The sequence below is a fragment of the Klebsiella sp. RCJ4 genome, from assembly GCF_009025755.1.
GTDB classification, from domain to species: domain Bacteria; phylum Pseudomonadota; class Gammaproteobacteria; order Enterobacterales; family Enterobacteriaceae; genus Klebsiella; species Klebsiella michiganensis.
The window spans coordinates 137,470-195,140 of record NZ_WCIN01000038.1; the positions used below are offsets into that span (position 1 = coordinate 137,470).

Annotated in this window: 39 protein-coding genes and 2 pseudogenes (2 of these 41 only partly in view); 16 read left to right on the plus strand and 25 right to left on the minus strand. The window is 57.5% G+C overall.

Annotated elements, in window-relative coordinates; all coding sequences use genetic code 11:
* The 9 genes from F8562_RS15785 to F8562_RS15825 all read right to left on the minus strand — a co-directional run.
* Window positions 1–454, minus strand: the 5' portion of a protein-coding gene (locus tag F8562_RS15785) for a histidine phosphatase family protein (protein ID WP_014838479.1). It extends 104 nt beyond the left edge of the window; 454 of the gene's 558 nt are visible here — the first part of the coding sequence; its start codon is at window positions 452–454; its stop codon lies off the left edge, out of view.
* Between the two features lie 4 nt (window positions 455–458).
* The gene (locus F8562_RS15790; protein ID WP_014229357.1) at window positions 459–1,214 is read right to left on the minus strand and encodes a CbtA family protein; all 756 of its coding nucleotides are present in this window, start codon (window positions 1,212–1,214) and stop codon (window positions 459–461) included.
* Between the two features lie 10 nt (window positions 1,215–1,224).
* Window positions 1,225–1,434 carry a CbtB domain-containing protein gene (locus F8562_RS15795; RefSeq protein ID WP_014838480.1) on the minus strand — a complete coding sequence of 70 codons (210 nt, stop codon included), beginning with the start codon at window positions 1,432–1,434 and terminating at the stop codon, window positions 1,225–1,227.
* Window positions 1,431–1,898 carry a nitrile hydratase accessory protein gene (locus F8562_RS15800; RefSeq protein WP_014838481.1) on the minus strand — a complete coding sequence of 156 codons (468 nt, stop codon included), beginning with the start codon at window positions 1,896–1,898 and terminating at the stop codon, window positions 1,431–1,433. Before F8562_RS15800 ends, F8562_RS15795 begins: the two co-directional genes overlap by 4 nt.
* Window positions 1,895–2,548 (minus strand): nitrile hydratase subunit beta, encoded by a 654-nt coding sequence (gene nthB / locus F8562_RS15805; RefSeq protein WP_032719090.1) that lies wholly within the window; start codon window positions 2,546–2,548, stop codon window positions 1,895–1,897. Before nthB ends, F8562_RS15800 begins: the two co-directional genes overlap by 4 nt.
* A 15-nt stretch (window positions 2,549–2,563) precedes the next feature.
* The gene (gene nthA / locus F8562_RS15810; RefSeq protein ID WP_009652266.1) at window positions 2,564–3,172 is read right to left on the minus strand and encodes a nitrile hydratase subunit alpha; all 609 of its coding nucleotides are present in this window, start codon (window positions 3,170–3,172) and stop codon (window positions 2,564–2,566) included.
* A gap of 23 nt (window positions 3,173–3,195) precedes the next feature.
* Window positions 3,196–4,710, minus strand: coding sequence for an amidase (locus F8562_RS15815; RefSeq protein ID WP_151891925.1), 1,515 nt, complete (start codon window positions 4,708–4,710; stop codon window positions 3,196–3,198).
* A gap of 135 nt (window positions 4,711–4,845) precedes the next feature.
* On the minus strand, window positions 4,846–5,382 hold the full coding sequence (locus F8562_RS15820; protein ID WP_224316714.1) for a group I truncated hemoglobin: 537 nt from the start codon (window positions 5,380–5,382) through the stop codon (window positions 4,846–4,848).
* Entirely contained in the window at window positions 5,383–6,276 is an 894-nt protein-coding gene (locus tag F8562_RS15825) for a transporter (protein ID WP_014838484.1), read from the minus strand.
* Window positions 6,277–6,676: 400 nt separating this feature from the next.
* Between F8562_RS15825 and F8562_RS15830 the strand changes: the two genes are divergently transcribed.
* Together F8562_RS15830 and F8562_RS29785 are read left to right on the plus strand one after the other, a co-directional pair.
* The gene (locus tag F8562_RS15830; RefSeq protein WP_014838485.1) at window positions 6,677–7,675 is read left to right on the plus strand and encodes a helix-turn-helix transcriptional regulator; all 999 of its coding nucleotides are present in this window, start codon (window positions 6,677–6,679) and stop codon (window positions 7,673–7,675) included.
* Between the two features lie 327 nt (window positions 7,676–8,002).
* Window positions 8,003–8,924 (plus strand): annotated as a pseudogene (locus F8562_RS29785) (ISNCY family transposase); the annotation flags it as partial.
* 327 nt (window positions 8,925–9,251) lie between these two features.
* Here F8562_RS29785 and F8562_RS15845 read toward each other — a convergent pair.
* Window positions 9,252–9,605, minus strand: coding sequence for a nuclear transport factor 2 family protein (locus F8562_RS15845; protein WP_038424961.1), 354 nt, complete (start codon window positions 9,603–9,605; stop codon window positions 9,252–9,254).
* A 76-nt stretch (window positions 9,606–9,681) separates the two neighbouring features.
* Here F8562_RS15845 and F8562_RS29700 point away from each other — a divergent pair.
* Window positions 9,682–9,783, plus strand: a pseudogene (locus tag F8562_RS29700) (amino acid ABC transporter substrate-binding protein); the annotation flags it as partial.
* 145 nt (window positions 9,784–9,928) lie between these two features.
* The gene (locus F8562_RS15855) at window positions 9,929–10,744 is read left to right on the plus strand and encodes an APH(3')-I family aminoglycoside O-phosphotransferase (RefSeq protein WP_038424510.1); all 816 of its coding nucleotides are present in this window, start codon (window positions 9,929–9,931) and stop codon (window positions 10,742–10,744) included.
* A 208-nt stretch (window positions 10,745–10,952) separates the two neighbouring features.
* Here the strand turns inward: F8562_RS15855 and F8562_RS15860 are convergent, their stop codons facing one another.
* Window positions 10,953–11,378, minus strand: a complete 426-nt coding sequence (locus tag F8562_RS15860) for a carcinine hydrolase/isopenicillin-N N-acyltransferase family protein (RefSeq protein WP_306010624.1) — start codon at window positions 11,376–11,378, stop codon at window positions 10,953–10,955.
* A 241-nt stretch (window positions 11,379–11,619) separates the two neighbouring features.
* On the opposite strand from F8562_RS15860, the gene F8562_RS15865 reads away from it, so the two are divergent.
* On the plus strand, window positions 11,620–12,060 hold the full coding sequence (locus tag F8562_RS15865) for a helix-turn-helix domain-containing protein (protein WP_014229374.1): 441 nt from the start codon (window positions 11,620–11,622) through the stop codon (window positions 12,058–12,060).
* A 73-nt stretch (window positions 12,061–12,133) separates the two neighbouring features.
* Here the strand turns inward: F8562_RS15865 and F8562_RS15870 are convergent, their stop codons facing one another.
* The 5 genes from F8562_RS15870 to pgtC all read right to left on the minus strand — a co-directional run bounded on the left by F8562_RS15870 (window position 12,134) and on the right by pgtC (window position 19,698).
* Window positions 12,134–13,501: an L-serine ammonia-lyase gene (locus tag F8562_RS15870; protein ID WP_014229375.1), complete on the minus strand. Its 1,368-nt coding sequence runs from the start codon at window positions 13,499–13,501 to the stop codon at window positions 12,134–12,136.
* Between the two features lie 63 nt (window positions 13,502–13,564).
* Window positions 13,565–14,848 (minus strand): HAAAP family serine/threonine permease, encoded by a 1,284-nt coding sequence (locus F8562_RS15875; RefSeq protein ID WP_014229376.1) that lies wholly within the window; start codon window positions 14,846–14,848, stop codon window positions 13,565–13,567.
* 350 nt (window positions 14,849–15,198) lie between these two features.
* Entirely contained in the window at window positions 15,199–16,449 is a 1,251-nt protein-coding gene (gene pgtA / locus F8562_RS15880) for a two-component system response regulator PgtA (protein ID WP_038424511.1), read from the minus strand.
* Complete coding sequence (gene pgtB, locus F8562_RS15885) at window positions 16,439–18,445, minus strand: two-component system sensor histidine kinase PgtB (protein WP_089046450.1); 2,007 nt, start codon at window positions 18,443–18,445, stop codon at window positions 16,439–16,441. The genes pgtA and pgtB overlap by 11 nt, the downstream gene beginning before the upstream one ends.
* Entirely contained in the window at window positions 18,445–19,698 is a 1,254-nt protein-coding gene (gene pgtC / locus F8562_RS15890; RefSeq protein ID WP_014838494.1) for a phosphoglycerate transport regulator PgtC, read from the minus strand. The genes pgtB and pgtC overlap by 1 nt, the downstream gene beginning before the upstream one ends.
* Window positions 19,699–20,071: 373 nt before the next feature.
* On the opposite strand from pgtC, the gene pgtP reads away from it, so the two are divergent.
* Window positions 20,072–21,463, plus strand: coding sequence for a phosphoglycerate transporter PgtP (pgtP, locus tag F8562_RS15895; RefSeq protein ID WP_009652152.1), 1,392 nt, complete (start codon window positions 20,072–20,074; stop codon window positions 21,461–21,463).
* Window positions 21,464–21,532: 69 nt separating this feature from the next.
* On the opposite strand, the gene F8562_RS15900 is transcribed toward pgtP, so the two are convergent.
* The 4 genes from F8562_RS15900 to ybtP are packed head-to-tail and all read right to left on the minus strand — an operon-like array spanning window position 21,533 to window position 27,645.
* The gene (locus F8562_RS15900) at window positions 21,533–22,843 is read right to left on the minus strand and encodes a salicylate synthase (RefSeq protein ID WP_014838496.1); all 1,311 of its coding nucleotides are present in this window, start codon (window positions 22,841–22,843) and stop codon (window positions 21,533–21,535) included.
* Window positions 22,844–22,870: 27 nt separating this feature from the next.
* Entirely contained in the window at window positions 22,871–24,151 is a 1,281-nt protein-coding gene (gene ybtX / locus F8562_RS15905) for a yersiniabactin-associated zinc MFS transporter YbtX (protein ID WP_014229379.1), read from the minus strand.
* A complete protein-coding gene (ybtQ, locus tag F8562_RS15910) occupies window positions 24,144–25,946 on the minus strand; it encodes a yersiniabactin ABC transporter ATP-binding/permease protein YbtQ (RefSeq protein ID WP_032719113.1) in 1,803 nt (600 codons plus the stop codon). Before ybtQ ends, ybtX begins: the two co-directional genes overlap by 8 nt.
* Window positions 25,933–27,645 (minus strand): yersiniabactin ABC transporter ATP-binding/permease protein YbtP, encoded by a 1,713-nt coding sequence (gene ybtP, locus F8562_RS15915; RefSeq protein ID WP_163467440.1) that lies wholly within the window; start codon window positions 27,643–27,645, stop codon window positions 25,933–25,935. Before ybtP ends, ybtQ begins: the two co-directional genes overlap by 14 nt.
* A 256-nt stretch (window positions 27,646–27,901) precedes the next feature.
* Here ybtP and ybtA point away from each other — a divergent pair, with 256 nt between their 5' ends.
* The 7 genes from ybtA (at window position 27,902) to fyuA (ending at window position 50,332) form a co-directional block, all read left to right on the plus strand.
* Entirely contained in the window at window positions 27,902–28,861 is a 960-nt protein-coding gene (ybtA, locus tag F8562_RS15920; RefSeq protein WP_032694987.1) for a yersiniabactin transcriptional regulator YbtA, read from the plus strand.
* 183 nt (window positions 28,862–29,044) lie between these two features.
* On the plus strand, window positions 29,045–35,143 hold the full coding sequence (locus F8562_RS15925) for a non-ribosomal peptide synthetase (RefSeq protein WP_094909322.1): 6,099 nt from the start codon (window positions 29,045–29,047) through the stop codon (window positions 35,141–35,143).
* A gap of 86 nt (window positions 35,144–35,229) precedes the next feature.
* The gene (irp1, locus tag F8562_RS15930) at window positions 35,230–44,706 is read left to right on the plus strand and encodes a yersiniabactin polyketide synthase HMWP1 (protein WP_094909320.1); all 9,477 of its coding nucleotides are present in this window, start codon (window positions 35,230–35,232) and stop codon (window positions 44,704–44,706) included.
* Window positions 44,703–45,800, plus strand: a complete 1,098-nt coding sequence (locus F8562_RS15935; RefSeq protein ID WP_014838503.1) for a thiazolinyl imide reductase — start codon at window positions 44,703–44,705, stop codon at window positions 45,798–45,800. The genes irp1 and F8562_RS15935 overlap by 4 nt, the downstream gene beginning before the upstream one ends.
* The gene (locus F8562_RS15940; RefSeq protein ID WP_094909319.1) at window positions 45,797–46,600 is read left to right on the plus strand and encodes a thioesterase II family protein; all 804 of its coding nucleotides are present in this window, start codon (window positions 45,797–45,799) and stop codon (window positions 46,598–46,600) included. Before F8562_RS15935 ends, F8562_RS15940 begins: the two co-directional genes overlap by 4 nt.
* A 3-nt stretch (window positions 46,601–46,603) precedes the next feature.
* On the plus strand, window positions 46,604–48,181 hold the full coding sequence (gene ybtE / locus F8562_RS15945; protein WP_014229386.1) for a yersiniabactin biosynthesis salycil-AMP ligase YbtE: 1,578 nt from the start codon (window positions 46,604–46,606) through the stop codon (window positions 48,179–48,181).
* 129 nt (window positions 48,182–48,310) lie between these two features.
* Window positions 48,311–50,332 carry a siderophore yersiniabactin receptor FyuA gene (gene fyuA, locus F8562_RS15950; protein ID WP_032694981.1) on the plus strand — a complete coding sequence of 674 codons (2,022 nt, stop codon included), beginning with the start codon at window positions 48,311–48,313 and terminating at the stop codon, window positions 50,330–50,332.
* A gap of 168 nt (window positions 50,333–50,500) precedes the next feature.
* On the opposite strand, the gene lysM is transcribed toward fyuA, so the two are convergent.
* From lysM to F8562_RS15970, 4 genes are all read right to left on the minus strand, one after another.
* On the minus strand, window positions 50,501–50,950 hold the full coding sequence (gene lysM, locus F8562_RS15955) for a peptidoglycan-binding protein LysM (RefSeq protein ID WP_009652149.1): 450 nt from the start codon (window positions 50,948–50,950) through the stop codon (window positions 50,501–50,503).
* A 244-nt stretch (window positions 50,951–51,194) separates the two neighbouring features.
* On the minus strand, window positions 51,195–51,755 hold the full coding sequence (locus tag F8562_RS15960) for a nucleotidyltransferase family protein (protein ID WP_014838506.1): 561 nt from the start codon (window positions 51,753–51,755) through the stop codon (window positions 51,195–51,197).
* 96 nt (window positions 51,756–51,851) lie between these two features.
* On the minus strand, window positions 51,852–52,496 hold the full coding sequence (locus F8562_RS15965) for a TenA family protein (protein ID WP_014838507.1): 645 nt from the start codon (window positions 52,494–52,496) through the stop codon (window positions 51,852–51,854).
* Window positions 52,496–53,341 (minus strand): BtpA/SgcQ family protein, encoded by an 846-nt coding sequence (locus tag F8562_RS15970; protein ID WP_014229394.1) that lies wholly within the window; start codon window positions 53,339–53,341, stop codon window positions 52,496–52,498. Before F8562_RS15970 ends, F8562_RS15965 begins: the two co-directional genes overlap by 1 nt.
* Before the next feature lie 26 nt (window positions 53,342–53,367).
* Between F8562_RS15970 and F8562_RS15975 the strand changes: the two genes are divergently transcribed.
* A complete protein-coding gene (locus F8562_RS15975) occupies window positions 53,368–54,240 on the plus strand; it encodes a PfkB family carbohydrate kinase (RefSeq protein ID WP_014838508.1) in 873 nt (290 codons plus the stop codon).
* Between the two features lies 1 nt (window position 54,241).
* Here F8562_RS15975 and F8562_RS15980 read toward each other — a convergent pair whose 3' ends face one another.
* Window positions 54,242–55,195 (minus strand): substrate-binding domain-containing protein, encoded by a 954-nt coding sequence (locus F8562_RS15980; protein ID WP_014229396.1) that lies wholly within the window; start codon window positions 55,193–55,195, stop codon window positions 54,242–54,244.
* 344 nt (window positions 55,196–55,539) lie between these two features.
* On the opposite strand from F8562_RS15980, the gene F8562_RS15985 reads away from it, so the two are divergent.
* Complete coding sequence (locus F8562_RS15985; protein WP_014838509.1) at window positions 55,540–56,562, plus strand: LacI family DNA-binding transcriptional regulator; 1,023 nt, start codon at window positions 55,540–55,542, stop codon at window positions 56,560–56,562.
* 380 nt (window positions 56,563–56,942) lie between these two features.
* On the plus strand, window positions 56,943–57,671 hold the 5' portion of the coding sequence (locus tag F8562_RS15990) for an ATP-binding cassette domain-containing protein (protein WP_162097199.1). Its footprint extends 18 nt past the window's final position; 729 of the gene's 747 nt are visible here — the first part of the coding sequence; its start codon is at window positions 56,943–56,945; its stop codon lies beyond the right edge, outside the window.

Here is a 57,671-nt window from a genome sequence, read left to right on the forward strand (position 1 = left end):
CGCCGAGAACGTCGACGATCGTGGCGCGGATTGCGGCGGCAGGCGCAATGGCACAGTGGCGACCTCGAATATCGACGTGTTTAGCCAGCCAGCTGCCACAGCGCGCCAGCAGCTGAGCACGTGACTCTCCGCCCGGGGGAGCGGCACCCTCCAGCCAGGCCTGGAACGCTTCGGCGTCTTGCATCATCACCTCACGTACTGGCCGACCGGCCCAGATGCCGTAGTCGGGTTCCGCCAGTTCCGTCACTGGCGTACCCTGTAAAGAGAGCGCGGCGGCGGTTTGCCTGGCGGCGGCGTCCGGGGCGAACCAGACGCGGTGATAACGGGCGACACTGCTTTGTAGCTGGCGCGCCCGTTGCCACTCCCGCGCCTCCAGAGGGTCATCACAAGGAAAGTGTGAACCTCTGGAGGCTGCCGTTTCTCCCTGACAAATCAGCGTTAGCGACGCTCTCATGTTGTTAACCGCGCCGGAAGGCCGGGCGATGTTCGCGTGTCGTCGGCGTGCGTTCGGCTAAAGCACCGAAAGCCACGCCGATGACGCCCCAGAGCACCAGATGCGTGCCGAAGGAACTTATGCGGAAACGCCATAGCAGGTCCGCCGGGAAGTGGTCGGAGACTTCGTTCACTGTCGGCATCAGGGCGCAAACCACGAGCATCAGCGCCACGGCGAACAGCGTTGCCCACATCATCGCATTCCCTCTGCCGAGGCGCGGCGTGAGCTGATGCGATAACCACGCGGCCGCGATGACGATGCCGATAGAAAGCAACATCATGACGAAATAGAGTCCGGTACGATAGCCGATGGTCTCCGGGTTGCCGACTGCGGGCGGATTGGGCGGGTATTTCAGACCTGGCATCAGGCTCATTGCCAGGAAGCCAGCCAGCGCCAGGCACAACGCCAGCACACGCGGGTCCGATGGCCCAAAGCGCTGGTAGCTAAAGGCCCACGCCAGCGCCAGACCGCCGCCCAGCGCGGCGCCAAACAGCGCCATGCCGGTCATCAGGCCGATCCCGGACTGGGTCTGTCGGCTAAACACCTCTTCTTCTTCGCCGTCTGCTGACGCGCCGTGATGGTGAGCGTGAGCTGACATGCTTTTTTCCAGGCCAATCGCGCGATCGACCTGCGGCTCGCCGAAATGGTGCGCAAAGGCAAATGCCACCATCCCGGCCAGAACGCCGGCCATCATCCCTTTAAATAACAGTTTGCCAATCATTTCCGCCTCCTCAGTGGCAGGGAAAGCCCAGCAGATGACGTGCGTCGTGGAAGAATTCATGCACCTGCGTGCCGGAAAACATCGACGTTGCGCCTTGTTCTGCGCCAACGAAATAGATGGCCAGCAGCGCCAGCAGGGCGGTGAACAGCGCCCAGGGCAACAGTTTCGCGACAGGAATGGGAGCAGCCAGGGTGTGGGCATTAAGGGTGATATCACTCATGGTGTAACTCCATTATCGATTTTGCTGTTGATAGAGAGTGCCGGACTCACCGTGACCGGCACGCCCGGCGAAAGGTGATGATGGCTATGTGCCGGCGGGCAACTGGCGTTCGCCAGTACAATCGGCTGGCCGTGGGGCGTGTTGAGATACGCTTTGCGCCACTCCTGCGTCCGTCGGCTGATTTCATCCGGCACCGTCAGGTTGAGTGCCGTCATCATGTTTTCCATCGCCGCCGTCCACTGACGATAGTAGGCATCATTCGCGCTTTCACCCGGTTGCGCCGGCGCCGCGTTGATCTCTTTACTGAATGTCTGTACCCATTCTGCCCACGGGAACAGCCCGGCCCGGTGGAGATGGACTATCAGGGAGAACGCTTTTGCCTGCCAGGGCTTATCGAACACCGGCCCTTCCTCATCGCGCGGTAACCCGAGGGCGGCGTAATCGTGTTGTGTTACCGTATTCATGCTTCCTCCAGATAGTCGTCCCACAGATCGATGAACACTTTGTCAGGGCGCGGCTCTCCCCACAGCGCCTGCGCGGTGAAACTGACGCTGTAAACATGCTGGGGATGTTCGCCCAGCCCGTGCGCCGCAGTATCTGGCGTGATAAACACACCGTGAGCGATCTCTATGCGACCGACTTTATCGCGTGCGTAGCGTGGCAGGCGGGTATGGGTGGTCGGGTTGAAATTTTTCGTTCGTACCCAATCGCCCACCCGGAAGCGGGGCGCAACATCGTGACTGACCCGAGCAGACCCGCCGGTGCTGACAACCATCGACACCATCTCCTGCGTCAGCACAGGTGTACCAGGCTTGCAGGGGGCAGGCTTCGCGCCACCCCACAGTTCTTCAACGGTGATCGCCCCCTTTGCCAGCAGCAGCGTTTCGAATGCATGCAGCCAGTGCTCGTAGTAGCTCGACTGCAAATATTCGGTCGGCGCCATACGTTCGATGGCGTGGCGAAATTCATCGACGTTAAAATGTCCGCCGACGAACAACGAGGCGAACAGAGGAAATACCCGGCGTTCCCACTCATGATGGAAATAGGGCTCGTTTTCCTCGGTAGGGATCGGGCCAAGGCCGTGCATCCCCCCCAGATCATGTATCCCGTTCATGGTTTTCTCCTTTCGTTATGGTGCGCTAACCACACCGGTGCCAATCATCGAATCGCGCGTGATGAGTTCGCTCAACTGCGCTTCGCTCCAGCCTTCCGTGCCTGCCGGACGTTCTGGCAGGACCAGATAGCGCAGCTCGGCGCTGCTGTCCCAGACGCGAATCTCTTTGTTTTCTGGTATGTGTAACCCGAACTCGGCGAGAACGCCGCGCGGGTCGATGACGATACGCGAACGATAGGGCGCTGATTTGTACCACACCGGCGGCAGACCCAGCACCGGCCAGGGGTAGCAGGAACAGAGCGTACAAACGGTGACGTTGTGCACGTCCGGCGTGTTCTCCACGACCAGCATGTCTTCGCCCTGTATTCCGGAGAAACCCAGTTCAGCAATAGCGGCAGTGGCGTTTTCCATCAGTCGACGTTTGTATTCCGGGTCGCTCCACGCTCTGGCGACAACCTGTGCGCCGTTTCGGGGGCCGACTTTGTGCTCGTAGGTGTCAATCAGCTCATCCAGCGCAGCCGGGTCGATCAGGCCTTTTTCCTGCAGCAGGGATTCCAGTGCGCGGACGCGTAGCTCGATATCAACGGGGGGTTGGGTATGGTCGTGGTCGTGTTTATGGCTCATTTTAGGCTTCCCGAGAGTTAAGGTTAAAACGTCCGCCAGTCACCGCAGGCTTCGAAAGCGGCGGCGGCCTGATAGAGCGTGTTTTCAGCGTAATGACGTCCTACCAGCATCATGCCCACCGGGAGTCCGTCGACCATGCCACAGGGGATAGACATGGCCGGGTGACCGGTGATGTCCTGCGCAGCGGTGTTACCGATCATTTCGAAAGCGCGCGAGATGTATTCGGTGATGGAGCAGTCCGGGTCTGGTATCGGCTGAGCGAGGACAGGCACGGTAGGCATCACCAGCAGATCGAAATCGCTCAGGGCCCGGTCGTAGCCGGCGCGGGCCCGACGCGCGATATTCTGCGCTCTGGCGTAGTAGCGACCGTTATAGCGCTCCAGCCCATACTGGCCGACGAACATGCAAACTTTGAGCGACGGGGAGAGGGCATCCGCGCTGTCGCGCCATTGCGCGTGTTTGTCCAGCAGGCTGACGTCGTACTGGCCTTCCCAGTTAAAACCCATGCCGTTGCCGTGCATCATCTGGGCGGTCAGACCTTCGCAGCCGATAGGCGACCAAAGCGCGCCCGCCAGCTTGTGTTCCGGCACGGAAATTTCGCTAACGATGGCGCCCAGCGCTTGCAGGCGGGCGATGGCGTCCCGCACCTTCCTTTCTACCTGCGGGTCCATATTCGGCAACTGGAATCCCTCGGTCAGAATGCCGATTTTCAGGCCGCGCACACCTTTTCCGAGGGCGGCGGTATAGCTCTCAACAACGGGCGCGTACTGACGCGGGTCAAGCCCGTCACTTCCGGCGATGGTTTCCAGCATCAGCGCGTTGTCGCGCACGTTGGCGGTGATGGGACCGGCGTGGTCGATGGTCGCCTCAATCGGCATGATGCCCGTGTAAGGCACCAGACCGTGGGTCGGTTTCATACCGTAGGTACCACAGAAGGCGGAAGGGATACGGATGGAACCGCCCTGATCGCAGCCTATCGCCATGTCCACTTCGCCAGCCGCCACCAGTGCGGCGCTGCCGGAGGACGAACCGCCGGAGGAATAGCCATGACGATGGGGATTGTGCACCGGGGCCGGGTCGGAAGTGTGGCTGCCGCCGGAGAGGCAGAAGTGCTCGCAGGTGGCTTTGCCGAGAATCGTCGCCCCGGCATCCAGCAGGCGGGTGGCCACGGTCGCGTCGCAGGATGGGACGAAACCTTCGAGCGTGGAGGCGCCGTTCATCATCGGTACGTCGGCGAGCGAGACATTATCTTTCAGGGCGATGGTCCGCCCGGCCAGCGCGCCAGTCGCTGCCCCTTTTACCTCCGTTTTGTAATACCAGGCATTAAGCGGATTGTCCTCGCCAGTCGGACGATAGCCGGCGGCGCGCGGATAGCGGACCTCCGGGATATCGTCGGGAAGGGAGTCGATCAGATCGTAGGCGTCGAAGTTAGCCTGCATCACCGCCAGATATTCCTCGGCCTGCGCCGTCGTCAGGCTGATATGCAGCCGACTGGCAAGCTCCTGGAGTTGTTCGGCAGTGGGACGTTGAATAGCCATGTTGTTTCCTTTTTTCTGTGTTTGCTCATGCGCCTGTCTTGAACATAAGCCCGGAATGCCATCCTGACTTGGTTATCCGGGTCAGTCGTTTGGCTGAAATGGACACCCGCGCAGCCAGTGGGTGTCCGTAAGGTGCTAAGACGGCTTATCGGCTTTAGGCCAGTGGATACCGACACTTTTCATACCTTTGGTCACGTCCATATCCGGATGTGAGAGCACCACGTCGCGATACGAAGGACTGCCGATGACCGCGGGCTTGAATTGAGTCAGGAAAGCGGTGACCTCTTCACGAATATCCTGCGGCACATTGAAGTTTTCGTAACACTCGTCGATAGACTCGAATACGGCTTTCCAGTGCACCTCGGTCAGCCCCATGCCGCGGTGCGCGGTCACCATATCTCGTCCCCGATAGACGGTGTTGCCACCCCAGTGCTTGCACAAGAAATCAACGAAGTTGATATGCTCTTTCTGAAATGAAGACTCGGACACGTGCGCCCAGATATGGCCGATGTCGGGATGCTTCATACAGGTCTTCAACACTTCGCCTGCGAAGGCGTAGACGGCGTCATATCCGCCGAGACGTTCATAGAGAGACGGCTTTTGCTGCTGTTCGCTCATGGTGGATTTCTCCGTAACTTGTGAGTGGATGGGGGTGCATAGGTCTCTGTTCAATCAGAACAGTTTCATCACGCGCAGGGTGGTGTGGAGATCTTCCTTAAAACCGCCATCGACGTTGATGTCGCGTTGGAGCAAGCCCTGCACTTGCACCGTAGGGGTGATGAATTTCGACAATTCCAGCCTTACCTGATCCGAACGCGTCGCTTGTCCGTTTTCGACGCCGTCGATCTGCTGCTTACCGCCCCACAATTTGGCGTAACCGGCGGAGACGGTCCAGGTGGTGTCTGCGGGCGGCGTCCAGCTTACCCAGCCCTGAAATTGATAGGTGTTGTCTTGTTTGAGGCGGCCGGTGCCGATGCCCGTGGCATCGTCGTTGTCGCCATACCACATCGCATCAGCGGACAGCTGCGTGGCAAAACCGTTACCAAGCTGCTGCACGCCGCCAAGCTGCAGATCGAACTTCCAGCGGTTCTCACCGACGTTGAGCGTGCGCCCGGCATCGTAGGAACCGGCAGGGACGTACAGGTAGGGCACGAGGGCGAAGGTGGTGCTGGGGTTGTTCACCAGCCAGACCGGGGCGGCCAGAATGGGGTCGCCCAGGCCGCTGGCGGAATCGAGGCGGGCACCGCCCAGGGAGCCGTTATAAAGACGTCCGTAGGGCATCAGCACCTGCGGCGCGACCGTGAAGCCCCCCACATCCATATAGTGGACGTAACGTAAGATGCTGACGAAGGAGTCCATCCCGGTGCCTTGCTTAATTTCGTCGCCACCTGTGGGGGTAAAGCTGTCTCGCGTGGCGTAGGTGAAATACGCCAGAATGGCATCGGTACCGGCAGGAGCCGGAATGAGATCCTGTGAGTTGAGATCGACCGCATGGGCCGGGATCGTCGCCAGCCAGAGTGTGCAGGCGACCAGGCTGATACGAGATGTGGTGCCACTAACAGTCATAACGTTACCCTCATGTCTGATATCTCTTGTTTATTTCCCGGTACCAACGTGGCCGGAAGACCTTACGGTTACAGATATTAGGGAGAAATTTGCTGCGTACTTGTTTCATAAGGACAGTCGTTTGGCTGGCAGGGACAACGGGCGGGCAGGCTGAAAAGGCCCATAACGTGATGCTCCGTCATAGCGCAGATGTGCACACCTTGAGTGCGGTTCTCGCTTTTTCGACGCCATTCGCGACGTGGGACGCCTGGCGCATCGATGGAGCGTCAGCGATATTTCCACTGACTTAGCGCGGATGCGAGTGAGAGCTGGAGGGACATCTGAGTGCTGGCACGATAGTTGCTGTCTGTGAACCCGTGTCTGTTATTGATGCGGGAATTAAGGTGCGAGGTGAGCAATTATGAATAGCATCATGCCGTCTGCGGTCTGCTCCCACTATTCGACCATTGGCGTTGCCGAGTCGCGCCGCTTCGAGTATTGGAACGACGTGGTGTTGCGTCACTGCATTCCGGCCGCCAGCGTGCCCATGGCTGGGGTCGACTTTGACGCCCGGCTTGCGGTACGCGGGGTAGGGATGGTGGATATCTGTTCGTTGTCCGCGCCGTTGCACCGCTGGGAACGCACCGCACGTTATCTGAGGCAGGGGCCAGACGACGATCTGTGGCTGGGCTATATGCAAGGCGGATACGGCCAGCTTGAACAGGGAGGGCGCAAGGCGGCGCTGGCGGCGGATAGTCTGGTATTATACGACGCCGCGCAGACGTTCAGTTTCAGCCTGGGTGGGGGCGATAACCACCTGGTGCGGATCCCCCGGCATCTGCTGAGTTGTCGTTTGCCGAGGATTGAAACGCTCACCGCTATGGTACTGGACGACAGTCGGCCCGGCGTGATTCCACTGCGTGAAATGCTGCGTCAGGCGACAGCGATGCCCGCGTGTCTGGACAACCCAGATATTTCTGGCCGTTTCTCCCAGACGATGCTGGATCTGCTGGTGCTGAGTCTGGAATTGCAGGATCTGGATAACGTCAGTGCTGAGCGCGATCTGTACGCCAGGATGATGATTTATATTCGGCGGCAGCTTGTCGATCCAGATTTGAACATTGAGAGCCTGGCTCGGGCGCACCATGTTTCCATTCGCACCGTCACGCGTGCTTTCGCCCGCCACAAAAAAACGCCGATGGCCGTGATTTGGCAGGAGAGGCTGCGAGCAAGCCGAGAGGCCCTCGAACGCGGACGAGTCAGTAGCGTGTCCCAGGCGGCGCTGGATTTCGGCTTCTCTGATTTCTCTCATTTCAGCCACGCCTTCCGCAAAGCCTTTGGCATCTCGCCTCGCTCATTATTGCCCAAAGAGCAGCAGGGAGCGACGCCATCGAACAGGCACACCGGGTCAGACTCCTGAGTCTGCGCGATATGAGTGCGAGCTGCGCGTGACGGAAGGCGCTCCCAGGCGTTGCGGCGGCAGGTGGATGACACGATGGCGTTAGTGTTTTAGCGACTGGAAATGATTTGAATATCCCGGCTTAGCGCGGGGTAAGGTAAGGGTATGGGGGCGCATTGCGCAGACTCGGCTTCTTTAATCGCATTTAACATAATATACATTATGCGCATCAAGATTGTAGGGGCTCAATGATAATGTCTATTTGTGGCTCATTAGGAATGTCCAGGCTAAAGTTCTCAGACCTATATGCCTAGTCAACAACTCACTTTTCTTGATGAGGAGTTTTCTGTGGCTATACATGACACCGGGATGTTCACCGTGAAAGAAATCAACCGCCTCAAAATCCTTCAGGATGTCATCGACCGCAACCGTCAGTCCGGGCCACTGGGCATGAATAACCAGAGTCGTGGTCGCACCGGAAATCGCCTGCTTCCCGCATCATTGACTGATCAGGCCCTGAATATCATCCGTGAACGCTATGCCGATTTTGGTCCCACACTGGCGCGGGAAAAGCTCGCTGAAAATCACGGTATTGTTCTTGGTAAGGAAACACTCAGACGGCTTATGATAAAAACCGGGCTCTGGGTTCCCCGCAAGCAACGTGCGCCAAAAATTCAGCAGCCACGCTATCGCCGGGCTTGCTGCGGCGAACTGATCCAGATTGATGGTTGCGACCATCACTGGTTCGAGAACCGTGCGCCTGCCTGTACTGCCCTGGTCTACGTTGATGATGCGACGAGCCGCCTGATGCAACTCCGTTTCGTGAAATCGGAATCGACTTTCACCTATTTTAAAGCCACGCGGGGCTATCTGGAGAAGCATGGCAACCCCCTGGCGCTGTACAGCGATAACCAGTGAGCTTTGACAAAGATTGTAGCAGCTAAATTGAGATGTCCGTCTCTGACCAGATGCAGCTTCTCTTCGTCAGTTCGGAGTCCACGTTCACCTATTTTGAAGCCACCCGGGGATATCTGGAGCGCTACGGTAAGCCTCTGGCATTCTACAGCGACAAAGCCAGCGTCTTCAGAATCAACAATAAAAACGCCACCGGTGGCGACGGCTATACCCAGTTTCAAAATTCCTGACGGTGCAATATGACAAAGCGTTATATCTGATTGAAGATACTGAATTAAGCCGAAGGGCTATCGGGAAATATATCGAAGTCTGGCACTATCCTGATGGGAGAAAGGAGCTCAGGCTTAACGGGACAGCGTATCGACAGAATTATAATGCACTAATTATCAGAAATAATCTAATAAATAGAATCTTTAAATATTATAAATTAGAAGATTACCTCGATGCCATAAGGAAAGATGCTGATTCAAAGTATGATAAATGGGTTAACCACCTTACAAAAGATGAGTTCTGGGAGTCACATAAGCATACAAGAGTGTAAATACTGAGGTTCAACATTCTCTTGTAACCAGTTGTATAGAACGAAGTCATACAAAAAGATTGGTTAAGGGAAGTTATTATGCTTCCCTTAATGAACACTTTAACAAATTTGCAAACTATTCATATAAGGTATATATGAATTTTATTCAATAGGTAAATTGTGCTGTTTTAAGAAAGATAGCTTATCCCAATAGCCTCTTTGAAATATAATTTTATTATTTACTATTTGAAAAAAACCGCAACCCCTCAAACCTAATGGGGCACGCCACTCTAAAATTGCCCATTGTCCATCTTCGAAAATGTTTTCAACGATACAAACCATTTCTGGAAAAGAAAAATCTTGTTCAAACATTTTCTTTATAGCCTCTTTCCCAATAACTGGCTCATTGGCTACCTGATGGTTTATTGCATTATCATCATATAATTCTGAAATAATTTCTACATCTGCATTATTAAATGCGTCAACCCATTGGCAAAGTATTTCTTTTGGCGTCATATAAATTACCTCCAGACCTGTAAATAATTCTTTTCCATAGCATAACATCAAAATCCTATCAAGCTCAAAAATTATTGGCACGCTCGATGCCATGTTCCTCGACTACGAAGCGGCCAAAGATTATGCGACCCGCTTCAGGCTGGTCACGGCGGCGAATATCCCTTCTTTCGACGCGCCAGAATGATGTTGGTCTGGCCGGATTTTCACATGGCGGGAACCACGTTGTGTCTCAAAATCTCTGATGTTACATTGCACAAGATAAAAATATATCATCATGAACAATAAAACTGTCTGCTTACATAAACAGTAATACAAGGGGTGTTATGAGCCATATTCAACGGGAAACGTCTTGCTCGAGGCCGCGATTAAATTCCAACCTGGATGCTGATTTATATGGGTATAGATGGGCTCGCGATAATGTCGGGCAATCAGGTGCGACAATCTATCGATTGTATGGGAAGCCCGATGCGCCAGAGTTGTTTCTGAAACATGGCAAAGGTAGCGTTGCCAATGATGTTACAGATGAGATGGTCAGACTAAACTGGCTGACGGCATTTATGCCTCTTCCGACCATCAAGCATTTTATCCGTACTCCTGATGATGCGTGGTTACTCACCACTGCGATCCCCGGGAAAACAGCATTCCAGGTATTAGAAGAATATCCTGATTCAGCTGAAAATATTGTTGATGCGCTGGCAGCGTTCCTGCGCCGGTTGCATTCGATTCCTGCTAGTAATTGTCCTTTTAACAGCGATCGCGTATTTCGTCTCGCTCAGGCGCAATCACGAATGAATAACGGTTTGGTTGATGCGAGTGATTTTGATGACGAGCGTAATGGCTGGCCTGTTGAACAAGTCTGGAAAGAAATGCATAAGCTTTTGCCATTCTCACCGGATTCAGTCGTCACTCATGGTGATTTCTCACTTGATAACCTTATTTTTGACGAGGGGAAATTAATAGGTTGTATTGATGTTGGACGAGTCGGAATCGCAGACCGATACCAGGATCTTGCCATCCTATGGAACTGCCTCGGTGAATTTTCACCTTCATTACAGAAACGGCTTTTTTATAAATATGGCATTGATAATCCTGATATGAATAAATTGCAGTTTCATTTGATGCTCGATGAGTTTTTCTAACAGCTAGTCTTTGGTTTCCCTGTCAACAACAACACCAAAATGAGAAACGGCGATGGCCCGAATCGTATAGAAACACAAACCTGAATATTCCGGACGCCGCGCTTCAGGACATCGCTCAAGACGCCGATAGCGGGCAGTATCCGGACGGTTCTATTGAACGCCGGGGCAACGGTACTACCCTGCCCTTTATGACTGACGACCGGCTATCTCACCCACGCACTTCTCCCTGAAATTTAGCATCGTCGCGGTTAATGTCGAAAATTTGCCACCTGACGTGGTTGGCATCGAGGGTGAAAACTGCCGTGGCGAGGGTGTTCTCCTCATCCGGATCGTCGGCAGCCAGCCGGTAAATTGGCAGTTTGGCGTCATGGGTATCTGAGAGAATGGCTTTTGCCGCCGCGGCGTCAAACGGAGGTTGCGTTTCCCGCCACTGCACGAAGCGTAACTGCCGCGAAGCTGAACTGTCGGTAACGATCTGCTCAACGCCAGCCAGTGCCGCATGCACCAGATGGTTGGCATGCCCGGTTACCGTCGTCACGGATTCATGGCGTATCGTTATCATCCGTAAGAGTGGCTGCGGCGAAACCGGGCCGCAGAAAGGGATATATATAACCATAATTCGCCGTAATTGCATTATGGCAGAGACGGAGGCTCATCTCTGCGCCACGGAGTATCGCCCCAGGCGAATGATCCGAAGCCTCTTTATTCGGCGCCTGAAACCGCGGGATTCGCAGGAACGACCCTATACCCAACCCTTTGATGGCATTGGCAAAAAACATTGTCGCCGCTATCGCAAAAGAGAAATTATTCGCTTTATTTATAAATTGGCTTGCTAAATAATTAGTCAGGTTTTATTACGCAGTAGAGGAATTAAGATGCGTTTCAGTACCATGCCCGACAGTGAAATTATTTCTGAACTGTGCCGAAGAATTAAAGAAACGCGTATACAGCTGGGCCTGTCACAGATTGAGCTGGCCGAACGCGCTCAGGTCGGCGCGGCAACCATTAAACGCGTTGAATTAGGCGAATCCGTTACCCTCAGTACGTTGATTGGTATTTTGCGCGGTCTCGATCGGCTGCATCAGCTGGAGTCGATTTTATTTGACTCGCACATGCGTACATTTAAGGCACAGCTCAATGCCGGAACCCCTTCCCGTATCCGTATTCGGAAAAAAACGCATCAGCCAAAAGAGAAATTGCCCGCCGCTGCCCAGACCAACGAGGCTGATGCCACGATTAACGAATGGTACACCTCATCGGCTTCTAACAGCGTGGTGTGGTCTTTTACGCCGTCCGACGGCGAGAAAAAAAGCTAACAGGCTTCAGGTGATTTTAAAGACCAGGAAAGAGAAAACCGCCTGCGGCTCAGGCAGGCGGTTTTTAGGGGGCTCAGGATTCACACACCGCGACTTTAATCGCCAGACCGCCCCGGGCGGTTTCACGGTACTTGGCGTTCATATCTTTGCCCGTCTCAAACATCGTTTCGATAACTTTATCCAGGGAGACTTTCGGATCGCTGGTACGGTACATCGCCATACTGGCCGAGTTTATCGCCTTCACTGCCGCAATCGCGTTACGCTCGATGCACGGCACCTGCACCTGGCCGGCCACCGGATCGCAGGTCAGGCCGAGGTTATGCTCCATGCCGATCTCCGCGGCGATGCACACCTTCTCCGGACTGCCACCCAGCAGCTCGGCCAGTCCGGCAGACGCCATCGAGCAGGCCACGCCCACTTCGCCCTGACAACCGACCTCTGCCCCGGAAATGGAGGCATTCATCTTGTACAGAATGCCTATCGCGCCCGCCGTCAGGAAATAGCGCATATAGATTTCCGGCGTCACCTCTTTGATAAAACGATCGTAATAGGCCAGTACCGCAGGAACAATGCCGCAGGCGCCGTTGGTCGGCGCGGTTACCACTCGCCCGCCCGACGCGTTCTCTTCCCCCACCGCCATGGCGAACATATTGACCCAATCCATCGCGCTCAGTGGCGTAATCGACTGGCTCTGCGGCGCCAGCACGCGGTGCAGCGCAGAAGCCCGGCGCGGCACTTTCAGCGGCCCCGGTAAAATACCTTCCGTATTCATCCCCCGGTTAATGGCGTTTCTCATGGTCTCCCAGATTTTCGCCATATTTTGCTCAACGTTCTCCCGGCCGTGGCGGGCGATCTCGTTTTTCATCATCACGGCGGAAATCGACAGGCAGTTGTTCTGGCAGTGCGCCAGCAGGTTGCGGGCAGAATAGAACGGGAACGGAATATCAACCTCCGCCTCCAGGTTCTTACCAAAGTTTTCCTCCGTGACGATAAAACCGCCGCCGATGGAATAGTAAGTCTGGAAGTGGACGATTTTGCCATCGCAAAACGCCGTAATGCTCATCCCGTTTTCGTGCAGCGGCAGAAACTCATTGTGAAAGCGCATGCATTCCGCCACCGGGAACTGTATCTCGCGCTGGCCTTCTTCAATAAACAGACGATGCATGGTGTTGACATCGCGAATAATGCCCGGAATGGCGTCGATATCAACGGTATCCGGTAGATACCCTGACAGACCAAGAATAATGGCGATATCGGTATGGTGACCTTTACCCGTCAATGAGAGGGAACCATACACATCCACCACCAGCCGAGTCACTTTATGCAGCAGGCCTTTTTCCTGCAGGGTATCAACAAACTGTTTTCCCGCTTTCATCGGCCCAACGGTATGTGAGCTGGACGGCCCGATGCTGATTTTGAAAATATCGAAAACGCTAATCATATGGCACCCACGCGGTTACATAGCAAAACGGATGCGCCACCGGTGACAGGCGGCGCTGAAAACTTAGCTGAACAGAGAGAAGAAAATAGCGGAGATGGCAATCAGTCCCATCACCACCACAAACGCGTTGCTGATGTGGCCGCTGTACTTGCGCATGGCCGGTACTTTGTTGATGGCATACATTGGCATCAGGAACAGGATCATCGCGATGACCGGGCCGCCCAGCGTTTCAATCATCCCCAGGATGCTGGGGTTCAGGGTGGCAACAATCCAGGTGGTCACCAGCATGAACAGCGCGGTGATTTTGTTCAGTTTGTTGATTTCGATCGATTTCCCTTTTCCGCGCAGTGACTTAATCACCATGCCGTTGAAGCCTTCACGCGCGCCGAGGTAGTGGCCGAGGAAGGATTTAGTAATCGCAATCATCGCGATGATCGGCGCCATCCAGGCAATCACCGGCGCGTTAAAGTGGTTCGCCAGATATGAGAGGATGGAGATGTTCTGCGCTTTCGCTTCCGCCAGGTTTTCCGGGGAGAGGCTCAGTACGCAGCTGAACACAAAGAACATCACCGTCAGCACCATCATGATGTGGGCGAAGCCCAGAATACGGGAGCATTTGCGCTCGGCGTCCTGGCCATATTCTTCACGTTTAGCCACCGCAAATGAGGAGATAATCGGCGAATGGTTGAAGGAGAAGACCATGACCGGGATGGCCAGCCACAGGGTCATCCACAGACCATTTCCCGTTGCCGAAGCGCTGCTCAGCGACAGCGTATCCAGTACCGCGCCGTTCCATTGCGGGATCAAATACAGCGCCAATATCATCAACGCGAACACGAACGGAAACACCAGCACGCTCATGGCCTTAACAATCATTTTTTCGCCAAAACGGACAATCCCCATCATGCCGACAATTAAAATCAGCGACAAAATAGCGCGCGGCGGAGACACCAGACCAAGCTGGTGAGTAATAAAGCTATCGACGGTGTTGGTAATAGCAACGCTATAAACCAGCAGAATCGGATAAATAGCGAAGAAATAAAGCAGCGTGATAAGCTTACCTGCACCGGTGCCGAAATGTTCTTCCACCACTTCGGTAATATCTTCTCCCGGATTTTTGCCCGACAGGACAAAACGGGTTAAACCGCGGTGGGCAAAAAAGGTCATCGGGAAGGCAAGAATGGCCATGATGATTAACGGAATTAAACCGCCGACCCCGGCGTTAATTGGCAGGAAAAGCACCCCTGCACCAATTGCGGTACCGTACAGGCCCAGCATCCACACGGTATCACTTTTTCTCCAGCCGCTGCTCTCGCGAGCAACGAGGGTATTTTGAACGGTTTCCATAATATGGCCTCAGTAATATAGAGTAGGGTCAAATTAATTTGACTCTGATTCAGGTAATAAAAACGCTGTGTTTGTTTGGCTATTTTATAAAATGCAACTATGCTGATTCACTAACAGCGATCACATAACCTGATTTATAGTGGCATCTTTTAACGCATCAAAATTAATACTGAAATCTTATTATTTTTTAAAGTATCATTTTTAATACGTTATTATTTATATGGGTGTGCTTAACTTGCTGGATATTTATATAATTCACGTGCAGAGATAACAACCACTATTTGTCATACGATTAATAAAACGCAAAAAATCAGGGGCAAGGAAATAAACGCCCTCCCCCTCAATTTTCGCTAAAAGCCCTTGTAGTGCTCTTTACTCAGGCCATATTTCTTCATTCTGAGATAGAGTTTTTTACGCGGAATAAGCAGATACTCCGCTACTTCATTAATGCGCCCCTGATGGAGATTCAGCGCTTCGGTGATGATCTGCCTCTCTACGTCCTCAACCCGTCGATCGAGCGGCGTTGGCTCGCCGACGTGCATCAGCGGATTCACCGTATCCGCGAGCGGTAATACCCCCACCGCATACAGTTCGGCAGCGTTCGCCAGTTCGCGGACGTTGTTCGGCCACGCCCGACGTATCATCCCTTTTAACAGATGGCGATCCACCTCCGGGACGGGATGATTCAGTCGCTGACAGGTTTTTTGCAAATAGTGGTGGAACAGCGGCTCGATATCATCAGGCCGCCTTGACAGCGGCAGGCAGGCAATTTGCGTCATCGCGAAGCAGTAATAGAGCTCCGCCACGATCTGGCTACTGCCCGCCAGCGCCACTAGCGACGCGCTGCCGATACCAATCAGGCGAAAAGGCCGCTTCTCATGGCTCTGCGCCTGTACCAGCAGATGTTGTTGCTCATGAGTCAGGTGCTCCGGACGGCTTAATACCAGCGTTCCGCCCTGCGCCTGCGCGATCGCGTCATTCAGCTTATGGGCGTTGGCCGCAGTCAGTTCGCAGTAGACAAAAGGGCCTTCGGCGTTACGCCCCAGCTGGTGCAGGTAACGTGCGCCGGTCATACGCCCGGTTCCCGCTTCGCCGTAAAGCCAGACCGCAATATCCGTCTCTGCCAGCTGCTGTAAACGCTGGCGATACTGTTCCGTCCATTCGCTGCGCCCGATCAGCTCAACCCGTAATTTTTGCTGGCCGTACTGGCGACGCGCGATCACCGCTTGCCGCTGGCGCAACGCGGCGTCCACCAGCGAGAGCAGCTTACCCGGATCGACCGGCTTTTGCAGAAAATCCCAGGCCCCCTTTTTCACCGCATCCACCGCCATCGGTACGTCGCCATGACCGGTGATAAGCAGAATCGGCAGCTGCTCGTCATCCTGATGAAACAGCGTCATCAAATCGATGCCGGAGCAGCCGGGCATGCAGACATCGCTCAGCACAATGCCGGGCCAGTCCTTCTGCACCCACGCCCGCGCATCAAAGGGGTTATCGCAGGCGTGGACGTGATAACCCGCTTGCTCAAGCAGCTGCGTATAGGCATCCAGCACATCGCGATCATCATCAATCAGCAGAATCGAACACTCATTACTCAACATCATTTACATCCGTTAAATTAAATTGCAGCACCACGCAGGCATTGCGCGTTAACGTCGACGCCAGGCGCAGCGTCCCTTCCATTTGCGTCATCAGCGAAACAGAAATCGACAGCCCAATCCCCAGCCCCACATCTTTGCTGGTGGTGAACGGCTTCAGCAGTGACGGTAGCAAGGCCGCAGGCCAGCCGGGACCGTTATCGGCAATCAACACGCACAGGGTGTCGCCGTGGATTTGCCAGCTCACCGTTATTTTCGCCGCGTTCGGACAGGCGTCGAGCGCATTCGACAGTACGTTGACCAGCACCTGATGAACCCGCACTTCATCGCCGCGGATCCAGACGGTTTCATCCGGTATCTCCAGCGTCCCCTGCTGCGGCTTATGGCGCATCGCCAGCAATTCCCACGCCACCGTAAACGTCTGACGCAAATCAACCGGATGCAGCGGCGTTTCCAGTTCAGCGCGGCGGGTAAACTGACGCAGCGAGCGGATAATCGCGTCAATGCGGTTAATCAACCCTTCCGCTTTACTTAACGTCGCCCGCGCCTGCTCCGTCTGTCCCTGCTCAATCGCCCGTCCTGCCGTAAACAGATACATCGACAGCGCGTTCAGCGGCTGATTGATCTCATGCGCCAGGGTGGTCATCGTCTGCCCCACCACCGCCAGTTTAGCGGTCTGGATCAGCTCGTCCTGGGTGGCACGAAGATCGGCCTCAATCGTTTTTCGCTCGCCAATCTCCTGTTCAAGCTGCTGTTTTTGCGCGTTAAGCTGACCCAGCGTATGGCGAAGCAAACCGGCAATACGCCCCAGCTCATCCCGGCCATAAACCGGAATGGTGGCATCCGTCCGGCCTAAACCAATCTGCACCACCGCCTGGTTCAGCGCGGTAAAGCGTTTCACCAGCCGCGATCGGATGAAATAATGATTCAGCACCCACGCCAGCAGCAGCGCCAGCAGCGTCGCCACCAGAATCAACCCGCCGCTCACGCGGACAATCTGTCCCATACGCTGATTAAACATCTGCATTTGCTGATGACTGCTGCCAAGCTGGGCTTCAAGCAGCGTCCTGAAGCGCCCCAGCGTGGCTTCCCTGGCGCGACTGGCGTCCACTAACGCTTTTTGCGCTGTAACGTAGTCGCGCATGGTATCCGGCATCTTATTTTTCACCATGCCGATTTCCAGCAGCTCATCAATCGTTTGTCGCAGCGTGATCGTGCTCGGCCAGTCGTCAAGCGCGCGAATATTTTCATCCGACGTTTTCTTCAGGTTTTCGAGATAGCGGATATGCGTCTCCACCAGCATGCCGTCATCATTTCCGGATTTCAGTTCATTAAGCCTGTCGCGCAGGTCGTCAACGATTTGATTCTCAATGCGGGCCAGCGTATAGACCTGCTGCTGTTCATTCTGGACTTCTCTGGAACGCTTCAGGTACTGCGCCGCGTCGCCCTGGCGGGCTTCTATCTGATCGAGCAGCGTTCCCTGCTGCCAGGTAAAGTCCTGCACCAGTGAATTCAGCTCAGTGGTAAAATCATCGTGCAGCCAGTCGATACGCGCCGAGAGTTCCCCCACCTTTTCGCGTACCAGAAACATGTTGTAGAGCACGCGATCCAGCTCCGACAGCAGCGCGCGGCTGTCCTGTAAAATAACCCCCAGCTGCTGGCGTTCCGCGGGCGACAAGCCCTGGCTCAGCCGCTCGATTTTATCCAGATGCTGAATAATCTGGTTACGCAGCTGCAGGCGCACCGTGGTATTCGGCGCCAGCAGAAATTCATTCAGCTGATCGACCACCAGATTGAGATTGCCTTCAATCAGAAAAGCAGAGTGGATGCGGGGAAAATACTCGTCCAGCGAATAGCGTATCTGCGAGCTTTGCTCATGCCATGAATAAAGGCTGACGCTGCTGACAATCAGCGTCAGCAGCGCGCCCATCAGAAAGGCCCCGCGCAGGCTGCTGCTGATACTGATTTGCCGCAGACGTTGCAGTATGGAACGGGCCATCATTTCAGCTCTTCCAGTTTATTGATCGCCTGCCGCTGGTTGTTGAGAAACCAGAGCTGCCACTCCATCATTTGCTGCTCCGCAAAGCTCTTATTATCGAACTTAGCCAGCCAGGCTTCATCCTCGCTGCTTGCCGGATTGACCGGGACGCCGGTTAGCAGCGCGCGTATTTCGGGCAGCGGACGCTTAAGGCGAGCCTCCGCGCTGTGCAGCGCTCGCCAGGCATCTTTCAGCTGGGCGAGACGAAAGCTGATCGCCGTATCAAACATCCGCTGAACCAGACGCTGACGCTTAAGGATCAGGCGATAGTTCAACGGCGGTTGATTCATCAGCACCGCCTGCTGCGCCGCCCGTGGATTGCCTGCCGTCAGCGGCGTCACCGGGTATTTCCCGGTATTCGCGTCGGCGAGGATCCGCTGGCCTTCCGGGCTCAGCAGATAGCGAATAAACCGCCGCGCCTCGCTGGCGTGCTGGCTATTTTTGAGCACCGCGACGTAGGTAGGCGACACCGCCGACTGCGGAAAATAGATAAAGGCAAGGTGCGGATCGTTCAGCAACAGATTGGCATAGTTATCAATCACAGGACCGGCTACGCCCAGCCCGCTTTTGATCTTATCCGCCACGCCAAAGCTGCGGGATGAAATCGTCACCAGATTTCCCGCGCTTGCCAGCAGCGTTTGCCATCCCTTAAGCCAGCCCTTTTGTTGCAGCAGCGACTCCACCATCAGATGATTGGTGTCCGAGCGCGACGGGCTGCTCATCAGCAGCGCCCCCTGATATCGGGGATCGGTGAGATCGTCCCAGTCCGCTGGTGCAGGCAGATGCCGCGTCGCCAGCGCCGAGCGGTTAATCAGCAAGCCAAACCCCGACATCGCCACGGCAACGGAGGTGGCGCGGATGGATTCCGGCACCAGGCGTTGACTGGCCGCCGGCGCGCCGCTGAACGGCGCCAGCTTTTGATGCTCCTGAAGATGCTGCAGCAGCATCGGTGATGAGGTCAGGACCAGATCAACGTTCTCCGCATTTGCCGTATCAAGCAGCTGTTCCAGCGAGGCGCTGGTGCGGTTGAGGGTGCGAATCATCACCGACCCCGGCTCCGTTTGCCAGCGTGCGATAATCCACGCGGTGGCGCTGGGGGAAAATGTTGTCGCCATCACCAGTTCGTTCCCCTGCGCCGCACAGGAGCTGAATCCGGCGGCCAGCAGCAGCAACGCGAGCGTTTTGCCGGGCGCCCGACTCCGCCGCAGAAACATGTTTGTGATCCCGTTCATAAATATTGAAATACCGAAAAAAGAGCGTTGAGACAAAACTTACCCGTTTATGACGCCTGGCGGATTAATCACCGCTAGCCTCGAAATAGCCGCGCTGGCCTCCGGGAATATCAGCAAACATTACCAGATAATGAATGTGGAATTTGTTAATATCCGCACATGCCTGACATAAAATCAGCGGAAAATTAATTATTCGCTATTTCATTGATGTTCAATGCGTTAAAAATAACCCCTAAATTCATCAATTTGAGTCAATTTTGACCCATTTTGACGATTTGAGTTTTCTGACCACTTATTTCACTCTTCATGCCGAATACTCCTGATGTTCATATCAATATAAAATACAGGTGACGACATGTTATCAATATTAAAAAAAGGGCCGTCGGCAAATAAAGTGCCGGCTGAGAAAATTCAGGCAACTTATGGCCGCTACCGCATGCAGGCGCTGCTAAGCGTATTTTTGGGTTATCTGGCGTACTATATTGTGCGCAACAATTTCACCTTATCCACGCCTTATCTGAAAGAGCAGTTAGATCTGAGCGCCACCCAGATCGGTTTGCTCAGCAGCTGTATGCTCATTGCGTACGGGATCAGCAAAGGCGTTATGAGCAGCCTGGCGGATAAAGCCAGCCCGAAAGTCTTTATGGCCTGCGGCCTGGTGCTGTGCGCGATCGTCAACGTCGGATTGGGGTTCAGCACCGCATTCTGGATCTTCGCTGCGCTGGTCGTTCTGAACGGTCTGTTTCAGGGGATGGGCGTCGGCCCCTCTTTTATCACCATCGCTAACTGGTTCCCTCGCCGGGAGCGCGGTCGCGTGGGGGCTTTCTGGAACATTTCCCATAACGTCGGCGGCGGGATTGTCGCCCCGATCGTCGGCGCCGCGTTTGCGATTCTCGGTACCGAGCACTGGCAGAGCGCCAGCTACATTGTCCCGGCCTGCGTGGCGGTGGTGTTCGCCATCAGCGTACTGGCGCTGGGTAAAGGTTCGCCGCGCGAGGAAGGCCTGCCTGCGCTGGAAGAGATGATGCCGGAAGAAAAGGTCGTGCTTAACGCTAAACACGCGGTAAAAGCGCCGGAAAATATGAGCGCATTCCAGATCTTCTGCACCTACGTTCTGCGCAACAAAAACGCCTGGTATGTCTCCCTTGTGGACGTGTTTGTCTATATGGTGCGTTTCGGCATGATCAGCTGGCTGCCTATCTATCTGCTGACGGTGAAACATTTTTCCAAAGAGCAGATGAGCGTCGCGTTCCTGTTCTTTGAATGGGCGGCGATTCCGTCGACCCTGCTGGCGGGCTGGCTCTCCGACAAGCTGTTCAAAGGACGGCGCATGCCGCTTGCCATGATCTGTATGGCGCTGATTTTTGTCTGCCTGATCGGCTACTGGAAAAGCGAATCCCTGCTGATGGTGACGGTATTCGCGGCGATCGTGGGCTGCCTGATCTACGTGCCGCAGTTTCTGGCCTCCGTGCAGACCATGGAAATTGTTCCCAGCTTTGCCGTCGGCTCCGCCGTGGGACTGCGCGGATTTATGAGCTACATCTTTGGCGCATCGTTAGGCACCAGCCTGTTTGGCGTGATGGTGGATAAAATGGGCTGGCACGGCGGGTTCTATCTGCTGATGGGCGGGATCGTCTGCTGCATTCTGTTCTGCTACCTCTCTCATCGCGGCGCGCTGGAGCTTGAGCAACAGCGTAAGAACACGCAACAGCAAGAAGCCGAACTGGCGCTGGCCGACGCACAATAAGCGCCTGAACCCGGCAAAAGAGAGTGCCAGCTTACTGGCACTTTTAACCTTAAACAGGGTCGATAACCGTCACGCGGGCACCTTTAAATAGGGCGCAATGCTCGCTAATTTCTCCCGGGTTTCCGTCAGTTCGCGCTCCGGCGTAGATTGCTCGATGATACCCGCCCCCGCCTGTATCCAGCAGCGCTGGCTATCCTGAAACACGGAACGCAGTACTAACGCCGCATCGAAGCGCGTATCTTCCAGCAGCAGGATTGCGCCTGAATAGAGCTCCCGCGGCGTTTTTTCAATTTGCATGATCGCGTTGAGGGCCGCTTTTTTAGGGATACCTGACGCGGTAATTGACGGAAACAGCACGGTAAACGCATCCCAGGCATCCTTATCTTCCGCGAGCTGGCCGCTGACGCCAGACCCCAGATGCTGGACGCTGCCGCGCTGGCGAACCGACATCAAATCCTCGACCACCACGCTGCCGGGCTGGCAAACCGCCTCCAGTTCGGCAATGGCTTCTTTGACCGAGAGGATATGTTCAAGCACCTCTTTACCGTCGTGCAGCAGCTCCCTCTCATTTGCCTGATTATGCGCCATATCGCCCATGCGATCGCGGGTGCCCGCCAGCGGTTCAGTGACCACTTTCTTTCCCGTCACCGACATCACCAGTTCCGGACTAAAACCCAGCGCCTCGCGTCCTTGCTGGCGAAACATAAACGTACGGGTGGGCGTGTTGGCCTGTCGTCCATATAGCAGCGTAGCGGGCATATCAATACGCGCTGGCAGAGGAATCGCGCGTGAGACGATGACTTTAACGTAATCGCCGCGGCGGATCGCCGAAACGGCGCGCGCAACCTGCTGTTTATACGCTTCACCGTCCAGGGCGGTATCCACAACCATTGGCCCGCATGGTGTCGCCGTATCGACCTCTTTTACCCACTCGCACAGACGGCGGCATCCGTCGGCGGAGTCCGCGTAAACGGTAACATTTCCTTTCTCAAAAATAAGTTCTTCACGGGGAGCGGTTAACGTTAGCAGCGGCCACTCGCCGGCATCAAAGGCCATTCCCCGCGCATGAGCCGCAAAGTTGAACCCAACCTGGCCATATACCCGGCATCCTCTTACCCGCGGATGCGTCATAAAACGACGCGCGCAGTCGGTAATCGAATCTACCGCCCACTTTTGTTCTCCAGCATCATCAATGAATGTCGCCTGGGTGCCGTCGGCATTAATCTGCAGTTGCGCCTGGCATCCTCTACCTATGTACCAGCAAGGTTGGCGCTCATAGACATAGCACTCTTCATCTCCGAACTGACGTAAGACGCCAGAAATCATCGGCAGCCATTGCTCCTCTGGTAACGCCAGGTGTAAAAATTCACTGATTTTCATCCCTTACCTCTCTGTGTTATTCCCGGATCAATCAATTGAGCTTGTCATCAGTTCTTCTGCCGAACGCAGTCGGATAGAAACAATCCACGCCGCCAGCAACGTGAATACGCCGGCAAACAGGAAGCAGGCCGCATAGCCAAAGCGCTGCGCGACAACGCCGCCGACTACGCCGGCCAGAATGGCGATGGCGGCGTCAGTACATTGAAAGAGCGTAAAATCGACACCGGCCTGCAAAGGCGAAGAAAGCGCCATCAGCGTGGCGTAAAGACAGACCAACGCGCAGGCCAGCGAAACAGATTGAACAACGATCAACCCCTGGAGAATCGGCAGCAGTAGAGGACCCGGCGCTATCAGCAGCGTCATCACTACCGCCAGCAGCGCGATGCCCTGCACGCCATAAGCCGCAAACAGCGCTCTGCCGGGTGAGAGGTATTTCATCAGCAATCCACCCGCCAGCGTTCCGGCTATGCCCGCCGCAATATTCCCGCCGCTGAACAGCGCGCCGAGCGCTGACATGCTCAGACCATGATCCAACAGCAGCGGCGCCAGAAGAGGCAGCACAAACCGCATGCCGGAATTCAGCATCAATACCAGCATTAAGCCCAGCCGAGCCTGTCGCCTTCTAAGCGCATAACCCAGTGCCGGAACATGCGGAACAGATGCTGCGCGCGTTGGTTCGGCAATGCGCCACAGGGGTACGGATAAGACCAGGATCAGCGCCGCCATCATCAGCATGGCCGCAGGCCAGCCGACGGTCGCCGACAGCATCAGAAACACCCCACCGCCGCACATCATTCCCAGATAGCTGCCGCCGACCTGCACGCTGTTTCCCCAACCGTACCCTGCGCGGGTCAGCTGATCGACGCAAAAACCGTCGCTGGCGATATCAATAGTGGAGGCGACCGTACCTGCCACCATAAACAGCGCAAATAGCGCGACGACTAGCGTTTCGGGCAATCCGCCTTCTCGCCCTGTCCCGCCAATCGCGGCGGCAATCGCCAGGATCGCCGCGAGCGCAGCCTGCCCGCGCAGGATCAGCATGCGGGAACGGCGCTGCGGGCTGCCAGGAGGTAGCCGCCAGCGCTCGACCCACGGCGCCCAAATAAACTTCAGCGCCCAGGGCAGCATAAACAGGGTTGTCGCCCCGGCAAGCGCAAGCGATCCGCCAGCAGCGCGCACCAGCGCGGGCAAGGACTGCATCGAGAGCGCCGATACCAGACTCTGTGTCACATAGATGCCGGCAATGGCGAAAATCACCCGCCCGGTGGTTAACGTCAGCGGTTTCACATTCGACGGAACGTCACTCATGCGCCACCTCCTCTGATGTGGAACCCCCTTCGGCGCGCCAGACGCGGGCGGCCATTTGCGCGTGCCACAGCGCCTGGTAACGCCCATGAAGAGAGAGCAGCTGCGCATGGGTGCCCTGTTCAACCACTTTGCCCTCCTCCATCACCAGGATGTTTCCGGCCCCGACGATGGTAGACAGGCGATGGGCGATAATAATCACCGTCCGGTTGTGAACCAGGTTATCGATAGCTTTCTGTACCGCCAGCTCGCTATCGATATCCAGCGCGGCGGTCGGCTCATCAAGAATGACGATTGGCGCATCTTTCAATAAGGCCCTGGCAATGGAAATCCGCTGGCGCTCGCCGCCCGATAGCTGTCCGCCCATCTCGCCCATTGGCGTCAGCCAGCCTTGAGGAAGGCGGGTAATGAATTCAAGACACTGCGCCGCGCGGGCGGCCTCTTCCACTTCCTGCTGGGTCGCCTGCGGGCGCGCAATCAGGATGTTCGCCAGCAATGTGTCATCAAACAGCCAGACATCCTGGAAAACGACGGAAATCAGGCTGTTGAGCTGCTCCGCCGTCAGGCGACGAATATCGACGCCGCCGATAGAAATCCGCCCTTGCTGCGGATCGGCATAGCGCATTAACAGTTTGCTGACCGTGGTTTTACCTGCGCCGGAAGCGCCCACCAGCGCGCTCATACTGGCCGCCGGAAAGGTCAAAGAGAGGTCATTGAGCGCGGGATCGCCGCTGTCGTCATAGCGGTAATGAATATTGTCAAAGCGGATATCGTAACGTTCCGGCATCTCCCCGCGTTCGGCAACGGGAAGCGGCGCGATCGCCATAAATTGCTCAATACGCTGTAAGGCGCTGGCAATCAGTTCCACCACCGAGGTGTAGCTGATAAACATGGCCATCGGTTCAGCAAAACGCATAATCATCGCGGCGGCGGCAATCAGAAAGGCGAGGTTCAATGTGCCCGTGACCACCCAGATAATTCCGCACAACACCACCACCTGTAGTCCCAGCTCCACAACGCCGGCGATCAGCATCGTCGCGCCCGCGCTCTGGCGGTGAGTGCGGGTCTGTAAGTTTTCCAGAGCATCAAAATGATCCCGCAGCGCCCGGCTTTTATCGGCATCGCTACCGCAGGCACGCAATACCATCATCCCCTGCGCAAATTCAACAATATCCCCGCTCAGCCGCTGGTGCGCTTCGCCCAGGGTCTGCATTTGTCGCCGCATCGCCGGGCGGCGCCAGTAATAAAACGGCGCCAGCAAGGGGAAGATCAGCAGCATCACCAGCCCCAGCCGCCAGTCGATCCACAATGTCGCCAGCGACGCCGTCAGCGGCGTGACGATGGTCAGCAGTAAAATATTGGCTATCGCAATCACATAATTTAGGTTTTCATCCACGGAGCCCAGCAACAAGGCGTTCGTTTCGCCCGCTCTGCCGCGCTGGAGCCTCTCCAGCGGCACGCGGCGTAATTGTTCGCCCAGGCGCAGGCGCAGCTCATGGGTGGCCTGCGCCAGATGCCCGCGGTATTCAAAGCCCAGCCCATACCAGCGGAGCGCCAGCGTCACCAACGCCGCAATGCTGAAGGCCAAAGCCCAGTGAAGAAGCCGCGATGCTTCATTCCGTAGCAGCGCATCAACGATCGGATAGAGACAGGCGAAGGCGATCCCCTGCATCAATGCCGCCAGCAGCAGAGCAACCAGACTGCGCCGCAGCGTTCCCGCCTGACTGCCCACGCTGGAGATAAGCTGGCGCCAGATCGCGCGCCAGGCCAGATTATCCGCCGGGTTAGTGTCTTTCATTTTGCACCGCCTCTTCCTGCGTTCCACCCGGCGCCCACTGCTGCGCCTGCTGATAGCGTTGCCATAGCCGTTGATACAGGCCACCCTGCACCAACAGCTGCCCGTGGCTCCCGCTTTCCCGGAGCTGACCGTCGGAAAACAGCAATATCACATCGGCCTGAGTCACCATGGAGAGACGATGCGCGACCATGATGACCGTCCGGCCGCGCATGGCCGCCGCGAGGGCTTTGATAAGCGCCGCTTCACCTTCCGGATCGGCAAACGCCGTCGCTTCATCAAGCACCAGAATGGGACGATCCTGCAAAAGCGCCCGGGCGATGGTGATGCGCTGCCGCTGCCCGCCGGAGAGAAATACCCCTCGTTCCCCGACCCGCGTGCTGTAACCCTCCGGCAACGCGCTTATAAACTCATGCGCCTGCGCCACTCTGGCCGCCGCTATCACCGATTCCAGCGGCGTATCCGGCGCGCCCAGACGGATGTTATTGGCGATCGTGTCGGCAAAAAGAAAGTTGTCCTGAAACACAAACGAGATTTGCTTCATCAGGGTCTCTATCCGCATATCGCGCAGATCCACGCCGCCAATACGAATATGGCCTTTGTCGGGATCGGCGTAACGCAGCAGCAGCCGCGCCACGGTGCTTTTCCCGGCGCCGCTTGGCCCTACCAGCGCCACAATTTGCCCGACAGGCACATGAAAGCTCACCTCCTGCAACGCGGCGCCACTCCGCGCTTGCGGATAATGAAAGCTTACCTGCTCAAAGGTGATACTCGCCTCTTCCGGCTGTCGCTCGGCTCGCGGCCGCGAGAGTTCCGGCATCGCGAGAACCTGATAGATACGCTGAACGCTTAAACGCGTTTGCGCGACCAGGTTATTAAGCATCATCATCGGCATTACCGCTTCGGCCATTCCGCTGGCTATCAGTAAAACGGCTACCCAGGCGATAAAATCGAGACTGCCAGCGTGCAGCAGGCCGTATCCGCACCAGATAAGAACGAATATGGTCGGCAGCGGGTTCAGAATTGAGAATGAAAAGCGCGCTGAAAATCCGGCCTGTCGATACCAGCTTTTGAGCACATCGACCCACTCTTCGAGGGCATGTTGATAGCGCAAAAAGCTGGTACTGCCGCTATCAAAGGTCCTCACCACCGGCATGGCCTGTACGAACTCAATCACCGCGGCGCTGACCCGTTCACGCGCCTGATGATAACGCTGAGCCATGTTTTCCGAGCGCTGACGGGCGAGTACCAGCACCACCGAACCAAACGCCAGTACCCCCAGCGTCGCGATGGCCAGTCGCCAGTCCAGCCAGAATACGAGAACAACAGTCGCCAGCGGCATGATTATGGCGCGGGCATAGAGCGGTGTGCTGTCAGCAACAAAAATATGTAACGACTTCACATCATCCAGCATTACTTTCGCCACCGATCCGCTGCCCATTTGCTGTAACGCGCCCGGCGCAAGCTGTAGGGTCTTTCGAGCTAATCTGCTGCGCAGAATATTCTCCAGATGGAAAGCCGCATAATGAGAGGTATTGAACGCCTGCAGACGCAGGATAAAGGTCGCTATCACGCAGCCGACTACGCCGCTCAGCGGCCAGACGGGGATGATGTCAGGCGCCCCGCGCAGATCGCGCAGGCACCATGCCAGAAAAAGCAGCGCCCCCAGGCTGGTGAAGGCCGCCAGCCCCGCCAGCGCCATAGCCAGGAGCACCTTCCGGCGAACCGGGGTAATCACCTGCCAAAGAGGAAATCGGGACAGCGATTCAGTGTTGGATGAGTGAGATGACATGGGAGCGACTGATTTTCCTGATGAATTTTTATGGACGCCAAAAACACTATTTCAAGGTGGCGTTCCGGGAATTAATGTGAATAATAACCATTATCAATTACTCATCTACCCCATTCGGTTCTATTTATACCCGCATTGGTCTAAGCCACAGGGAGATAACCCGGTCATGACGGAGTCACCACAAACGCAATCTGCAATCTCTATTCACCAGCTAGTGGTTGGAAAACCCGCGAACGACGGCACTATTCCTGCCCAGTGTGAGCTGCTGCGCTGCTCGTTGCAGGAAGGTATGGATATTTTGCTCTGGCGGGGCCACTTTGCTCAGCCCGAGACGTTGCAGCTGCACGACGACCTGGGCAGGATTAACTTCTCTTGCATTCTGGAAGGCACATCGCGCTTTGCGATCCAGGGACTCAGCCGCCACACCGACTGGGAACTCGCGCGCGATCGTCATTACATTACCCATACGCCAGACTGCCGCGGCAGCGCCTCCTACTGCGGCCGGTTCGAGAGCATTACGCTCTCTTTCAGCCCTGAAGCCCTCGCGCTGTGGGTGCCGGATATTAGCTCGGTCATTAAAAATAAGATCGACTCCCACTGCTGTTGCCAGCAGCAGCGTTGTAATGCCGAAACTCACCTAACGGCTCAGGCCCTGCGGCACGCGCTGATGCGGATGCACGGCGGCTTCAGTCATGAACAAAAACCGTCGACGTTATGGCTACAGGGACAAAGTCTGGTGATGCTCAGCCTGGTGCTGGATGAACATCGCGAGGACGCCAGCTGTTCCTCCTGCCACTTCAATCCGATGGAGCGCCAGAAACTGCTGCGGGCAAAGGATCTGCTGCTGGCCGATTTGACGCAGGCGCCGGGGGTCACCGAACTCGCCAGAGAGTCCGGTTTAAGCGTGCTTAAAATTAAGCGGGGATTTCGCGTTCTGTTCAACAACAGCGTCTATGGTCTTTTTCAGGCTGAACGCATGCAGGAGGCAAGAAGACGGCTGGCCAATGGCAATACTTCCGTTATGACGGTGGCGGCGGATCTAGGCTATGCCAACGCCAGCCATTTCTCCGCCGCATTTCAGAAGCAGTTTGGCGTCACGCCGTCGACCTTCAAACGTCTGATCTAACCAGGGCTTACCCCAGAAACTCCTCCGTTAACAAGGCCCGGATTTGCCATCCGGGCCTTGTTTTTTGCCGACCGTAAACCGAAACGGGCACAAATAAACCCGATTCGGGTAGCGCTCAATTGTTAATAATAATTATTCTCATATAAGCAATGCTTTTGGTATGACGTGCCATCAGGAGGAAGAATGATTTCTGGCGCCCCCTCTCAGGACCCGCTGTTATCGGACAACGGCGAAGCGGCCGATTATCAACAATTACGCGAACTGTTATTACAGGAACTGAATGTAGCGCCGCAGCAGCTACAGGAAGAGAGCAATCTGATCCAGGCGGGCCTGGACTCCATAAGATTAATGAGATGGTTACACTGGTTTCGTAAAAAGGGCTACCGCCTCACCCTTCGCGAGCTGTATGCCGCCCCCACGTTGGCAGCATGGCGCCAGCTGATGCGCAGCCGTTCGGGTGAAAAACCGGATGATGCAAGCTCCCCGGCGGACGCGGCGTGGCCAGTCATGAGCGAGGGTACCCCCTTCCCGCTGACGCCGGTACAGCATGCCTATCTGACGGGCCGAATGCCCGGACAGACGCTGGGCGGCGTCGGTTGCCATCTGTATCAGGAGTTTGCCGGCCATTATCTGACGGCGCCAAAGCTGGAGCAGGCCATCACGATCTTACTGCAACGCCACCCGATGCTGCATATCGCCTTTCGCGCCGACGGGCAGCAGGTCTGGCTACCGCAGCCATACTGGAACGGCGTCACCGTTCATGATTTACGCCAGACCGACGAGGCAAGCCGCCAGGCCTATCTGGAAACATTGCGCCAGCGCCTGAGCCACCGTCTTTTACGCGTGGAAATGGGCGAAACCTTTGATTTCCAGTTGACGCTCTTGCCGGACAATCGCCACCGCCTCCATGTCAATATCGACCTGCTGATTATGGATGCTTCCAGCTTTACGCTGTTTTTCGATGAACTTAACGCCCTGCTGGCCGGAGAGTCGCTGCCGCCCGGCGACCCCCGCTATGATTTCCGCGCTTATCTGCTGCACCAGCAGAAGATCAAACAGCCGCTGCTCGACAAAGCGCGCGCGTACTGGCTGGCGAAAGCATCAATGCTGCCACCCGCGCCGGTTTTACCGCTAGCCTGCGAACCCGCCACGCTGCGTGAAGTCCGTAATACCCGACGCCGCATGATTGTCCCGACAACACGCTGGAACGCCTTTAGCCAACGGGCCGGTGAGAATGGCGTAACGCCGACAATGGCGCTGGCGACCTGTTTTGCTGCCGTTCTGGGGCGCTGGGGCGGCCTGACGCGGCTGCTGCTCAATATCACGTTATTTGACCGCCAGCCGCTGCACCCGGCGGTTGACGAAATGCTTGCCGACTTCACCAATATTCTTCTGCTGGATACCGCCTGCGATGGCGATACCGTCAGCAACCTGGCGCGTAAAAACCAGCTCACGTTTACTGAGGACTGGGAGCATCGCCACTGGTCCGGCGTCGAGCTCCTTCGTGAACTCAAACGCCAGCAAAGCCATCCCCACGGCGCCCCGGTGGTATTTACCAGCAATCTGGGGCGCTCCCTGTACAGCAGCCGCGCCGAGTCGCCGCTGGGCGAACCGGAATGGGGCATCTCGCAGACGCCGCAGGTCTGGATAGATCATCTGGCGTTCGAGCATCGGGGCGAGGTCTGGCTACAATGGGATAGCAATGACGCGTTGTTCCCTCCGGCGCTGGTCGAGACGTTGTTCAACGCCTACTGCCAGCTGATTAACCAACTCTGCGATGATGAAAGCGCCTGGAAGAAGTCGTTCGCGGACAGGATGCCCCAAAGCCAGCGGGAGATACGTCAACGGGTTAACGCAACCGACGCCCCCGTTCCTCAGGGCTTGCTGCATGAAGGCATTTTCCGCATCGCCCTCCGGCAACCGCAGGCGCTGGCGGTAACGGACGCGCATTATCGGTGGAATTATCGTGAGCTGACCGAGAACGCGCGCCGCTGCGCTGGCAGGTTAATCGCGTGCGGGGTTCAGCCCGGCGACAATGTCGCTATTACAATGTCGAAAGGCGCGGGGCAGCTGGTTGCGGTCCTCGCCGTGCTGCTGTCCGGGGCGGTGTACGTTCCGGTTTCGCTCGACCAGCCCGCCGCGCGGCGCGGGAAAATCTACGCTGACGCCAACGTCCGGCTGGTGCTCACCTGCCAGCACGACGCCAGCGCCTGGTCAGACGATATTCCCCACCTGACCTGGCAGCAGGCCATTGAGGCGGAGCCGCTAGCCGACCAGGCGGCGCGCGCGCCGACGCAGCCGGCCTACATTATCTATACCTCCGGGTCGACCGGCACGCCGAAAGGCGTGGTCATTTCTCACCGTGCAGCGCTGAATACCTGCTGCGATATCAATAGCCGTTACCAGGTGGGTCCCGGAGACAGAGTGCTGGCCCTCTCCGCCCTGCATTTTGATTTATCGGTTTACGACATTTTTGGCGTTCTGAGCGCCGGCGGCTCGCTGGTTATCGTTATGGAAAATCAACGGCGCGATCCCCGCGCATGGTGCGAATTGATCCAGCGTCATCAGGTTACGCTCTGGAACAGCGTCCCGGCGCTGTTCGATATGCTGTTGACCTGGTGTGAAGGTTTCGCCGACGCCGCGCCGGAGAAACTGCGGGCGGTCATGCTTTCCGGCGACTGGATCGGCCTCGATCTTCCTGCCCGCTATCACGCCTTCCGCCCCCAGGGACAGTTTATCGCCATGGGCGGCGCCACCGAGGCGTCTATCTGGTCTAACGCCTGTGAAATTAACCGGGTCCCCGACCACTGGCGCGCCATCCCTTATGGTTTTCCGCTGGCCAACCAACGTTACCGGGTGGTGGATGAACTGGGCCGGGACTGCCCGGACTGGGTTCCGGGCGAATTGTGGATTGGCGGTATCGGGGTCGCGGAAGGCTACTTTAACGATCCTGTACGCAGCGAGCAGCAGTTTGTAACGCAATCGAACGCGCGCTGGTATCGCACCGGCGATCTCGGGTGCTACTGGCCAGACGGTACGTTAGAGTTCCTCGGTCGTCGCGATAAGCAGGTCAAAGTCGGGGGATATCGCATCGAGCTGGGTGAAATCGAAAGCGCGCTCAGCCAGCTGGCGGGAGTGAAACAGTCAACCGTTGTGGCGATCGGCGAAAAAGAAAAGACCCTGGCGGCCTGGGTTGTGCCTCAGGGTTCGGCTTTCTGTGTTACCCATCATCGGGACCCGGCGCTGCCCCAGGCGTGGCGCGGGCTTGCCGGAACGCTGCCCTGCTGCGTCTGCCCCCCGGAAATCTCCGCCGGCCAGGTCGCTGATTTTCTTCAGCATCGCCTGTTAAAACTGAAACCGGGTCAAACTCCTGGCGCCGATCCTCTTCCCCTGATGAATGCTCTCGCTATCCAGCCTCGCTGGCGGGCCGTGGTGGAACGCTGGTTAGCCTTTCTCGTGACCCAACAGCGGCTGCAGCCCGCCGCTGAGGGTTATCAGGTTTGTGCGGGGGAAGCGCCGGAGAATGACCCTCCTTCTTTCAGCGGGCATGACCTCACCTTAACGCAGATCCTTCGCGGCGCTCGCCACGAACTGTCATTACTGAACGATGCGCGGTGGTCGCCGGAAAGTCTGGCTTTCGACCATCCGGCCAGCGCCCTGTATATCGAGGAACTGGCGACAATCTGTCAACAGCTTTCCCGGCGTTTACAGCGCCCGGTACGCCTGCTAGAGGTGGGTGTCCGCACCGCCCGCGCCGCAGAGTGCCTGCTAACCCGGCTCAGCGCTGACGAGATTGAGTATGTCGGGCTTGAGCACAGCCAGGAGCTGCTGCTGAGCGCCCGACAGCGGCTTGCACCGTGGTCTGACGCCCGTCTGGCCCTCTGGAGTGCAGACACGCTGGCGGCGCATGCTCATTCGGCGGACGTTATCTGGCTGAATAACGCCCTGCATCGTCTGCTGCCGGAAGAGCCCGGGCTCCTCGCGGCATTACAGCAGCTGGCCGTTCCAGGCGCGCTGCTCTATGTGTTGGAGTTTCGTCAGTTAACGCCCTCCGCCCTGCTCAGCACGCTTCTGTTAACCGATGGTCAGCCCGAAGCCTTACTTCACAATAGCGCTGACTGGGGGGCGATATTTACCGCCGCCGCTTTCAACTGCCAGCACGGCGATGAAGTCGAGGGATTGCAGCGCTTCCTCGTACAATGCCCCGTTAGCCAGGTACGCCGCGATCCTCGTCAGCTGCAGTCCGCTCTCGCCGAACGTCTGCCGGGGTGGATGGTACCGAAACGGATCTTCTTACTTGACGCCTTACCGCTGACGGCGAACGGCAAAATTGACTATCAGACGCTAAAACGCTGTCATACCCCGGAAGCTGAAAACCGGACTGAAGCGGATTTACCCCTGGGCGATATTGAGAAGCAGGTTGCCGTCATCTGGCAGCCGCTCTTGTCGATGGGCGCCGTCAGCAGAGAAACCGACTTCTTCCAGCATGGCGGTGATAGCCTGCTAGCCACCAGGCTGATCGGACAGCTCCACCAGGCGGGTTATGAAGCACGATTAAGCGACCTGTTTAATCACCCCCGGCTGGCTGATTTTGCCGCCACGCTGCGTAAAACCGACCTCCCTGTTGAACAACCCTTTGTCCACTCCCCTGAAGAACGCTACCGGCCTTTCGCGCTGACTGATGTGCAGCAGGCTTACCTGGTCGGGCGTCAGCCGGGCTTTGCCCTTGGCGGCGTAGGCTCACACTTCTTTGTTGAATTTGAAATTGCCGATCTGGATATTCACCGGCTGGAGAAGGTCTGGAACCGGTTAATCGCCCGCCACGATATGCTGCGCGCCGTGGTGCGGGATGGACAACAGCGGGTTCTCGAACAGACTCCCCCATGGGTGATACCCGCGCACATCCTGCACAGCCCCGAAGAGGCGCTGCAGGTACGCGACAGACTGGCGCATCAGGTTCTCAACCCTGAAGTATGGCCGGTATTCGATCTTCAGGTCGGGTTCGTCGACGGGATGCCCGCCCGCCTGTGGCTGTGTCTGGATAACCTGTTGCTTGACGGGTTGAGCATGCAGATCCTGTTGTCAGAGCTGGAACACGGCTATCGCTATCCGCAGCAGCTGCCGCCGCCGCTTCCCATTACCTTCAGGGATTATCTGCAGCAACCCGCGCTGCGGACGCCCAATCCCGACTCTCTGGCATGGTGGCAAACGCAGCTTGATGATATTCCTCCGGCACCTGCGTTACCGCTACGCTGCTTGCCTCAGGACGTTGAGACGCCGCGCTTCGCACGGCTCTATGGGGCAATGGACAGCGCGCGCTGGCGTCGCCTGAAACAGCGGGCGGCTGATGCTCATCTCACCCCGTCGGCCGTACTGTTATCCGTGTGGTCAACGGTTCTTGCTGCATGGAGCGCACAGCCCGATTTCACGCTTAACCTTACGCTTTTCGACAGACGACCTCTGCACCCGCAAATCAACCAGATCCTGGGCGACTTTACTTCGCTGATGCTGCTGAGTTGGCATCCCGGCGAGAGCTGGCTGCAAAGCGCGCGGTTATTACAGCAGCGACTAAGCGAGAGCCTCAACCACCGCGATGTGTCGGCAATCCGCGTGATGCGGCAACTGGCGCGGCGGCAAAACGTACCGGCTGTCCCAATGCCCGTCGTCTTTACCAGCGCGCTGGGCTTTGAGCAGGATAACTTCCTTGCCCGGCGCAATCTGCTCAAACCGGTGTGGGGTATATCCCAGACGCCGCAGGTCTGGCTCGATCACCAGGTTTATGAATCCGAAGGGGAACTGCGCTTTAACTGGGATTTTGTCGCCGCCCTGTTTCCTGACGGGCAGGTGGAGCGCCAGTTTGCACAGTATTGCGCGTTGCTTAACCGAATGGCGGAGGATGACAGCAGCTGGCAGCTGCCGCTCGCCGACCTGGTTCCCCCGCTTAAGGTCACGGAGCGACGCGCCCGCCGGCTGCGCCCTGAGCGCGCTCAGCCGCGGATCGCGGCGGACAAGAGCAGCGTCAGCCTGATTTGCGACACCTTTCGCGAGGTGGTTGGCGAGCCAGTCGCACCCGCAGAGAACTTTTTTGAGGCGGGCGCCACGTCGCTGAATCTGGTGCAGCTGCACGTCTTGTTACAACGTCACGAATTCGCCACCCTGACGCTGCTTGACCTGTTCACTCACCCTTCTCCTGTCGCGCTGGCCAATTATCTCGCCGGCGTAGCCCTGGAGGAGAAAACCAAACGCGTGCGGCCGGTTCGCCGTCGTCAGCGGCGCATTTGACGCGAAACAAACTGACTTTTCCCGGACGCCATCGCCAACGCATGGCGCGCCACTGACTTTGTCAATTTTAGGAAACGGGACCGATTATGGATAACTTGCGCTTCTCTTCTGCGCCAACAGCAGATTCCATTGATGCATCGATCGCTCAACGCTACCCGGACTGCGAACCTGTCGCAGTCATCGGCTACGCCTGCCATTTTCCTGAAGCGCCGGATGGCGAAACCTTCTGGCGAAATCTGCTGGAAGGCCGCGAATGCAGCCGACGCTTTACGCGCGAAGCGCTTCTGGCCGCCGGGCTGGATACCGCCATTATTGACGATCCTTGTTACGTCAATATTGGAACGGTTTTAGACAACGCTGACTGCTTCGATGCCACCCTGTTTGGCTATTCGCGGCAGGAAGCGGAGTCGATAGATCCCCAGCAGCGCCTGTTTTTACAGGCGGTCTGGCATGCGCTGGAGCATGCAGGTTACGCCCCGGGCGCCGTCCCCCATAAGACCGGCGTTTTCGCCTCTTCGCGGATGAGCACCTATCCCGGCCGCGAAGCCCTGAACGTGACAGAGGTCGCACAGGTCAAGGGCCTGCAGTCTCTGATGGGCAATGACAAGGACTATATAGCCACCCGCGCGGCCTACAAACTCAATCTGCACGGCCCGGCGTTATCGGTACAGACCGCCTGCTCCAGTTCGCTGGTTGCGGTCCATCTGGCCTGCGAAAGCCTGCGCGCAGGCGAATCCGATATGGCGGTAGCCGGCGGAGTGGCGCTTTCCTTCCCCCAGCAGGCGGGTTACCGCTACCAGCCCGGGATGATTTTCTCTCCCGATGGGCACTGTCGCCCTTTTGACGCCTCGGCAGAGGGCACCTGGGCCGGCAACGGTCTCGGCTGCGTGGTGCTGCGTCGCCTGAAGGACGCGCTGCTGTCAGGCGATCCAATTATCGCGGTGATCCTCTCCAGCGCGGTCAACAACGACGGAAACAGAAAAGTGGGTTATACCGCGCCGTCGGTGGCAGGACAGCAAGCGGTCATCGAAGAGGCGTTAATGCTGGCGGCCATCGACGACAGGCAGATCGGCTACATTGAAACCCACGGTACCGGCACGCCGCTGGGAGACGCGATTGAAATAGAAGCCCTGCGCAACGTCTACGCTCCCCGCCCGCCGCAACAGCGCTGCGCGCTGGGTTCCGTGAAGAGCAACGTTGGTCACCTGGATACCGCGGCGGGCATTGCCGGACTGCTGAAAACCGTTCTGGCGGTCAGTCGCGGAAAAATTCCGCCAATGCTGAATTTTCACACGCCAAACCCGGCGCTTAAGCTCGAGGAAAGCCCCTTTACCGTGCCGGTGACGGCGCAGGAGTGGCAGGACGAAGTGCGCTACGCGGGCGTCTCCTCCTTCGGTATTGGCGGCACCAACTGCCATATGATCGTCGCTTCGCTGCCCGACGAACTCAACATAAGCTACCCCGCCGCGGATGACGGCAGCCAGAGTTCCGCGCTGTTGCTCAGCGCCGCCAGCGACACCGCGTTGCGGCAGCTGGCAGCGGACTATGCCGCGGCGCTGAGGGAGAACGCGGATGCCAACAATCTGGCCTTCACGGCGTTACGCGCGCGCCGTCTCGATCTTCCCTTCCGCCTGGCGGCGCCATTAAATCATGACACCGCCGCCTCGCTCAGCGCCTGGGCTGGCGCGAAATCGACTTCGCCGGTCTATAGCGGCCACGGCGCCAGCGGCAAACAGGTGTGGCTGTTTACCGGGCAGGGTTCGCACTGGCGCACTATGGGTCAGTCTCTGTACCAGCACTCAACGGCGTTTGCCGATATGCTGGAGCGCTGTTTTGCCGCCTGTCGTGACATGCTCACGCCTTCGCTACGGGAAGCGATGTTTAATCCCGATTCAGCGCAGCTTGACAATATGGCCTGGGCCCAGCCGGCGATTGTCGCGTTCGAAATCGCGATGGCGGCCCACTGGCGCGCTGAAGGACTGAAGGCCGACTTCGCCATGGGTCACTCCGTCGGCGAATTTGCCGCTGCCGTTGTCTGCGGACACTATACCATTGAGCAGGTCATGCCGCTGGTATGTCGGCGCGGCGCGCTGATGCAGCTGTGCGCAAGCGGCGCGATGGTGGCGGTATTTGCGCAAGAAGAGGCGCTGATGCCGTTGGCCCGTCAGTTCGAGCTGGATCTCGCCGCCAACAACGGCACCCGGCATACGGTCTTTTCCGGGCCGGAAGCCCGTATCGCGGAGTTTTGCGCCGCGCTTTCGCAACACGAGATCGACTATCGTCGCCTGAGCGTAACCGGCGCGGCGCACTCCGCTTTACTTGAACCAATACTCGATCGCTTCCAGGAGGCCTGCGCGGGTCTGCTCGCCGAGCCGGGACAAATACCGCTGATTTCCACGCTTACCGCCGAACTCATTGACGAGGCGACGCTCAACCAGGCGGATTACTGGCGCCGCCATATGCGCCAGCCGGTACGTTTTATTCAGAGTATTCAGGCGGCGCGCAAGCTCGGTGCCCGCGTTTTTGTTGAAATGGGGCCCGACGCCCAGCTGATTGCCTCCGGACAGCGCGAATACCGCGATGACGCTTACTGGATAGCCAGCGCCCGGCGTAAACAGGAGGCGAGCGCTGTCCTGAATCAGGCGCTTCTCCAGCTATACGCGGCCGGCATCACCTTACCGTGGGCCGATCTTCTGGCAGGCGATGGGCAACGTATCTCCGCGCCATGCTATCCGTTTGCGACCGAGCGTTACTGGAAAGAACGCGCCACCTCCGCCTGTGAGCCTGCCGATGCTGTACTTGCCGCTGGATTAGCGGTGGCCAACAGCGCCGCGACAGCGCTCGAACTCCCCCGTCTGGAGGCGCTTAAACAGTGCGCCACGCGACTGCACGCCATCTATGTCGATCGGCTGGTACAACGCTGTACGGGCGATGCGATAGATAACGGCGTGGACGCCATCACCATTATGCGCCATGGACGACTGATGCCCCGCTACCAGCAGCTGCTTCAGCGCCTGCTAAATAACTGCGTGGTCGACGGCGACTACCGCTGCGCTGAGGGGCGCTACTACCGCGCCCGCCTCATTGAACATCAGCAGCGGGACATTCTGCTGACGGAACTCGCCGATTATTGTGAAGGTTATCAGGCTATCCCCGATACCATCGCCCGTGCCGGCGATCGGTTATACGACATGATGAGCGGCGCGGAAGAGCCGGTGGCGATTATCTTCCCGCAAGGCGCTTCCGACGGCGTAGAGGTGCTATATCAGGAATTCAGCTTTGGCCGCTATTTCAACCAGATTGCCGCCGGGGTAGTACGGGGTATCGTCCAGGCGCGTCAGCCCCATCAGCCGCTGCGCATTCTTGAAGTCGGCGGCGGAACCGGCGGCACCACCGCATGGCTGCTGCCTGAACTCAAAGACGTACCGGCGCTGGAGTACCACTTCACCGATATCTCCGCACTGTTCACCCGCCGTGCGCAGCAGAAATTCGCCGACTATGACTTTGTGCATTACGACGAGCTGGATCTCGAACAAGAGGCGCAGTCTCAGGGCTTTGCGGCGCAGTCTTACGATCTTATCGTCGCGGCTAACGTGATCCATGCCACGCGCCATATCGGTCGAACCCTCGATAATCTGCGTCCCTTGCTCAAGCCGGGCGGGCGCCTGCTGATGCGCGAAATCACCCAGCCAATGCGTCTGTTTGATTTCGTTTTCGGCCCGCTGGTCCTCCCGCTACAGGATATCGACGCCCGCGAAGGCGAGCTCTTCCTCACCCCCCATCAGTGGCAGCAGCAGTGCCGAAGCGCCGGATTCAGCAAAGTAGCGTGGCTACCGCAGGACGACAGCCCGACCGCCGGTATGAGCGAACATATCATTCTCGCCACCCTGCCCGGCCAGGGGATGTCCACGTCATCAGAATCCGCGCTGGAACAGACGTTGCCGGATAACCCTGATTATCTCGCCAACTGGTCCGATTGCGCAGGTCAGCCGGAACGGTTTACCGCCCGCTGGCAGGAGGCCTGGCGGCGCCTCTCCGCGCGGCACGGCGACGATTCCCCCGTGAAACCGCCCCTCGTTACCGCCCCGCAATGTCTGGGGGAGGTGCGATTAAGCTGGCGAAACGCAGCCTTTTCCCGCGGCGAGATGCGCGTGGAAGCCCGTCATCCAGACGGCAAGTGGCTGCCGCTGGCGCCCGACGCGCCGCTTCCTGCGCCGCAGACGCATTATCATTGGCGCTGGAGGCCCCTTTGCATCGACAGTAATAGCCGCCCGCTGGCATTCCGCTTCAGCGCCGGTACCCTTGCCCACGAAGAGGCGCTGGCGCAATACGGCATTCTTCACGATCCGCAGGCCCCTTCTGTCCTGATGATTGTCGACGAGAGCGAGGAGACGCTGGCGTTAGCGACACAGGTGAAAGAGGCGCTCACCGCCAGCCCAGGCGGCTTGATTGTCGTCACCCGCCGCGCGTGGCGAATCGAGGAAAACGAGGCGCTATCAGCGGCCCATCACGCGCTGTGGGCTATGCTTCGCGTCGCGGCCAATGAACAGCCGGAACGGTTAATCTCCGCTATCGATATGGCTGAAAACGCCTCGTGGGAAACGCTGCGTCAAGGATTAAGCGCTGTTTCATTGTCACAACGCTGGCTTGCAGCCCGGGATAATGGCTTCTGGCTCCCTTCGCTGGCGCCCAATGCGGGATGCGCCGCCGAATTACCGGCGAAGGTGTTTGCCGGCGATAACCGCTGGCATCTGGTGACCGGGGCGTTTGGCGGACTGGGCCGCCTTGCCTTGAACTGGCTCAGAGAAAAAGGGGCGCGCCGCATCGCGCTACTGGCGCCGCGCGTGGATGCGTCATGGCCAGGCGACACAGCGGACGTGGAGATTCGCGTCTGCCGTTGTGATGTGGGTGATGCCGGAGAGCTGGCCCGTGTTCTTGATGAGCTGGCGACCAGCGGCGGCATTGCCGGAGCGATTCATACCGCTGGCGTATTGGCTGATGGGCCCTTGCAGGAACTCGATGACCACCAGCTGGCCGCCGTTTTCGCGGTCAAAGCGCAGGCGGCAAGCCAGCTATTACAAACGCTGGGCAACCACGACGCCCGTTATCTGATTCTCTATTCGTCCGCTGCCGCCGCCCTCGGCGCGCCAGGCCAGAGCGCCCATGCGCTGGCCTGCGGGTATCTTGACGGGCTCGCCCGGCAGTTCTCCTCCCTTGATACGCCGAAAGTGCTCTCCATCGCCTGGGGCGCATGGGGAGAAAGCGGCCGGGCGGCTACGACGGAGATGCTGACGACCCTTGCCGATCGTGGCATGGGCGCGTTAAGCGATGCCGAGGGGCGATGGCACCTTGAACAAGCGGTGATGCGCGGCGCCGCCTGGCGACTGGCCATGCGCGTTTTCACCGACAAAATGCCCCCGCTGCAGCAGGCTCTGTTTAACGCCGCAGCAACAGAACACGCCGCGATTCCGGCCGCGACTCCCGCTGATAACCATGCTTTTCACGGTAGCATCAGCGATAAAGCGGCGGTGATGACATGGCTGAAAAATCGCATTGCGGTGCAGCTAAGACTGGACGATTCTGCTTCGCTGAACGCAGATCAGGATCTGTTACAGCTGGGAATGGACTCGCTGCTCTTTCTTGAACTCAGCAGCGATATTCAACATGACCTGGGTGTACGCATCAACGCGGAACGGGCGTGGCAGGATCTCTCGCCGCACGGGCTCACACAGCTTATCTGTTCTCAGGCAGAGACGGCGACTGCCGTATCGCCGCCGGAAGCGTTGCAGCACGATGCCGCTGAGCGTTACGCGCCCTTCCCGTTGACGCCGATTCAGCATGCCTACTGGTTGGGCAGAACCCATCTTATTGGCTATGGCGGCGTTGCCTGTCACGTGCTGTTTGAATGGGATAAACGCCACGATGAGTTCGATCTCGCCGTACTGGAGAAAGCATGGAACCAGCTCATTGCCCGCCACGATATGCTGCGGATGGTGGTGGATGCAGATGGACAACAGCGCGTTCTGGCGACAACCCCGACGTATCGTATCCCGCGCGACGATCTGCGCGCGCTTCCCCCGCAAGAGCAGCGCCAGGCGCTGGAAAAACGGCGCCATGAACTGAGCTATCGCGTTTTACCTGCCGACCGGTGGCCGCTCTTTGAGCTGGTGGTCAGCGAAATCGACGATTGCCGCTACCGCCTGCACATGAACCTCGATCTTCTGCAGTTCGATGTGCAGAGCTTTAAAGTCATGATGGATGATTTGGCCCTGGTCTGGCGCGGAGAAACCCTGCCGCCGCTCGATATCACCTTCCGCGATTACGTGATGGCTGAACAGGCGCGCCGGCAAACAACAGCATGGCACGATGCCTGGGATTACTGGCAGGAAAAACTGCCGCAACTGCCTTCAGCGCCGGAACTGCCGGTGGTGGAGACACCGCCGGAAACCCCGCACTTCACCACGTTCACTTCGACGCTTGACAGGCAAGAGTGGCAGGCGGCGAAACAACGCTGGCAGCAGCAGGGCCTCACCCCCTCCGCCGCGCTGCTCACGCTGTTTGCCGCCACCCTTGAGCGCTGGAGCCGTACCACGGCATTTACGCTGAACCTGACGTTCTTCAATCGCCAGCCGATCCACCCGCAAATCAATCAGTTGATCGGGGATTTTACCTCCGTCACGCTGGTTGATTTTAACTTCTCAACGCCGCTAACGCTGCAGGAGCAGATGCAACGGACCCAGCAGCGCCTCTGGCAAAACATGGCGCACAGCGAAGTGAACGGCGTTGAGGCGATCCGCGAGCTGGGGCGCCAGCGCGGATCCCAGCGTCAACCGCTGATGCCGGTGGTGTTTACCAGCATGCTGGGGATGACGCTGGAAGGAATGGCTATTGACCGGGCAATGAGTCATCTGTTCGGCGAACCCTGCTATGTCTTTACGCAAACGCCGCAGGTCTGGCTGGATCATCAGGTGATGGAGAGCGATGGCGCGTTGACGTTTAGCTGGTACTGCATGGACAACGTGCTGGAACCGGGCGCGGCTGAAGCGATGTTTAATGACTACTGCGCCATCCTGCAGGCCGCCATTGCCACCCCTGAAGGCCTGAAGACCATGGACAGCGGCATTGCCGAACACATTCCCCGCCGCCGCTGGCCGCTGAACGCGCAGACAGACTACGATCTGCGCGATATTGAGCAAGCGGCGCAGGAATACCCCGGCATCCAACAGGCCAGAGCGGAATTAAGCGAAAATGGCGCGTTAACCCTGGATATCGTTATGACCGAGGATCCACCGCCCTCAGCGCCGTTACATGATGAGCACGATCTCGCCTCACTGGCGCTGCCGTTGCCTGAACAGACGCAACTTGACGAGCTGGAAGCGACCTGGCGCTGGCTGGAGGCGCGTGCGCTGCAGGGGATTGCCGCAACGCTACATCGCCACCGTCTGTTCACCACCCAGGAGGTTGCCCACCCATTTGGCGAAATAGTACAGGCGCTGGGCGCGCAAGCGTCACACCGGCGCCTGCTACGCCAGTGGCTGCAGTGTCTGGCGGAAAGAGAATGGTTAGTGCGCGAGGGGGATAGCTGGCGCTGCCGCATTCCGCTCAGCGAAATTCCCGAGCCTCACGAAGCTTGCCCGCAAACCCACTGGAGCCAGGCGCTGGCGCAGTATCTGGACGCCTGCATCGCCCGGCACGACGACCTCTTCTTCGGGCAGTGTTCGCCGCTGGAACTGCTGTTCAACGAGTCGTTGCGCGTAACCGACGCGCTGTATCGCGAAAACCCCGCCAGCGCTTGTCTGAATCGCTATACCGCGCAGATTGCCGCCCTTTGCGGCGCAGAACGGATCCTCGAGGTGGGCGCCGGAACCGCAGCCACCGCGGAACCGGTGCTGAAGGCCACGCGAAACACGCGGCTGTCATACCACTTCACGGATGTCTCCGCGCAGTTCCTCAACGACGCCCGAACCCGTTTCCACGATGAATCGCGGGTGTCTTACGCCTTATTCGATATCAACCAGCCGCTGGATTTTACCGCCCACCCCGAGGCGGGTTACGACCTGATTATTGCCGTCAACGTGCTTCACGACGCCAGCCATGTCGTACAGTCGTTGCGCCGATTAAAGCGGTTGCTGAAAGCCGGCGGACGTCTGCTGATCGTTGAAGCGACGGAACGAAACAGCGTATTCCAGCTGGCGAGCGTCGGCTTTATCGAAGGGTTAAGCGGATACCGCGATTTCCGCCGCCGGGATGAAAAACCTATGCTCACCCGTTCGGCGTGGCAGGAAGTGCTTGTGCAGGCCGGTTTTGCCAACGAACTGGCCTGGCCGCCGCAGGAATCGTCGCCGCTGCGCCAGCATCTGCTGGTCGCACGTTCGCCTGGGGTGAATCGCCCGGATAAAGCAGCCGTGAGCCGCTATCTGCAGCAGCGTTTTGGCGCCCCCCTGCCCGCGTTGCAGATCCGGCAGCGAGAAACGTTATTTACTCCGCTATCGGCCCCGCCTGACGCACAGATTGCGCCAGCCGAATCGACACCGAGCTCCGGGGGAGATCCGGCGCTGGAAAAACAGGTCGCTGAACTCTGGCAAACGCTGCTGTCTCGCCCCGTGGCCAGACATCACGACTTTTTCGCGCTGGGCGGCGATAGCCTGATGGCGACAAGGATGGTCGCGCAGTTGAACCGCAGAGGGATTGCCAGCGCCAGCCTTCAGGATCTGTTCACCCATTCAACGCTCAGCGACTTCTGCGCCCATCTGCAGGCCTGTTCGTCGGCAGAGGAGAATCCTGTGCCCATTTGCCAGGGCGGTGGCGACGAAACGTTGTTTGTTTTCCATGCTTCAGACGGCGATATCAGCGCCTGGCTGCCGCTCGCCAGCGCGCTGAATATGCCCGTTTTTGGCCTGCAGGCAAAATCGCCGCAGCGTTTTGCCACGCTTGATCGGATGATCGATGAGTATGTCGCGAGTATCCGCCGCCAGCAGCCGCACGGCCCTTATGTTCTGGCGGGTTGGTCGTATGGCGCTTTTCTTGCGGCGGGCGCCGCGCAGCGCCTGGATGCCAAAGGCGAGCAGGTACGGCTGGCGTTAATCGATCCCGTGTGTCGACAGGATTTTCGTTGCGCAAACCGGACGGCCCTGCTGCGGCTGTTAGCCGAAGGCGATACGCCGCTGGCGCTGCCGGAACATTTCGATCGGCTGACGCCCGACCGCCAGCTTGCCGATTTTATCGACCTTGCCAGAACGGCGGGAATGATGGCGCAAAACCTGACGCTACAGGCGGCGGAAGCGTGGATCGACAACATCGCGCATCTGCTGCGCTTACTGACCGAGCATACGCCGGACGAAACCGTTCCGCTCCCCTGTCTCATCGTGCATGCCGCGATGAGACCCGCGCGCTGGACGCCAGCGGAAACCGAATGGCAAACCTGGATAGACCGCGCCGACAGCTATGCGATTAAAGCCAGCCATTGGCAAATCATGCTGGATCCCCCCCACGTTCAGACCTGTGCGCAGCATATCAAGCGCTGGCTCGGCGCAACCTCAACGCAACCGGAGAACACGTTATGATGCCGTCCGCCGCCCCTAAGCAACGCGTACTGATTGTGGGCGCTAAATTTGGCGAAATGTACCTCAACGCCTTTATGCAGCCCCAGGAGGGGCTGGAACTGGTTGGTCTTCTGTCCCAGGGAAGCGCGCGATCGAGAGAGCTGGCCTGTGCGTTTGGAATCCCGCTGTATACCTCGCCGGAACAGATCGCCGAGATGCCGGATATCGCCTGTATAGTCGTGCGCTCAACCGTCGCCGGCGGGAGCGGAACCCAGCTTGCCCGGCACTTTTTGACCCGCGGCGTGCATGTGATTCAGGAACATCCCCTCCACCCGGATGACGTCCGTTCTTTACAAGCGCTGGCGCAGGAACGGGGCCGCTGCTATTGGGTCAACACGTTTTATCCGCACGCGCGTGCGGGTCGCGCCTGGCTCGGGGATGCGCAGCGGTTACGTCGCAGCCTGGATCAGGCGCCGTCGGTTGCTCACGCAACCACCAGCCGACAGTTGCTCTACTCCACGCTGGATTTGTTGTTGCTGGCTCTAGAGGTTGATGCCGCCAGCGTGGCGTGCGAAGTGGTCGGTAGCTTTAGCGACTTTCACTGTCTGAGACTTTTCTGGCCGGCGGGAGAAGCCTGTCTGCTACTTCAGCGCTATCTCGATCCTGACGATCCTGATATGCACAGCCTGATTATGCACCGTTTGCTGCTGGGCTGGCCGGAAGGTCATCTTTCGCTGGAGGCAAGCTACGGCCCCGTGGTCTGGTCATCCAGCCTGTTTGTCGCAGAACATCAGGCGAATGTTCGTAGTCTCTACCGCAGGCCGGAGATCCTGCGCGACCCGCCGGGTCAGACGCGCAGCGCGGCTCCCCTGAGCTGGCGTGATTGCTGTGAAACCGCCGGACCGGAGGGGGTCGGCAGGTTGCTACAGCAGCTGCGCTGCCATCTGGCGGGTGGAAATCTGCCGGCGGCCTGCCACTCCGCTCATCAGCTCGCGTTATCACAGTTATGGCAGCAGATTTTACGCGCGACCGGCAATGCCGAGATCCGACACCTGAAGCCGCCACGTCACGACCGGTTAACGGCTTTCTACCGCCACGATGAGGAGTCCCGGTGATGCAATCTACCATGTGTATACCGTTATGGCCCGCCCGCAACGCCAGTACGGCGCATCTGGTGATGTGCCCCTTCGCGGGCGGCAGCAGTAGCGCGTTTCGCCGCTGGCGAGACCACCCCATGGCGGAGATCGCGCTTTCCCTGGTGACCTGGCCGGGGCGCGATCGCCTGCGCCATCTGGCGCCGCTCAGCAGCATTACGCAACTGGCGTCGCTGCTGGCGGACGAACTGGAAGAGGGCGTATCGCCTGACGCCCCGCTTTTACTTGCCGGGCACAGCATGGGCGCGCAGGTGGCGTTTGAAACCTGCCGGCTTCTGGAACAACGGGGGCTTCCCCCGCAAGGGCTGATTATTTCCGGCTGCCATGCCCCTCATCTGCATTCCCGGCGCAGGCTCAGCGACCGCGATGATGCCGACTTTATCGCTGAACTGATCGATATCGGCGGATGTTCGCCTGAACTACAGGAAAACAAGGAGCTACTGTCGCTATTTCTTCCTCTTCTGCGCGCTGATTTTTACGCTACTGAGCACTATCACTACGACTCGCTCGACGATTTTCCGCCGCTGCGCACGCCTGCGCTGCTCGTGTGCGGCAGCCGCGATCGTGAAGCCTCCTGGCCGGAGATGGAGGCCTGGCGTCCGTGGCTGAACCATATCGCAGGCGAGGTGGTGATTGACGGCGACCATTTTTATCTGCTGCAACAATCCAGGGCCTTTTTTACGCAGATTATTCACCATTTTCCCCACGTATTTTCTGCGACGACCGCTTTGCAAAATCGGTCCTGCACTTCAGAAAGGTGACGCATGCATTCTTCTTTTGATTCTCTGATAAAACAGTATCCCTTCCCCATTGCTGAACAGCTGCGCCACTGGGCAGCTCGCTATCCCTCGCGAACTGCTGTCGTTGATGCCAAAGGCTCGCTGACCTACAGCGCGCTCGATCTTCGGGTCGATGAGCTTGCTGCAGGGTTATACTCGCTGGGTTTGCGTCCGGGAGAACATGTGCTTATCCAGCTCCCCAACGGCAACGCATTTGTGATCCTGCTGTTCGCGCTGTTAAGACTGGGCGTTATCCCTGTTCTGGCGATGCCCTCGCAGCGGGCGCTGGATATTGACGCGCTGATCGCGCTGGCGCAACCGGCCGCTTATGTGATTCATGGAGAAAGCCACGCGGACCTGGCCCGCCAGATGGCGCGCAAACACGCCTGCCTGCGGCAAGTTCTGGTCGCAGGTGAGACCGAAGGCGACGATTTTACGCCGCTCTTCTCGCTCCGCGGCGAACGGCAGGCGTGGCCGCAGCCCGATGCTGCCGGCACCGCGCTGCTGCTGCTCTCAGGCGGCACCACCGGGACGCCAAAGCTTATCCCGCGACGGCACGCTGACTATAGCTATAACTTCAGCGCCTCCGCCGAACTGTGCGGCCTTAAGCCACAGAGCGTGTATCTCGCCGTCCTCCCCGTGGCGCATAACTTTCCGCTGGCCTGCCCCGGTATTCTGGGAACCCTTGCCTGCGGCGGAAAAGTGGTATTGACCGACAGCGCCAGCTGCGATGAGGTGATGCCTTTAATCGCTGAACAAGGCGTGACCCACGTCGCCCTGGTACCGGCGCTGGCGCAGCTCTGGGTGCAGGCCAGAGAGTGGGAAGACAGCGATCTCTCTTCGCTACGCGTCATTCAGGTGGGCGGCGCCCGGCTTGACCCAACGCTTGCTGAGCAGGTTATCTCGACGTTTGATTGTCCCCTGCAACAGGTATTCGGTATGGCGGAAGGCCTGCTCTGCTTTACCCGGTTGGACGATCCTCTGGCCACCGTTCTCCACAGCCAGGGGCGCCCTATGTCTCCCCTGGATGAAATTCACGTCGTTGACGAAGAGGAGAACGACGTTGCGCCCGGCGAAACGGGACAGTTATTAACGCGCGGTCCTTATACTATTACGGGCTATTATCGCGCTCCCGAGCACAATGCGCGGGCCTTTACCGCGCAGGGATTTTACCGTACGGGCGACAATGTCAGGCTCGATGAGGCGGGAAATCTGTACGTTGAGGGGCGTATAAAAGAGCAGATCAACCGCGCCGGAGAGAAAATAGCCGCTGCGGAAGTGGAATCGGTGCTGATGCGTCTGGAAGACGTAAAGGATTGCGCCGTGGTCGCCGCGCCGGACACGCTGCTTGGCGAGCGGATATGCGCGTTTATCATCGCGCAACGCACTCCCTCTGACTATCAACAGCTGCGTCAAAAGCTGGTCCGAATGGGAATCAGCGCGTGGAAGATTCCCGATCAAATTGAGTTTCTGACCCACTGGCCGCTCACCGCCGTCGGCAAGGTAGATAAAAAGCGCCTGACGGCGCTCGCCATTGAGCGTTATCGCCATTCAGCCCAATAAGCGCCCCGCTACCCGAAACAGGTGGAAATAAACCCGTTTCGGGTAGCAGTGCAATTAGAAATAGTTATCATTTTCAATTCACCATTATCGGTATTTTGGCGTCTCGCCGTTTTTCAGGGATTCATAACAATGAAAATGACACGGTTTTATCCTCTGGTTCTGGGGGGATTTTTACTCCCGGCCGCTGCTCATAGCCAAACCTCACAGCAAGATGAAAGCACGTTGGTGGTCACCGCCAGCAAACAGTCTTCCCGCTCGGCATCAGCCAATAATGTCTCTTCTACCGTTATCAGCGCGACGGAGTTAAGCGACGCGGGCGTTACCGCCAGTGACAAACTCCCCAGAGTGTTGCCAGGGCTGAATATTGAAAATAGCGGCAACATGCTTTTTTCAACGATCTCGCTACGCGGCATCTCTTCGGCCCAGGACTTTTATAACCCCGCCGTTACCCTGTATGTCGATGGCGTCCCGCAGCTTTCGACCAACACCATCCAGGCGCTGACCGATGTGCAAAGCGTGGAGCTGCTGCGAGGACCGCAGGGCACCTTATATGGCAAAAGCGCCCAGGGCGGGATCATTAACATCGTCACCCAGCAGCCGGACAGCACGCCGCGCGGCTATATTGAAGGCGGCGTCAGCAGTCGTGACAGTTATCGAAGCAAACTCAACCTGAGCGGCCCGATTCAGGATGGCCTGTTATACGGCAGCGTGACCCTTTTACGCCAGGTTGATGACGGCGAGATGATTAACCCCTCGACCGGTAGCGATGATTTAGGCGGTACCCGCGCCAGTATCGGGAATGTGAAACTGCGTCTGGCGCCGGACGACCAGCCCTGGGAAATGGGGTTTTCCGCCTCGCGCGAATGCACTCGCGCTACACAGGATGCCTACGTGGCATGGAATGATCTCAAGAGCCGTACGCTGTCTCTCGGCGAGGGTTCACCGGACCCGTACCTACGGCGCTGTACTGACAGCCAGACGCTAAGCGGTAAATACGCTACCGATGACTGGGTTTTCAATCTGATCGGCGCCTGGCAGCAGCAGAATTATTCCCGGACCTTCCCTTCCGGCTCGTTGATCGTCAATATGCCTCAGCGCTGGAACCAGGATGTGCAGGAGCTACGCGCCGCCACCCTCGGCGATACGCGTACCGTGGATATGGTATTTGGGTTGTACCGGCAGAACACCCGCGAAAAGCTAAATTCCTCCTACGATATGCCGACGATGCCCTATTTAAGCAGCACCAGCTATACCACCGCTGAAACCCTTGCCGCCTACAGCGATCTGACCTGGCATTTAACCGAACGTTTTGACATCGGCGGCGGCGTGCGTTTCTCGCATGATAAAGCCAGCACGCAGTATCACGGCAGCATGCTGGGAAACCCATTTGGCGACCAGGGTAAAAGCAATGACGACCGGGTGCTCGGACAGCTCTCCGCAGGCTATCTGCTGACCGACGACTGGCGGGTATATACCCGCGTCGCCCAGGGATATAAACCTTCCGGATACAATATCGTGCCTACCGCAGGTCTTGATGCCAAACCGTTCAACGCGGAAAAATCCATCAACTATGAAATTGGCACCCGTTACGAAACCGCCGATGTCACGCTGCAAGCCGCCACCTTTTATACCCACACCAAAGATATGCAGCTCTACTCTGGCCCGGTCGGAATGCAGACCTTAAGCAATGCGGGGAGAGCCGACGCCACCGGCGTTGAGCTGGAAGCGAAATGGCGGTTTGCCCCCGGCTGGTCATGGGATATCAATGGCAACATGATCCGTTCCGAATTCACCAACGACAGCGAGCTGTACCACGGCAACCGGGTGCCGTTCGTACCGCGTTACGGCGCGGGAAGCAGCGTGAATGGCGTGATTGATACGCGCTATGGCGCACTGATGCCCCGGCTGGCGGTTAATCTGGTGGGGCCGCACTATTTCGATGGCGACAACCAGCTGCGGCAAGGCGCCTACGCCACCCTGGACAGCAGCATTGGCTGGCAGGCGACGGAACGGATGAATATTTCCGTCTATGTCGATAACCTGTTCGACCGTCGTTACCGTACCTATGGATATATGAACGGCAGCAGCGCCGTCGCGCAGGTTAATATGGGTCGCACCGTCGGTATCAATACGCGAATTGATTTCTTCTGATCCAACGATCCAGGGATGCAATAATCGCATCCCTGTCATCACCGAATTTAACTCGTTGACGTCCGGAAAACGCCTGGGACAACCCCAGCCAGCAACAAAACCTATATTGTCACTGGCCGGCCTTGAAGATAATTCCATCGGCCTGCTGCTGCCGAAGGAATTCACCGCTTACTTCGCCGGAATAATCAGCACCTGGCCCGGATAGATTTTATCGGGATGCGTCAGCATCGGTTTGTTGGCTTCAAAAATACGTTGATACTCATTGGCGGAGCCATACATCGCTTTTGAAATGGCGCTCAGGGTGTCGCCGGATTTCACCGTATAATAACGACTTTCCGCCCCGCTTTGCGCCACCTTCACGCTGTCATTAACCTGACCAACGCCGGTGACGTTACCTACCGCCACCAGAATTTTTTCCTTATCTTCTTGCGAACCGACATCGCCGGTAACCGTCGCGGTGCCGTCGTCCGCAACATCAATATTGACCTTTTCGGCACCAGGCAGATTAAGACCATCAATATGTTTTTTCAGCTTGTCGGCCTTATCTTCCTTGCTGCCGCCGGAGACGGCGTCCCATATTTTCTCGCCCGCTTCTTTGACAAAATTTAATAATCCCATCGTTCCATACCTCCATTACTGTTTCACGATCAAATATTCATCAGACCGGTTAAGCCCATTTCCAGGATGTCGGTTCTGCTACCCCAGAGCGGCAACCGCCTGAAGCAGCACAACCTGCCATCAAAGTATAATCAATAAGCGTCAACGTGCAGGATATTTGCCCGGATACGGCAGGAAAATCGGTACTCTGCCCAGTGGGCATGGCATAAAATCAGGCGTTAACCCGCAGTGATGGCGAAACGGCTCAGGTCGGGACAATCAGCTGCAGGCCTGGATAGCGCTGCAGCCAGCGTTTTTCCGCGACGCGCTGGCGGAAAATAGCCAGCTTATGCTGCGCAAATACCGGCGTGGGCCGCAGACGGAGTGCAAACAGATCGTCCAGCCCGTAGGGCGCAATAACCTCAATAAGCCCTGAACGTCCCATTCTGACCGCGATAGCCGTCGCCGTTTCAGGCCAGTACAGCAACGCATTCTCCGTGGAGTGATAAGGTTTATTACCGTTACGTTGATGCATTCTGGCCTGATTCTTCACCGACCAGTTAAAGACGGATGATTGCTGGCTCAGCCTCTCTTCCAGCACCCTATCGTCGGCGGCGCTGCCGCTTTTCGCGTCGAACCAGACAACATCCACATCACCCGAAACTGGCCTTTGCCCGTAGCCGTGCAGATGATCCCAGACCGCATCCCTGACAAAGCCGGCGCCAATCCAGCCATCGCTGAGTTCCAGCGCCTGAACGGCGTACAGCGCGTTCATTCTTACCGGGTCGTTTAACAATAATCTCTGCAATGCGTCCTGATAGTTCATGATTTCCCTGAAACGGTGATTAACCTGAGTATGCGTCCAATCATAGTATCAGCGTTCAGGGGGCGCCGCTTCGGCCCCCCTTTATTTAGCGCACGGCTACGCTTCGTACGCAGCGTAATGGAAATCAATTTCCCACTGCAGCACATCGCCGTAAAGCGCCGATAGCGCCTGCTTTTCGCTTTCACTCAGCGCCATGGCGCAGCGGTCGAGTTCGTTCTTCAGCCAGAGCGCCTGCTGATAAAATTCGTCCTCCGCGTGCATTTCCACCCAGCGGCGCACGTCCGCATCGCTCTGGTGATGTTCGCTCGCCCGTCGGCACCAGAAATAATACATCCACTCCGCACCGAACATCAGGGTAACAATCTGCTCATAGCTTCCCTGCCGGGCCGTCCGCAGCATGCCGTCGCGAAAGCGCCGCACGCCGGGCAGATCGTCCGGATAATCAGCGGGAGTTATACGCCGTTCTGATAACACCTGTTCAAACCATGCAATCTGCGTGTCAACCAGGGCATTCAGGACGCCAATAAGCCAGCGCTGCTGATGAATACCCGGCGCCTTGCTAACCCCGAGAGCAAAAATCGCGATTGCCGTCGCGACAAAGTTGCCCTCAAACACCAGATAGCGGTTAAAGACGGCTGTCGGCAGACGATCCTGTTCGATATCAGTCACAAAACGGTGCTGCTGCATCGCCTGCCACGCCGGTTGATGTTCGCGCAGCAGGCGTTCGCTAAACGCTTCCATTATGCTTCCTCCAGCGCGGCCTGAGCGACCGACATAAAATGCTTCACCCGGGCCAGCTCAACATCGTTCCACCAGACGCCATCGACCTTCATCGTACTGGCCACAATGACCCCCTGGGTCCGCCCGAGGATCTGACTCACGTTGGCGGGCGTCACCCCGGAGCCCACCAGCAGCGGTAGCTCCGTCGCCGCGCGGATCTCGTCAATTTCCTCCATCGTTGCGCTATCGCCCGTGCGCTGGCCGGTCGCAATTACCGCGTCGGCCTCGAAGAAATCCACGTCGCGCGTGAGCTCCTGAATCGAACGATCGGCAACGATGGCGTGGCTACCGTGCTTGACGTGGCTATCGGCAAAGACGCGAATATGTTCAGCGCGCAGCATGCTGCGATAGCGCAGCGCCTTAGCGGCCGCCCCTTCAATAAATCCTTCGTTGGCGATATAGGCGTTGGCCCACTGGTTTACGCGGACGAAATCGGCCCCGCCCGCCAGGGCGATCGCCATCGCCGGGATCGCCGCGTTCGCCAGGACATTAATGCCCAGCGGCACACCAAAACGCTCGCGAACTTTCTCGGTAATCACCGCCATCAGCGCAGAGGTTTCATGACCGATATCCTCAGGTTTGGAAAAAGGAATATCACCATGGTTTTCAATAATCAGGCCGTGAACGCCGCCAGAAATATAATTTTCGGCATCGCGAAGTGCACGCTCAACAATACCGGGGACTGATTTGCCTCGATATTTCGGCGTACCGGGAAAAGGATCGCAATGAATAACACCAATAACAACTTTATTACGTGAAAAAATAGCTTGTATTGCATTCGTTTTTTCTGCTGAGATAGCAACCATCTTATCCATCCTGTTAAGGGAACACTATGCGTGTTTACGTTACTGGTAATATTACCGTAGATGAAACCTGGTCCATTCCGGATATACCGAAAAAAGGCGCGTCCATTCACGGCATTAAAGTTTCGCAGGATATCGGCGGTAAAGGCGCGAATCAGGCGATTATATTATCCCGCTGCGGAATCGACACGCGATTAATTGCCGCCACGGGAAATGACAGCAACGGCGAGTGGATCCGTCAGCAGATAAAAAATGAACCACTGACGCTACTACCCGACGCCCATTTCAATCAACATAGCGACACCTCGATTATTTTAAATAGCGCTGATGGCGACAATGCCATCATTACCACGACGGCCGCAGCCGATACGTTCAGCCTTGATGATATTATCCCGCATATGGCGGAGGCCGCTGCGGGCGATATTCTGCTACAGCAGGGCAATTTCTCCCTGGATAAAACCCGGGCGCTGTTCCAGTACGCCAAAGCCCGCGGTATGACAACGGTATTCAACCCCTCGCCTGTCAATCCTGACTTTTGCCATCTGTGGCCGCTCATCGACATCGCGGTGGTCAATGAATCCGAGGCCGAGCAGCTTAAGCCTTACGGCGTGAAAACCTTAGTGGTAACCCAGGGCGCGGCAGGCGCCTGGCTGGTTCAGGCGGGTCAGCGCCAGTTTTGCCCCGCCGTCCCCGCCGAGGCGCTAGACACCACCGGCGCTGGCGACACGTTCCTCGCGGTGATGCTGGCGTCCGCGATTCTGCGCGGCGTCGCGCCGGATGCGCTGGCGCTGGCGCACGCCAGCCGCGCTGCCGCCATTACCGTTAGCCGTCGGGGGACGCTCAGCGCGTTTCCCGACGGCCACGAACTCACCGCTCTGTTAGCCGTGAACGGCGCGCGCTGACCTACTTGAACAGCGAACGATAGGTATCGACGTTCGCTTTGGTTACCACCGTGGCCGGAACCAGAATGGTTTTCGGCACGGTTTTACCTGCAGTGATAGCGTTCAGCGCATTCAGGGCTTCGGCCCCCATCTTTTCCGGGTCCTGCTGCAGAACGGCGGTGACGTAGCCGCCGTCAATACCGGAAATCGCCTTCGCCGTCAGATCCCAGCCAAAGACTTTAATATCTTTCTGGCGCCCCTGGTTTTCCACGGCGGCGATAGCACCCAGCAGAGCGGGTTCGCCAGTGGCATAGATCGCCGTCAGATCGGGGTTGCCGGTAATCAGGTTCTCCGCCGCGGTCATTGCTTTATCCTGTACGTTCTGGCCGTCGACGACGTTAGCGATGGTAATTTTCGGATTGCTTTTCAGCGTCTCTTCAAACCCTTTCTGCCGCTGGTTCTGAATGGCCGAGTTCAGCGCGCCGACAATACCCAGCCGCGCCTGGCCACCCATCTCTTTCTGCACGTAGTCCACGAAGTATTGACCAATAATTCTGCCACCTTCGATATTATCAACGCCGACCTGAGCCGCCTGCGGCCCGGCCGGTAATACGGCATCAATCGCAATCACTGGAATGTTAGCGGCGGCCGCTTCTTTTACCGCGGGCATAATTCCGTTAACGTCGATAGCGGCAACCAGAATGCCTTTAACGCCTTGCTGAATATAGTTTTCTATCGCGTCGTTTTGCGCCACGGGATTATCGTTAGAGTTAAAAATAACTAAATCCTTGCCGCTGGCTTTGGCTGCATCCTGCGCGCCTTTATTCATCAGATTAAAGAACAGGGCCTGCTGATTGATTTGTACCAGCGCATAAGTCGGACCGGCGGCGCCGGCGGCAGAAATAAAACTCATGGATGCCAGCATCGTGGTGGCAACAGCAAGTAAACGCAGTTTTCCGGTGTGAAATAACATCATCAGTATCCTCGTCGGGAATAGTTGATAGCCAGCAGAGTTCCGCGCCGCATGCGAACGCAGAAGGATTATTTTTTGGCGGGCAAATATCGTCTATATGGCCAGAACAATCATCGACCGTTCGGCGGATACCTGCTTAATTTCATTCCGGCAACCGGTCCGTGTCGGTGCGCGACTGGAATGAGTTAAACGGGTTTGGGAATGACTTCCCGGATGATGCGGTAAACTGCCTATACAATTCTCCGCAGATTAAATTTTGTCAAGCATTTATTTCCGGTTATTGTTAGCAGAGAAATTGCTGTATCCACCGCGCTTAACTATGTTACAGATAGCCGATTCTGGCAGAAATGGCGCAGGAAATGAGTATAAAACGCGTATTGTTATCCGATGTGGCAAAGCTGGCGGGGCTGTCGAAGGCAACCCTGTCGCGCTATATGAACAACAGTATTGTGCTACCGCAGGACACCATCGATCGCATCGAAACCGCCATTCGCGAACTGGACTATCGCGGCAATAGCCTTGCACGCCGTCTTAGCAAAGGCGGCAGCGAAACGCTCGGCCTGGTGCTCCCCGATATTACCAACCCCTTCTTTGCCGAACTGGCCGATGCCGCCGAAGAGGCCGCTTCTGCCAGCGGTTACAGCCTGGTGCTGTGTATCACCCGCAACAACCCGGAAAAAGAGTGCCAGTTTATCCGCTGGCTGGATACCTGCCAGGTCGACGGCCTGCTGTTCACCACCAACCGCCCCGATAACGGCCTGCTGCGCAAAGAAGTCCAGCGTCACGAACGCATTGTCCTGCTGGATGAAGATATTCCCGGCAGTAAGGTGCCGAAAGTGTTTGCCGATAACGTCCAGGGCGGGCGGATCGCCACCGAAAAACTGATCGCCGCCGGGCATCGCCATATCGCTTTCGTCGGCGGCCCGGACAAGCTGATGAGCGTACGCGAGCGCTATCAGGGCTTCTGCACCGCGATGGAGCAGGCCGGCCTGAGCTGGCCGCCCGAATGGGTGATGTACGGTGACTACCAGCGCGAGTTTGGCCAGCAAGCGCTGCGGACCCTGTTCAGCCAGCCGGTTCGCCCGACCGCCGTCTTCGCCGCCAGCGACTATCTGGTGCTCGGCCTGCTCGACGGTCTGCGCGCCAGCGGGCTCCAGGCGCCGGAGGCGCTATCGTTAGTCGGCTTCGATGACGCCAACTATGCCGATTTTACCCAGCCGCGGATTTCCACTATCCGCCAGCCCGCCCGGGAACTGGGCCGCACCGCGGTGAACATCATGATGCGTCTGCTGAACGACGAACGGGATATCCCGGCGGAAACCCGCCTGCCGGTAGAGTGGATTGGCCGCGACTCGATCAAGATCTGTTAAGCACGTCCCAAAATGGCGCAAAAGCGCCCACTTTTGGCGCAAAAAACGATCAATTAACATTTTATTCACTATAATCAGTAAACCGGTTTACCGGAGCGTAATGAATAAACTCTATTTATTACATAAGGTTAAATCACAGGGCTGCTGTGTTGTTCCTGCCCTGGCACGGATGCTGCAATGTTCTTACTGGCGAACAAATATCTTACATAGCGTTTGTCCTGACTGTGCTGGCGAGTGCTCTATTCCGCAGGTAAACCGGTTTACTAGCATGTAAACCGTGTCGGATAGCATCTCTCCCGCAGGATGGCGAACATTTTCCCGGCAACAGCGATGGGAGTTATCAGATGCAGCAGCCACAAACTACCCCGCCAAGGGTGGAGATGATCAATATCACCAAGACCTACGGGTCGATACGTTCATTGCGCGGAGTCAACCTTGAGCTGGCTCCGGGCGAGGTGCTGGGCTTAGTGGGCGATAACGGCGCGGGGAAATCGACCCTGACCAAAGTGCTCTCTGGCGCGGTGATCCCCTCCAGCGGCACGATTCGTATCGACGGTGAACAGCAGCAGTTTACTAATCCGGCCGATTCGCGCCGCTGCCATATCGAGATGGTGTATCAGGATCTGTCGCTCTGCGACACGGTCGACGTCGCGGGCAATCTGTTTATGGGCCGCGAGCCGATGAAATCACGCCTCGGTATCCCCTTCCTCGATGAGGCAAGAATGCACGCCGATGCCAGGGAGATGCTAAAAGGGCTTGGGATCTCCATTCCCGATACCCGGCTGCTGGTGCGAAATCTCTCCGGCGGCCAGCGCCAGGCCATTGCCATCGCCCGCGCGGCGGCCTTTGACCCGAAGGTGCTGATTATGGATGAACCCACCGCCGCGCTGGCCGTCGCGGAAGTCGAAGCGGTGCTGGAGCTTATTCGCCGCGTTTCCGCTCGCGGGGTGAGCGTGATTCTGATTACCCACCGCCTGCAGGACCTGTTCCTGGTCTGTGACCGGATCATGGTGATGTATGAAGGTACCAACGTCGCCGACAGACGGGTGGCCGACACCAGCCTGAGCGATATCGTTAACCTGATTGTGGGCGAAAAATTCACCGCCCGC

Coding starts and splice junctions, on each gene's coding strand:
- F8562_RS15790 (WP_014229357.1), bottom strand. CDS start 1,214: ATGATTGGCAAACTGTTATTTAAAGGGATGATGGCCGGCGTTCTGGCC.
- F8562_RS15795 (WP_014838480.1), bottom strand. CDS start 1,434: ATGAGTGATATCACCCTTAATGCCCACACCCTGGCTGCTCCCATTCCT.
- F8562_RS15800 (WP_014838481.1), bottom strand. CDS start 1,898: ATGAATACGGTAACACAACACGATTACGCCGCCCTCGGGTTACCGCGC.
- nthB (WP_032719090.1), bottom strand. CDS start 2,548: ATGAACGGGATACATGATCTGGGGGGGATGCACGGCCTTGGCCCGATC.
- nthA (WP_009652266.1), bottom strand. CDS start 3,172: ATGAGCCATAAACACGACCACGACCATACCCAACCCCCCGTTGATATC.
- F8562_RS15815 (WP_151891925.1), bottom strand. CDS start 4,710: ATGGCTATTCAACGTCCCACTGCCGAACAACTCCAGGAGCTTGCCAGT.
- F8562_RS15825 (WP_014838484.1), bottom strand. CDS start 6,276: ATGACTGTTAGTGGCACCACATCTCGTATCAGCCTGGTCGCCTGCACA.
- F8562_RS15830 (WP_014838485.1), top strand. CDS start 6,677: ATGAATAGCATCATGCCGTCTGCGGTCTGCTCCCACTATTCGACCATT.
- F8562_RS15845 (WP_038424961.1), bottom strand. CDS start 9,605: ATGACGCCAAAAGAAATACTTTGCCAATGGGTTGACGCATTTAATAAT.
- F8562_RS15855 (WP_038424510.1), top strand. CDS start 9,929: ATGAGCCATATTCAACGGGAAACGTCTTGCTCGAGGCCGCGATTAAAT.
- F8562_RS15860 (WP_306010624.1), bottom strand. CDS start 11,378: ATGCAATTACGGCGAATTATGGTTATATATATCCCTTTCTGCGGCCCG.
- F8562_RS15865 (WP_014229374.1), top strand. CDS start 11,620: ATGCGTTTCAGTACCATGCCCGACAGTGAAATTATTTCTGAACTGTGC.
- F8562_RS15870 (WP_014229375.1), bottom strand. CDS start 13,501: ATGATTAGCGTTTTCGATATTTTCAAAATCAGCATCGGGCCGTCCAGC.
- F8562_RS15875 (WP_014229376.1), bottom strand. CDS start 14,848: ATGGAAACCGTTCAAAATACCCTCGTTGCTCGCGAGAGCAGCGGCTGG.
- pgtA (WP_038424511.1), bottom strand. CDS start 16,449: ATGTTGAGTAATGAGTGTTCGATTCTGCTGATTGATGATGATCGCGAT.
- pgtB (WP_089046450.1), bottom strand. CDS start 18,445: ATGGCCCGTTCCATACTGCAACGTCTGCGGCAAATCAGTATCAGCAGC.
- pgtC (WP_014838494.1), bottom strand. CDS start 19,698: ATGTTTCTGCGGCGGAGTCGGGCGCCCGGCAAAACGCTCGCGTTGCTG.
- pgtP (WP_009652152.1), top strand. CDS start 20,072: ATGTTATCAATATTAAAAAAAGGGCCGTCGGCAAATAAAGTGCCGGCT.
- F8562_RS15900 (WP_014838496.1), bottom strand. CDS start 22,843: ATGAAAATCAGTGAATTTTTACACCTGGCGTTACCAGAGGAGCAATGG.
- ybtX (WP_014229379.1), bottom strand. CDS start 24,151: ATGAGTGACGTTCCGTCGAATGTGAAACCGCTGACGTTAACCACCGGG.
- ybtQ (WP_032719113.1), bottom strand. CDS start 25,946: ATGAAAGACACTAACCCGGCGGATAATCTGGCCTGGCGCGCGATCTGG.
- ybtP (WP_163467440.1), bottom strand. CDS start 27,645: ATGGCGCTGGCGGGGCTGGCGGCCTTCACCAGCCTGGGGGCGCTGCTT.
- ybtA (WP_032694987.1), top strand. CDS start 27,902: ATGACGGAGTCACCACAAACGCAATCTGCAATCTCTATTCACCAGCTA.
- F8562_RS15925 (WP_094909322.1), top strand. CDS start 29,045: ATGATTTCTGGCGCCCCCTCTCAGGACCCGCTGTTATCGGACAACGGC.
- irp1 (WP_094909320.1), top strand. CDS start 35,230: ATGGATAACTTGCGCTTCTCTTCTGCGCCAACAGCAGATTCCATTGAT.
- F8562_RS15935 (WP_014838503.1), top strand. CDS start 44,703: ATGATGCCGTCCGCCGCCCCTAAGCAACGCGTACTGATTGTGGGCGCT.
- ybtE (WP_014229386.1), top strand. CDS start 46,604: ATGCATTCTTCTTTTGATTCTCTGATAAAACAGTATCCCTTCCCCATT.
- fyuA (WP_032694981.1), top strand. CDS start 48,311: ATGAAAATGACACGGTTTTATCCTCTGGTTCTGGGGGGATTTTTACTC.
- lysM (WP_009652149.1), bottom strand. CDS start 50,950: ATGGGATTATTAAATTTTGTCAAAGAAGCGGGCGAGAAAATATGGGAC.
- F8562_RS15960 (WP_014838506.1), bottom strand. CDS start 51,755: ATGAACTATCAGGACGCATTGCAGAGATTATTGTTAAACGACCCGGTA.
- F8562_RS15965 (WP_014838507.1), bottom strand. CDS start 52,496: ATGGAAGCGTTTAGCGAACGCCTGCTGCGCGAACATCAACCGGCGTGG.
- F8562_RS15970 (WP_014229394.1), bottom strand. CDS start 53,341: ATGGTTGCTATCTCAGCAGAAAAAACGAATGCAATACAAGCTATTTTT.
- F8562_RS15975 (WP_014838508.1), top strand. CDS start 53,368: ATGCGTGTTTACGTTACTGGTAATATTACCGTAGATGAAACCTGGTCC.
- F8562_RS15980 (WP_014229396.1), bottom strand. CDS start 55,195: ATGATGTTATTTCACACCGGAAAACTGCGTTTACTTGCTGTTGCCACC.
- F8562_RS15985 (WP_014838509.1), top strand. CDS start 55,540: ATGGCGCAGGAAATGAGTATAAAACGCGTATTGTTATCCGATGTGGCA.